The sequence below is a fragment of the Kitasatospora sp. NPDC028055 genome (genome assembly GCF_040637885.1).
Lineage (GTDB): Bacteria > Actinomycetota > Actinomycetes > Streptomycetales > Streptomycetaceae > Kitasatospora.
This window is the reverse complement of sequence record NZ_JBEZXE010000015.1, coordinates 57672-112014: the sequence shown is the minus strand read 5'-3', so window position 1 is coordinate 112014 and position 54343 is coordinate 57672. Positions and strand designations below refer to the sequence as shown.

Genomic DNA, 54343 nt, shown 5'->3' with positions numbered 1-54343 from the left:
GCGCCCGGGATCCGGACCACAGCGACAGCAGGAAGCCGATCGAGATGAGGTCGGGCCGGGTGTGGTCGAAGACCTGGCTGAGCAGCGGTTTGACGACCGCGTTGACGGAGGAGTCCGACAGCACCGTCCCGGAGGCCGAGACGATGTCGTGCTTGAGCCGGTCGATGGTGCCCGCGCCGAGGAACTCGTCGAGGTAGCCGAGGGTGGCGGCCAGGCCGAGCAGCAGCGGCGGGATCGACAGCAGGGTGAAGAAGGCCGCCTCCGCGGCGAGGCCGGTGACCCGGTACTCGACGCAGGTGTTGGTGGTGTCCTTGACCAAGTCCCACGCCGTGCGGCGCCAGGTGGCCTCCTTGGCCGCGCGCCGGGAGCCCTTGCCCCGGCGCCGGGAGGGCCGTTCGGGGTTCGGTCTGCTCGTATCGCCTGCTGCTTGCACAGGGCTAACGGTATCGGGCCAGGTCGCTCCGGTTGATCTCCCCCGGGGTACGGGCGCGTGCGGACCGGCCGCGCGAGTCGCCGTACGGGCGCGTGCGGACCGCCCCGCCGACCGCCGCGCGGGGCCCCTGCTGCCCCGCGCCCCGACCGCCCGTCAGGAGCCCGTCGGACGGCCCGCCCCGGAGCGGCCGGAACACCCGGCCGTCCCAGATGTCGAAACCCCAGCGTCCAGCATTCGGATGTTAGTGGACCGCGAGTCCCACGCCGTGCGAATCTCTTGCCATGCCTAGCGCCGGAACCACCCTAGTAGGTCGACTCCACGTCGATCTCCTTCGCGTGTCCAGCGCCATCTGTCCGGTGACCTGAGCTCCCACCCCGCCGCACCACCGCACCCGGCGCCGTCCACCCCGCCATCCCCGCACGAGCGGATGCGCAGGCGCCCGCCCGGCCCGGTCAGCTGCTCTCCCGGCCCTGAGAAACCCGCAGGTCACAGCAGCGATCGCACGGCCGAGCACGCCCCGCGACCCACCCGGCGCCAGCGCCACCTGCCCAGAAGGACTTCACCATGGCCACCTCTCCCGAGACTGCCGAGCCCACGGCCGACCGCCCGGTCGCGCCCCGCCCCGCCGCGGCTCGCAAGGTGACCCGCCACCGCGGCGAGGGCCAGTGGGGCATGGGGCACTTCACCCCGCTGAACGCCAACGAGCAGTTCAAGAAGGACGACGACGGTCTCAATGTGCGGACACGTATTGAGACGATCTACGCGCACCGGGGCTTCGACTCGATCGACCCCGCCGACCTGCGCGGCCGGATGCGCTGGTGGGGGCTCTACACCCAGCGCAAGGAGGGCATCGACGGCGGCAAGACCGCGATCCTGGACCCGCACGAGCTGGACGCCGAGTACTTCATGCTCCGGGTGCGCATCGACGGCGGCCGGCTGACCGTCGCCCAGCTGCGCGCGATCGCCGAGGTCTCCGAGCAGTACGCGCGGGGCACCGCCGACCTGACCGACCGGCAGAACATCCAGTACCACTGGATCCGGATCGAGGACGTCCCGGCGATCTGGCAGAAGCTGGAGGCCGTCGGCCTGTCCACCACCGAGGCCTGCGGCGACACCCCGCGCGTCATCCTCGGCTCGCCGGTGGCCGGCATCGCCGAGGACGAGATCATCGACGGCACCCCGGCCATCGAGGAGATCCAGCGCCGCTTCATCGGCAGCAAGGACTTCTCCAACCTGCCGCGCAAGTTCAAGAGCGCGGTCTCCGGCTCCCCGCAGCTGGACGTCGCCCACGAGATCAACGACGTCGCCTTCGTCGGCGTGGTCCACCCCGAGCACGGGCCCGGCTTCGACCTGTGGGTCGGCGGCGGCCTGTCCACCAACCCCAAGCTCGGCGTGCGCCTGGGCGCCTGGGTCCCGCTGGACGAGGTCGCCGACGTGTACGGCGGCGTGATCGGCATCTTCCGCGACTACGGCTACCGGCGCCTGCGCAACCGCGCCCGGCTCAAGTTCCTGGTCGCCGACTGGGGCGTGGAGAAGTTCCGCAAGGTCCTGGAGGAGGAGTACCTCGAGTACCGGCTGGTCGACGGGCCCGCGCCCGCCGAGCCCGCCGCCCGCTGGCGCGACCACGTCGGCGTGCACCGGCAGAAGGACGGCCGCTACTACATCGGCTTCGCCCCGCGCGTCGGCCGGGTCGACGGCAAGCTGCTCGGCCGGATCGCCGACCTCGCCGCCGCCCACGGCAGCGACCGGCTGCGCACCACCGCCGAGCAGAAGATGCTGGTCCTCGACATCGCCGAGGAGCACGTCGACGCGGTGGTGGCCGGCCTGGAGGAGCTCGACCTGCGGGTCACCCCCTCGCCGTTCCGCCGCGGCACCATGGCCTGCACCGGCATCGAGTACTGCAAGCTCGCCATCGTCGAGACCAAGGAGCGCGGCCGCACCCTGATCGACGAACTGGAGCGGCGCCTGCCGGAGTTCGCCGAGCCGCTGACCATCAACATCAACGGCTGCCCGAACGCCTGCGCCCGGATCCAGGTCGCCGACATCGGCCTCAAGGGCCAGCTGGTCACCGACGAGCACGGCAACCAGGTCGAGGGCTACCAGGTCCACCTGGGCGGCGCGCTCGGCCTGGAGGCCGGCTTCGGCCGCAAGGTCCGCGGCCTCAAGGTCACCAGCGCCGGCCTGCCCGACTACGTCGAGCGCGTGCTGACCCGCTACCAGGCCGACCGCGCCGAGGGCGAGCGCTTCGCCCAGTGGACGGCCCGCGCCACCGAGGAGCAGCTGTCGTGAGCGAGCGAACCATTCACGAAGCGAACGCCGAGCACAGCGAGATGGGCGATGCGCAGCGAGGTGGGCGATGAGTGAGCGAGCCGCACCGTTCTTCTGCCCGTACTGCGGGGACGAGGACCTGCGCCCGTCCGAGGCCGGCCACGGCGCCTGGGAGTGCCACGGCTGCCGCCGCGCCTTCCAGTTGAAGTTCCTCGGCCTGCTGTCACCGACCCACGGGGGTGCGTCACATGACCAACCGCACCACGCCTGACCACGCGGAGCTCGCCGCCCGGGCCGGCCGCGAGCTGGAGGAGGCCACGCCGCAGGAGGTGCTGCGCTGGGCCGCCGACACCTTCAGCAGTCGGTTCTGCGTCACCTCCTCGATGGAGGACGCGGTGGTCGCCCACCTCGCGTCCTCGGTGTTCCCCGGGGTGGACGTGGTGTTCCTGGACACCGGCTACCACTTCCCGGAGACCATCGGGACCAGGGACGCGGTCGCCGCGACCATGCCGGTCAACGTCATCACGCTCACCCCGCTGAGGACGGTGGCCGAGCAGGACGCCGAGCACGGGCCACGGCTGCACGACCGCGACCCGGACCTGTGCTGCGCGCTGCGCAAGGTGGAGCCGCTCAACCGCGGCCTCGCCGGCTACGACGCGTGGGCCACCGGGCTGCGCCGCGACGAGTCCCCGACCCGGGCGAACACGCCGGTGGTCTCCTGGGACCCGAAGCGCCGCAAGGTCAAGATCGCCCCGATCGCCCGCTGGACGCAGGAGGACGTGGACGCCTACGTCGCCGCGAACGGCGTGCTGCTCAACCCGCTGCTGTGGGAGGGCTACACGTCCATCGGCTGCTCGCCGCTGTCCTGCACCCGTAAGCCGGCCGAGGGCGAGGACGCCCGGGCCGGCCGCTGGTCCGGCTCCGGCAAGACCGAGTGCGGCATCCACCTCTGAGCCCCCGCCCCCGCCCCACTCCTGAGCCCCCGCTCCTGAGACCCCCGCTCCCGAGCCCCCGCCCCCGACCGTTCGTCAACCACCGCGTAAGGAAAGAACCGTGACAGCTCACACCCCGGCCGCCGACGGAGCCGCAGAGGCGGCCCCCGCGGCCGCCCCCTGCGAGCGCGGCGCCACCGTGTGGCTGACCGGGCTGCCGAGCGCGGGCAAGACCACCCTGGCCTTCGCGCTGGCCGAGCGGCTGCGCGCCGAGGGCCACAAGGTCGAGGTGCTGGACGGCGACGAGATCCGCGAGTTCCTCTCCAAGGGCCTCGGCTTCTCCCGCGAGGACCGGCACACCAACGTCACCCGGATCGGCTTCGTCGCCGAGAAGCTCGCCGCCAACGGCGTCAAGGTGCTCGCCCCGGTGATCGCCCCGTTCGCCGACTCCCGCACCGCGGTGCGCGAGCGGCACGCCGCGGCCGGCACCGAGTTCCTGGAGATCCACGTCGCCACCCCGGTCGAGCTGTGCGCCGAGCGGGACGTCAAGGGCCTGTACGCGAAGCAGGCGGCCGGTGAGCTCTCCGGCCTGACCGGTGTGGACGACCCGTACGAGGCCCCCGAGAAGCCCGAGCTGCGCCTGCAGACGCAGGGCCGCGCGGTCGCCGAGTCCGCCGCCGAGCTGCACGCCTTCCTGACCGAGAGGGGTCTCGCATGACCACCGCGACCGACAGCCCGGTCCGTGCCCACGACGACTCCCCCTTCGCGCTGTCCCACCTGGACGCGCTGGAGGCCGAGTCGGTGCACATCTTCCGCGAGGTCGCGGGGGAGTTCGAGCGCCCGGTGATCCTGTTCTCCGGCGGCAAGGACTCCATCCTGATGCTGCACCTGGCGCTCAAGGCCTTCGCGCCGGCCGCCGTCCCCTTCTCCCTGCTGCACGTCGACACCGGCCACAACTTCCCCGAGGTGCTGGCCTACCGCGACCGCGTCGTCGCCGAGCACTCCTTGCGCCTGCACGTCGCCCACGTCCAGGACTTCATCGACGACGGCCGGCTGCGCGAGCGCCCGGACGGCACCCGCAACCCGCTGCAGACCGTCCCGCTGCTCGACGCCATCGAGAAGAACCGTTTCGACGCGGTGTTCGGCGGCGGCCGCCGGGACGAGGAGAAGGCCCGCGCCAAGGAGCGCGTCTTCTCCCTGCGCGACGAGTTCGGCGCCTGGGACCCGCGCCGCCAGCGCCCCGAGCTGTGGTCGCTCTACAACGGACGGCACGCCGTCGGCGAGCACGTGCGGGTCTTCCCGCTGTCCAACTGGACCGAGCTGGACGTCTGGCAGTACATCGAGCGCGAGGGCATCGACCTCCCCGAGATCTACTACGCGCACGAGCGGGACGTCTTCTCCCGGGGCGGCATGTGGCTGACCGCCGGCGAGTGGGGCGGCCCCAAGGACGGTGAGCCCGTCGAGCGGCGGCTGGTGCGCTACCGCACCGTCGGCGACATGTCCTGCACCGGCGCCGTCGACTCCGACGCCACCACCATCGAGGCCGTGATCGCCGAGATCGCCGCCAGCCGCCTCACCGAGCGCGGCGCCACCCGCGCCGACGACAAGCTGTCCGAGGCCGCGATGGAAGACCGCAAGCGCGAGGGGTACTTCTAATGAGCACGACCGTCGAGACCAGCGCCACCTCGCTGCTGCGCTTCGCCACCGCCGGCTCCGTCGACGACGGCAAGTCCACCCTGGTCGGCCGGCTGCTGCACGACTCCAAGTCGGTGCTCGCCGACCAGCTGGAGGCCGTCGAACGCGTCTCCCTGGGCCGCGGCCAGGAGGCGCCCGACCTCGCTCTGCTCACCGACGGCCTGCGGGCCGAGCGCGAGCAGGGCATCACCATCGACGTCGCCTACCGCTACTTCGCCACCCCCCGGCGGCGGTTCATCCTCGCCGACACCCCCGGGCACGTGCAGTACACCCGCAACATGGTGACCGGCGCCTCCACCGCGGAGCTCGCCGTCGTCCTGGTCGACGCCCGCAACGGCGTGGTCGAGCAGACCCGCCGGCACGCCGCCGTCGCCGCCCTGCTGCGGGTGCCGCACGTCGTCCTGGCCGTCAACAAGATGGACCTGGTCGACTACGCCGAGCCGGTCTTCGCCGCGATCGCCGCCGAGTTCACCGCCTACGCCGCCTCCCTCGGCGTGGGCGACGTCCTCGCCGTCCCGATCTCCGCCCTCGCCGGGGACAACGTCGTCGAACCGTCCGCCCACATGGACTGGTACGGCGGCCCGACCCTGCTGGAGCACCTGGAGACCGTCCCGGTCGGCAGCGACCCCGGCGCGGAGCCCGCCCGCTTCCCGGTCCAGTACGTGATCCGCCCGCAGACCGAGGAACACCCCGACTACCGCGGCTACGCGGGCCAGCTGGCCTCCGGCGTGCTGCGGGTCGGCGACCCCGTCACCGTGCTGCCCTCCGGCCTGACCACCACCGTCGCCGCCATCGACGCGCTCGGCCGCCCGGCCGACCTGGCCTGGGCCCCCCAGTCGGTCACCGTCCGGCTCGCCGACGACCTCGACATCTCCCGCGGCGACCTCATCGCCGCCGGGGCCTCCCCCGCCCCCACCAAGGACGTCGAGGCCACCGTCAGCCACCTCAACGAGCGGCCGCTGCGCGCCGGGGACAAGGTGCTGCTCAAGCACACCACCCGCACCGTCCGCGCCCTCGTCAAGGAGATCTCCTACCGGATCGACATCGACAGCCTCGAACAGCGCTCCGGCGCCGAGGGGTTGAACGTCAACGACATCGGCCACGTGAAGCTGCGCACCGCCGAGCCGCTGGCCCTCGACGACTACACCGACAACCGCCGGACCGGCTCGTTCCTGCTGATCGACCCGGCCGACGGCACCACCCTCACCGCCGGCATGGCGGGCGAGGCCTTCGCCACCGTACGCACCGACGGCGCGCCCGGCGCGCCCGAAGAGGAGGACTGGGTCTGATGCCCAGCGAGGCGTTCTCGGGCATGGACAAGGAAGGCGGCCGCATCGGCAGCGGCGTCCTCGGCAGCGGCCAGGGCGGCTTGACCCGATGTGCGGGCCGACGGGGCTGAGAACGCCCCGTCACCGGGCCGCTCCCCACGGCCGCCCGGCTTGCCCGGCACACCCACTGCCGCAAGCGCCACCTTCCAACCGTCCGCCCGGGACCGCCTCCTGACGGTCCGTCCGCGAACAGGACCCACCACCATGGCACCGCACCAGGCATCCTCGCACCGCACCCCCTCCCATCGGCCCACCCGCCCGAACGCCGGCCGGATCAGACGCGCGGCGGCTGCTGCCGCCGCCGGCCTGACCGCCGTCGCCCTGCTGTCGGCCTGCAGCTACGGCTCCAAGGCCGACAACAAGGCCGACACCGCGGCCACCGTGGGGAGTTCGGCGTCCGGCCCCAAGCTCACCGCGGACACGGTGAAGATCGGCTACTTCGCCAACCTGACCCACGGCACCCCGCTGGTCGGACTCCAGGAAGGCATATTCCAGAAGGAGTTGGGCGCCACCCAGGTGAAGACCCAGGTCTTCAACGCGGGCCCGGCGGAGATCGAGGCGCTCAACGCCGGATCGATCGACATCGGCTGGATCGGCCCCTCCCCGGCGATCAACGGCTACACCAAGTCCGACGGCAAGTCCTTGAAGATCATCGGCGGTTCGGCCTCCGGCGGGGTCAAGCTGGTGGTCAACCCGGACAAGGTCGGCTCGCTGGACGACCTCAAGGGCAAGAAGATCGCCACCCCGCAGCTGGGCAACACCCAGGACGTGGCGCTGCTCAACTACCTGGCCGGCAAGGGCTACAAGGTGGACGCGGCGTCCGGCGCGGGCGACGTCTCGGTGGTGCGCACCGACAACAAGGTCACCCCCGACGCCTACAAGCAGGGCTCCATCGACGGCGCCTGGGTGCCCGAGCCCACCGCCTCCAAGCTGGTCACCCTCGGCGCGAAGGTCCTGCTCAACGAGAAGGACGTCTGGCCGGACAAGAAGTTCGTGATCACCAACATCATCGTCTCGCAGAAGTTCCTCAAGGAGCACCCGGACGTGGTGGAGGCCGTGCTGCGCGGCTCGGTGAACACCAACGCCTTCATCAAGGCCAACCCCGACAAGGCCAAGGCCGACGCCAACGAGGCGATCAAGAAGGAGGCGGGCAACTCCCTGGAGTCGGCCGTCCTCGACCCGGCCTGGTCCGACATCGACTTCCTGGACGACCCGCTGGCGAACACCCTGCAGGCCGAGGCCGACCACGCCGTCACCGCCGGGCTCCTCAAGAAGCCCAACCTGAACGGCATCTACGACCTCACCCTGCTGAACAAGGTCCTCGCGGCCAAGGGCCAGGCCCCGGTGGCGGACGCCGGCCTCGGCGCCAAGTAGCCCGGCGCCAAGCAACCCGGCGCCAAGCGACCGGCGCCACCCAGATCCGCGGTCCGGCCCCCGCCCGCCCGGTCGATCCCCGATCGATGCCCACCGGGCCGGGCGGGGCCGGACCCGGCCCCCCGCTTCGCAGCCCTCGCCAGCCTTGCCAGACCACTCACGCAGGAGGTGCCCGGATGACCCCGGCACTGACCACCTCGGCGGACGCCCCCCGCGCCGACGCCACCGGCGCCACGCCCGCCGTCCGGATCTCGCACGTGCACAAGTCCTTCGGCCGCCCGGGCGCCGCCACCCACGTGCTGGACGACATCACCCTCGACGTCGCGCCCGGCGAGTTCGTCACCCTGCTCGGCGCCTCGGGCTGCGGCAAGTCCACCCTGCTCAACCTGGTCGCCGGCCTCGACGAGCCCACCCGCGGCAGCATCGAGGTGCCCGGGGGCCGCCCCGCCCTGATGTTCCAGGAACACGCCCTGTTCCCCTGGCTCACCGCCGGCCGGAACATCGAACTGGCCCTCAAGCTGGCCGGCGTCCCCCGCCCCGAGCGGCGCGCCGAGGCCGAGCGCCTGCTCGAACTCGTCCGCCTGAACGGCGCGTACGGCAAGCGGGTGCACGAGCTGTCCGGCGGCATGCGCCAGCGCGTCGCGATGGCCCGCGCCCTCGCCCAGGGCAGCAAGGTGCTGCTGATGGACGAGCCGTTCGCCGCCCTCGACGCCATCACCCGGGACGTCCTGCACGACGAGATCACCCGGATCTGGGCCGAACGGCAGCTGTCCGTCCTGTTCGTCACCCACAACGTGCGCGAGGCGGTGCGGCTGGCCCAGCGCGTCGTCCTGCTCTCCTCCCGCCCCGGCCGGGTCGCCCGGGAGTGGCGGATCGACCTGCCGCAGCCGCGCCGCATCGAGTCCTCCGGCGTCGCCGACCTGTCCATCGAGATCACCGAAGAACTGCGTGGGGAGATCCGTCGCCATGGCCAGCACTGACACCGCTCCCGTCGTCCTGGACAAGAACGCCCCCGTCGGCGCCGCCGACAGCGCCGACGTCGGCGCCGGCCTGGACGCCCTCGACTCCGTCACCGCCCAGCGCAGCTCGCTCGGCGAGGTGCTGCGCTCCAAGGCCCTGCCGCCGCTGATCGGCGTGCTGGTGGTGCTGGCGCTGTGGCAGGGCGCGTACAGCCTGCACGTCACCTCCTCGTACAAGCTGCCCAGCCCCGCGGACGTGTGGCACTCCCTCCAGGACCTCTGGTACCAGGGCACGCTGTTCTCGATCATCTGGACCAGCGTCTGGCGCGGCCTGTCGGGCTTCCTGCTCGCCGTCGTGATCGGCACCCCGATCGGCCTGGTCGTCGCCCGGGTCAAGCCGGTGCGCACAGCGATCGGCCCGGTCCTCCAGGGCCTCCAGTCGCTGCCCTCGGTCGCCTGGGTGCCGGCCGCGGTCATCTGGCTCGGCATCAACGACCAGATGATGTACGCGGTGATCCTGCTGGGCGCCGTCCCGTCCATCGCCAACGGGCTGGTGGCCGGCATCGACCAGGTCCCGCCGCTGTTCCTGCGGGCCGGGCGCACCATCGGCGCCACCGGCCTGACCGGCGCCCGGCACGTGCTCATCCCCGCCGCGCTGCCCGGCTACCTGGCCGGCCTCAAGCAGGGCTGGGCGTTCTCCTGGCGTTCGCTGATGGCCGCCGAGCTGGTCGCCTCCTCCCCCGACCTCGGCCGGGGCCTGGGCCGGTTCCTGGAGGACCAGCGCGAGTTCTCCGACATGTCCGGGGTGCTGCTCGGCATCATCCTGATCCTGTTCGTCGGCATCGCCATCGAGCTGCTCGTCTTCACCCCGGTCGAGCGCCGGGTGCTGCGCAACCGCGGCCTGCTGGCCTCCGGCAAGTGAGGCGGCCGCCGGTGCCCGCCCTCCTGCTCATCGCCCACGGCAGCCGTGACCCGCGGCACGCCGCGACCGTGGCCGCGCTGGTCCGGGAGGTGCGGGCCCAGCGGCCCGCCCTGGAGGTCGCCACCGCCTACCTGGACCACTGCGCGCCGCGGATCCCCCAGGTGGTGGGCCGGTCCGGACTGTTCGGACGGCCGACGGACGCGGTGGCCGTCCCGCTGCTGCTCAACCGGGCCTTCCACGCCAAGCACGACATCCCCGCCGCGTTGCGCGCGACCGGCGCCGGGCTGCCCGTCGCCGAGGTGCTCGGCCCCTCGCCGCTGCTGCTCGCCGCCCTGGACCGCCGGCTGGCCGGGGCCGGGCTCGGCATCAGCTCGGCGGCGGTCCGCGCCGGTACGGGCGTGGTGCTGGCCGCGGCGGGCTCCTCCGACCCGGCCGCCGACGCGGCCACCCGCCGGGTCGCCGCCGAGTGGCGGCGCACCCGCGGCTGGGCCGCCGTCGAGGTCGCCTACGCCTCGGCGGCCGGCCCGCGCGTGCCCGACGCCCTCGCCGCCCTGCGCGCGGCCGGCGCCGAGCGGACGGCCGTCGCCCCGTACCTGCTGGCCCCGGGCCTGCTGCCGGACCGCATCGCGGCGGCCTCGGAGGGCGCGGACCTGGTCGCCGACGTCCTCGGCGCGGCCCCGGAACTGGCCGCACTGCTGCTGGAACGCTACGACCGGGCCCGCCCGGCGGTCCCGGCCCTGACCGCCTGAGCCGGCACAGGGTGGCCCGCCGCCCGGTCCCGCGAGGGAGGTCCGCCGCCCGACGGGGGTGCGGGCGGCGGACCTGGCTCCGGTGGTGGTGCGTCAGGCCGGGAGGTTCCACTTCTGGTTGGCGGCGCCGTTGCAGTCCCAGATGCCGAGCTGGTTGCCGTTGTTGGTGGCGAAGCCGAGGTCGTCCAGGCAGCGGCCGGACTGCGGGTTGTAGAGCGAGCCGTCGGCGCGGGCCTGCCACTGCTGGGCGCCGGTGCCGTTGCAGTCGTAGAGCTGGACCAGGGTGTGGTTGGCGGTGCCGCCGCCGGCGACGTCCATGCACTTGCCGAGGGCGCGGACGGTGCCGTCGACGCCGATCCGCCACTTCTGCGCCAGGGAGCCGTTGCAGTCGTAGATCTGGACGGGAGTGCCGTTGCCGAGGTTGGCGCCCTTCACGTCGACGCACTTGCCGGCGTAGCCGGTGATCTGGCCGGTCGGGCCGGCCGGCGGGGTGGCGCCCAGGAGGACCCGCGGGAACATGACGCTGTCGCCGACGCCGCAGGCCGCGGAGACGCTGCCGTCCCCGATCCCCACGCCGCCGATCGCGGGGCGGGTGAACTGCACGGTGTGGGTGGAGTTCCAGTAGTAGCAGGTGGCGGTGACGGTCCAGGTCTGCATCGGGTCGAGGCCGCTGCAGTTGCCGATCGCGTTCCAGCCCGCGACGTAGGCACCGCAGGAGGGCGCGGCCTGGGCGGAGGTGGCCGGTGTGGCCAGGGCGGCGGCCCCGGCGAGCAGGGCGGTGGTCAGCAGGGCGGAGGTTCGGCGCATCGGGACGGTGGTCCTTCCGTTCGGCGGGATCGCGTCAACTCGACGTCTGCGCACTGGTGGTGACGGTGCGGCAGTTGTGTGGGCCGGGTAGAAGAATCGTGGGTTCGCCGGGCCCCCGTCAAGCTCTCGTTCAAGGCGAGCTTCGACGGATTCACGCCAGCTGTTCGGATCGGCGGTCGCTCGGACGCCTCGGGAACGCGGAACGGGCCCCGTGCTCCCCCTCGCAGGGGAGCACGGGGCCCGTTCGGTGGAACCGGGGCCGGGACGGCCGTCAGTCGAACTTGCGGCGCTGGCGCCCGGTCCCGTAGTTGGCACCGGACTGGGAGCCGCTGCCCGGCCGGGCCCGGCCGGAGGAGCGCCCGATGAACCCGGCGGCCTGCGGCCGCTCGCCCTGGGCGGCGGCACCGAGGCGCTGCTTGGGGCGCGGGCGGCGCGGGTTGCCGTTCATGTCGACGTCGGTGGGCAGCCCGGAGCGCTTGGCGGGGCGGCGGCGCGGGTTGCCGGACTTGCCGCCGGCGCCCTTGCCGTCGGCGGAGGCCGGGGCCGCGGGCTGGGCGGCGGCCGGGACGACCAGCGCGACCGCGACGCCGCTGGGGGTGCGGGCGCCGGTGATCCGGGCCAGCTCGGCGTCGCCGGGGCGGATCTTGGTGACGGTCGGGCGGATCCCGGCGACCGTCATCAGCCGGTTGACCTCGCGGCGCTGCTCGGGCAGCACGAGGGTGACGACCGTGCCGGACTCGCCGGCCCGGGCGGTGCGGCCGCCGCGGTGCAGGTAGTCCTTGTGGTCGATCGGCGGGTCGACGTTGACGACCAGGTCGAGGCCGTCGATGTGGATGCCGCGGGCGGCCACGTTGGTGGCGATCAGCGCGGTGACCTCGCCCTCGCGGAACTGGTCCAGGACCCGGTTGCGCTGCGGCTGGGACTTGCCGCCGTGCAGGGCGGCGGCCATCACGCCGGTGGCGCGCAGCTGCTTGGCGAGCCGGTCGGCGCCGTGCTTGGTGTGCACGAACATGATCACCCGGCCGTCGCGGGAGGCGATGTGCGCGGTGGCGGAGGCCTTGTCGGTGGGCTCCAGCTGCAGGACGTGGTGGTCCATGGTGGTGACCGCGCCGGCCGAGGGGTCGACCGAGTGGGTGACCGGGTCGGTCAGGAAGCGCTTGACCAGCCGGTCCACGTTGCGGTCCAGGGTGGCGGAGAACAGCATCCGCTGCCCGCCCTCGGCGACCTGCTCCAGCAGCCGGCTGACCTGCGGGAGGAAGCCCATGTCGGCCATCTGGTCGGCCTCGTCGAGGACCGTGATGGCGACGTCGGAGAGGTTGACGTCACCGCGGCCGATCAGGTCGTCCAGCCGGCCGGGGGTGGCGACCAGGACCTCGGTGCCGCGGCGCACCGCGTTGGCCTGCCGGCTGATGCCCATGCCGCCGACGACGGTGGTGATCCGCAGGTTGACGGCGGTGGCGTACGGGGTGAGCGCGTCGGTGACCTGCTGGGCGAGCTCGCGGGTGGGCACCAGGACGAGCGCCAGCGGGTGCCGGGAGTCGGCGCGGCGCCCGGCGGTGCGGGCGAGCAGCGGCAGGCCGAAGGCGAGGGTCTTGCCGGAGCCGGTGCGGCCGCGGCCGAGGACGTCGCGCCCGGCGATCGAGTCGGGCAGGGTGGCGGCCTGGATCGGGAACGGCTCGGTGACGCCCTCGCGGGTGAGCGCGGACAGGATCGCCTTGGGCAGGTCGAGCTCGCCGAAGGAGGCCGCCGGGGGCCGGGCCGGGGTGCCCTCGACGACGGTGAAGTCGGCGGGCTCCGCCACGGCGGCGCGGGTGGCCTTGGGGGCGCCGGTGCGGCCCCGGGGCTTGCGGGCGCGGTCGGCGCCCTCCCCGGTGCGGCGGGCACGCTCGGGGTTGTCGCCGCTGCGGCGGGGGCGGCCGGTACGGCCTTCGGCCGTGCGGTCGCCGGTGCGCGCGGCGGAACGGTCGGTGGTGCGGTCGCCTCGGTCGCGGGGCGTGCGGGCAGGGGTGGTCACGGGTTCTCCGTCCGTCGGTCGGCAGCCCGCGGTCGCGGACTGGTCGGCCGTCTGAGTGGAGTGCGCCGCCCCGGCCGTACTGCGGCATGAACGAGGGCCCGCACCGTCCAGCGGTGCGGGCCCCCGCTTCACGAGATCACAGGGGATCGCGCGTCAGCACAGAGGCTGGCGTCAGGCGATGACCTGGATGTTCTCGCCCTGCGGGCCCTTCTGGCCCTGGGTGACGTCGAACTCGACGCGCTGACCCTCGACGAGCTCACGGAAGCCCTGGGCCTGGATGTTCGAGTAGTGGGCGAAGACGTCCGGGCCGCCGCCGTCCTGCTCGATGAAGCCGAAGCCCTTTTCGCTGTTGAACCACTTCACGGTGCCGGTAGCCATAACCGTCTCCTCATACTTGGGGCATCAGGGATTCACACCTCGTGAATCCCCAAGTAGCCGCGATCCCCATCCGGAGACTGAAACACCGGACAAAACAAATGCGCCTGTTGGTTGGTACCAGCAGGCGCACACACACGTTCATGGGAACCAAAACTGCAACTGCCTCGACTGTAGCACGGCCGCACCCCGATTGACCGGGGACTTTTCTGCTCGACAGATCACGTTTGGCCCCCCTGGAAACAGGGGACGGCGCCCCGCCGGAGCGGGGCGCCGTCCGCCGTCCGGCCCGTCGCCGGGCCCTCGGGTCAGTGCCGGCCGACCGGCTCCGGCGGCATGGTGCTGCCGACCAGCGGGGCGTGGCCCGCACCCGGACGGGCGTCACCGCCGTGGCCGGGCCACCAGGCCTTGTTGCCGATCAGCGCGGTGAGCGCCGGGGTGAAGAACATCGCCATCACGAAGGCCGCCAGCACGATGCCGAAGGCCATCGCGAAGCCGAACTCCATCATGAAGGTGTTGCCCGCGAGCATGAAGGTCCCGAACGAGGCCGCCAGGATGAAGCCCGCCGCCGCGACGGTCGGACCGGCGTGGCGCAGCGCCTCACGGGCCGCCTCGCGCGGGGAGCGGCCCGCGCGGGCCTCCTCGCGCAGGCGGGCGATGATCAGGATGTTGTAGTCGGTCCCGATCGCCACCACGAAGAGGTAGATCAGGATCGGCATCATGAACATCAGGCCGGTCTCGTGGCCGATCTTCTGGAAGAGCAGCGTGGCGGCGCCGAGGGTGGCGCCGAAGCCGAGGCCGACCGAGACCATCAGGTACCAGGGGGCGACCACGCTGCGCAGCTGGAGCGCCAGGATGAGCAGGATGAGCAGCCCGGCGATCGGGAAGACCAGCTTGTAGTCGTGGGTCATCGCCAGGTTGATGTCCTTGAACACCGAGCTGAGGCCGCCGACCTTGGCCTCGGTGCCGGCCGGGGCCTGGGCGTGGGCGACGGCGCGCAGTTCGGTGACGGTGGCGATGGCCTCGTTGCTGGCGGGCTCGTCCTTGAGCATCACGGTGAACTGGGCCGTGGTGCCGTCGTCGCTGATGGTCTTGTTCTGGCTCGTGGCGGTGGTGGGGGTGGGCGGGAACACCTGGGCGACACCGGCGACGTGCAGCTTGTCCGCGTAGGCCTGGAAGGAGGCCGGGTCGAGCTTCCTGCCGTCGGTGCTGCTCAGGAAGACCTGGCTGGGGGAGGCGGCGCCCTTGGAGAAGGCGGTGGACATCTTGTCCTGGACGACCATCGACTCCTTCTCCTTGGGCATGGAGCCGCTGGTCATGTCGAAGAGGCCGTTGTAGCCCAGGGCGCCGAGGGTCAGGGCGACCAGGACGCCGCCGGAGGCGAGGGCGGTGAGCGCCGGGCGCTTCTCGACGGCCCGGCCGAGCGCGGTGAAGCGCGCGTCACTGGGCTCCCGCATCCACTTCTTGCCGGGCCAGAAGACGGCCCGGGCGGGGATGACGGCGAGCAGGGCCGGGGCCAGGGTGACGGAGGCGAGGGCGGTGACGACGACCGCGATGGCCAGCGCCGGGCCGAGGGCCTGGAACATGCCGAGGCTGGAGAGGATCAGCGCGGCGAAGGCGATGGTGACGGCGCCGGCGGCGGAGGCGATCGCCTCGCCGACCCGGCCGACGGCGTTGACGACGGCGGCCTTGCGGTCCTCACCGGCCCGCAGCCGCTCGCGGTAGCGGAAGGCGAGGAAGAGGAAGTAGTCGGTGCCGACACCGAGCACGACGACGATCAGGATCGGCGTGAGGATGTCGGTGCTCTTGAGGTCGAAGGCCTTGGTGGCGTAGTTGATCAGACCCATGGAGGTCGGCAGGGCGATGATCAGCGAGACCAGGATGGGCAGCAGGCCGGCCAGGACGCTGCGGAAGATGATGCCGACGATGACGATGACCAGCACCAGGGTGGCCATCGTGATGAGGCCCTCGGTGTCGCTGGAGGACTCCTGCTGGTCCAGGGCCTGGGCGGCGGAGCCGCCGAGCTGGAACTTGAGGCCGGTGGGGCCCGCCAGGTCCTTGCCGTCGTTGCGCACCGCCTTGGCGACGGCCGCGATCGCCTTCGGGTCCTGCTGCTTGCCCTTGGCGATGGCGATGGTGCCCATCGCGTACTTGCGGTCCTCGGAGTAGCCGACCTTCTCGGCCGGCGGGTTGACCGCCTCGACGCCGTCGATCTTCTTGCCCGCCAGGTCCTGGGTCAGCTTGCCCATGGCCTTGGTGTCGGCGTCGGTGAGCGCGGCGCCGTCGTTGCGCTCGAAGAGGATGAGGGCGTCCGGGGTGAAGGCGGCCGGGAAGGCCTTGGCCTGCACCTCGGCGGCCTGGATGGACTCGTAGTGCTTGGGCAGGAACGACGCCTCGTCCGTCTGGGAGGTCACCTTGGGCGAGGATATGAAGATCGCGACCATGGCGACGAGCCACGCGGCGATCACCCACCACGCGCGGCGTACGGCGAATTGTCCTAGTCGGTGGAACATGCTCGATGCCTCCTGGGCATGGTTCACCGCAGCCCTTGGGGGACGGGACGCTGGGCGACGGCAGGACCGGGCCGGACGCGCTTTGGCGTCTACTAGCCGGTCGGCAGGTAAGTAGGTCTGGGCGTCAGCCTACGAGTACGTGCTCGCCGTGCGGCAAGGAGCCCCCGTGGTCCAACCCCCGTTGTGGGGCCGCCCCGAACCGGCCCCGCCCCAGTCTCTCCCGGTCGCAGCGCCGTTGGCCTCGTGCTCCGGGTGGAGCCTTCTCCCCCTCAGGGTGGAGTTCGCCCCCTACCTCGGAGGAGGAGGCCTAGGGGTAGGGAACCAGGGAAAACCCCCACCACGCCCGCGCGGCCCGCTCCGGGGGCCGCCCGCCCGGGGGCCCGTTCGCCCGGGGCCGCGGGGCGGGCCGCTCCGTGCGTCATGATGATCACCGTCCGGGATCCCCCGGATGAACACCGGCGGAACGGAGCCCAGCCATGATCCCCTTCGACGAGGCCCGCGCCCGGCTGCTGCTCGCCGGGGCCTGCGCCGCCGCCGGACTGCCCGCCCCCGACGGCGCGCGGCTGCTCGCGCTCGGCGAGAACGCCGTCTTCGACCTCGGCGACCCGGCCGTGGTCGCCAAGGTCGGCCGCGGCCCCGGACTGTACGACCGGGCCCGGCGCGAACTGGCCGTCGCGCACTGGCTGGCCGGGCAGGGCGTCCCGGTGGTCCGCCCGTACGAGCGGGTCGAGGCCGGGCCGCACCGGGCCGACGGGCACCCGGTCACCTTCTGGCACCGGCTCGCCCCCGCCGTCCGGCCGGCCCGCCCGGCCGACCTCGCCCCGCTGCTGCGCGCCCTGCACGCACTGCCGCTGCCGCCCTTCCCGCTCGACGGGCGCGACCTGCTGGCGCCGGTGGAGCGCTGGCTGGCCTCCGCCGAGGGACAGGTCGACCCGGCGGACGTCGCCTTCCTGCGCGAGCGCCGGGACGCCTTCGCGGCCGCCCTGCCCGGCCTGGTGCCGGAGCTCGCGCCCGGGGTGATCCACGGCGACGCGCTGCCGCGCAACGTCCACGTCGGACCGGACGGGCCGGTGCTGCTCGACCTGGAGACCTTCTCCCGGGACCTGCGCGAGCACGACCTGGTGGTCCTGGCGCTCGCCCACGACCGCTACGGGGTGCCGGAGGAGGACTACCTGGAGTTCACCGGGGCCTACGGCCGGGACGTGCGCGACTGGTCCGGCTTCGCGGTGCTGCGCGGGGCCCGGGAGACCGCCAGCGCCTCCTGGGTCGCCCAGCAGGCGGCCGGGAACCCGGCGGCCCTCGCGGAGTTCCGGCGCCGGGTCGACTCGCTCCGGGAGGGGGCCACCGGGGTGCGCTGGTACCCGTTCTGACGGCGGGCGGCTACCTCCTGGGAGCGGCGGACGTCGAACCGGGCGAGTGTGAGAAGACTCTTAGGGCGGAACGGTCCGGCGCGCAACCGGGACACGTACGATCGGCGTCCTATCGCACAGTCATCCTGACCGAGGGATCGGCCCCCTTCCCGCCCGCAGGAGCCGCCGCCATGCACCGGACCCCCACCCGTCGCAGCCCCCTCCCCGACTCCCGCACCGCCGCCGGCCGCCGACGGCTCGTCGCGGGCTGCGTCGCCGTGGCCGCCGTGCTGGGACTGTCCGCGTGCGGCACCGCCAGCGGGGCGCTGCAGCCCACCGCGACCGCCTCCACCCCGGGCGCCTCCGCTCCGGGCGCAACCACCCCGGGCGCCACCACTCCGGGCGCCACCGCGCAGCAGCCGACCGGCACCGCGGCCGCCACCATCGCCCCCACCCCCGGCTCCGACGCCGCCGGCCCCGGCCGGGCCGCTCCGCCGGCCGGTGCCGAGCCGCGCACCCCGACCGCCGCGGCCACCCCCGGCCACGCCCCGGCCACCGGCACGCCCGTCGGCACCACCCCCGCCGGCACCCCCGCCGCACCGCCCGCGCAACCCGGTCAGGCCACCAAGGTGATCGGCTCCACCGCCTCCGGCGGCCGCACCGTCGCCCTCACCTTCGACGACGGCCCCGGCCCGGCCACCGGCCAGATCCTCGACCTGCTCGCCCAGTACCACGTCAAGGCCACCTTCTGCGAGATCGGCCAGAACGCCGCCGCCAACCCGGCCCTGGTCAAGCGGGTGCTGGCCGAGGGGCACCGGCTCTGCGACCACAGCGTCCACCACCCCCAGCCGTTCGAGAAGCTCCCGCACGACAAGGCGGTGTACGAGATCTCCGCCGCCCGCGACATGATCGTCAAGGCCGGCGGGCCGGGCACCCGGGTCAGCTGGTTCCGTGCGCCGGGCGGCGGCTTCACCGCCGACAACGAGCACATCGCCGCCGGGCTCGGGATGGACTCGCTCGGCTGGTCCGTCGACCCCCGCGACTGGTCCCGCCCGGGCGTGGCCGCGATCGTCTCCACCGTGCAGAGCCAGCTCAAGCCCGGCGGCGTGATCCTGATGCACGACGGCGGCGGCGACCGCAGCCAGACCGTGGCCGCGCTCAAGCAGCTGCTGCCCTGGCTGGTCGCCCAGGGGTACACCTTCGACTTCCCCGCCGCGTAGGGCCCGTGGGGCCTTTGGGCCGCGGCCCGTAGGGCGGGCGGCCGTGACCGACACCGCCGCCCTCCTCGCCGCCGTCCCCGGGCTGGCCCGCCACCTGCGGCCCGCCACCCTGCTGCACCCGTACGCCGTCCCCGGCGGCGCCCCCGCCGACCCCGCGGCGAGCCGGATCGGCGGCCCGGCCGAGTGGCCGCCCGGCGAGCCCTGGCCGCACTGCACCGCGCGCCATCCCGAGGAGGAGGACGTCCTCCCCCGCAGGGCGCCCGAACCGCCCACCGCCGCGACGGCGTTGGTCCCGCTCGCCCGGATCCGCGCCGAGGACGCCCCGCACCTGCCCCGGCCGCCCGGCACCGACCTGCTCCAGGTGCTCTGGTGCCCCAACGACCACGACGACATCCAGGGCGAGCGCTACTACTACGGCCCCGCCGTCGAACTCCACTGGCAGCGCGCCGCCGACCTCGCCCCGGCCACTCCCCCGCCGCCCCGCCTCAGCGCGCCGGAGTACCTGCCGCGCCCCTGCGCGGTGCGCCCCGAACACCTCCTCGACCTGCCCGACCGGGACGAACTGCCCGAGGAACTCGTCCGCGCCGTCGCGGAGTTCGCCGAGCAGCAGGGCCTGGAGTACGAGCGGGACCTCGGCCGGGCGGACGGCTGGAAGCTGGGCGGCTGGCCCTCCTGGCACTGCACCGACCTGATCCCGATCGACTGCCACTGCGGGGCCCGGATGAGGCTCCTGCTCACGGTGGAGAGCGGCGAGGACCCGGACCTGTCCCTGGGCCGGCACGGCGAACTGCACGTGTTCGTCTGCCCGGTGGACCCGGCCCACCCGGTGGGGCTGGACATCCAGGGCTGAGGCCGCGGCGGGGCCTCAGCCGAGGTGCAGCCGGTAGACCTGCCGGGAGCCGCCCTCCGGTCCGGGGGCCGCGGCCTCGGCCGGGGTGAAGCCCAGCCGCTCGTAGAACACCCGGGCGCCGCCGGCCACCGCCCCGGGGTGGTCCGGGCCGAAGGTGACCACCTCGACGACGGCCGGGGCGCGGACGTGGTGGCGGCGCAGCGCGTCCTCGACCAGCGCCCGGCCGACGCCGGTGCCCCGGGCGCGGCCGGCCACCACCAGCCAGTGCAGGTGGTGCGGCCCGTCCTGCGCGGGGCCGAACAGCAGGCCGCCGAGCAGTCCCCCGGTGGACTCGGCGACGGTCGCGGTGCCCCGGGCCATCGACTTCTCCACCGCGCGGTGGAAGCCGGGCTCGGCCACCATCGGGCCGAACCAGTGCTCGACCTCGGCGGCGAGGGCGAGGAAGCCGGGCAGGTCCGCCGGGCCCGCCGCGCGCACGAAGTGGGCGGGCTGGGCGGGCTGGGCGGGCTGGCCCCGGCGTGCGGGGTCGGCCGGGCCGGTCATCCGGAGGGCCTGGACGGCCAGCGCGGGTCCACCACCGCGTGCGGGTCCTTGCCGCGGCGCAGCCAGGCCTGGAGGCCCTCGGCCCAGTCCCGGTACCAGTCGATCTGGCGCCGGTGCAGTTCGGCCGGGGCAACCTCCCCCACCTCGACCGGGTAGCGCCCGGCCAGGGCGACGGCGACCCGGACGGCGGCCAGCGCGTCGCTGCCCGCCTCGTGGGCGTCCGTCAGCTCCACCCCGTACACCTCGCACACCCGCTGCAGGGTGCGCGAGCCCTTGCGGTACTTGTCGACGGCCCGGTCGATGACCAGCGCGTCCAGCACCGGGCCGACCGGGGCGCCGAGGCGCTCGGCGAGCACGGGCAGGCCGTAGCGGCGCAGCTCGGCGTCGAGCAGCGAGAGGTCGAAGGGCGCGTTGAAGGCGACCACCGGCCGTCCGTCCGCGATCCGCGCGCAGAGCGCCGCGGCTATCTCCTCGACCGCCTCCTTGGCCTGCTGCCCCCTGCTGCGCGCCAGGGCGTCGCCGATGCCGTGGATGGCCTCGGCCTCGGCGGGGATCGGCACCCCGGGATCGAGCAGCCAGTTGGCGGCCTCCACCCGGACGGCGCCGACGGTGTCCACGAGCGCGGCCGTGACGATGCGGTCCACGGCCGGTTCGGTGCCCGTGGTCTCCAGGTCGAAGCCGACCAGTGGCTGCTGCCACCAGCTCATCAGGTGTGTCCTTCCGTCCTCCGGCGAAACAGCCCCTATCATCACCCGCCCCACCGACAACCCGACCGGCAGGGGAGCCGATCAAGGGCCCGGTCGCCCTACGCTGTTCCCCGGACCCGAACGGAGGAGCCGACCATGAGCACCGCCCCGAACCTGCCCGTGCCCCCTCACGGGCCCGACGAGTCCCACCCGCTGCGGACCATCAGAGAGATTCGCGGATCGCTGCCGGAGGACCAGGTCGAACACTTCGACGCTGAGCTCGCCGATACCGACATCGACGCGCTGCCCGCCATGCTGCACCGCTGGGCAACGCTGGGAACCGACGGCTTCCTGGACTTCCTCCTGACGACGCCCCTCGAGGGCCTGGAGTTCGGCGCTCGCTCCTACGACGACGAGGAAGCCCCCGAGTGACCTACCTGCTGGACACGAACGTGGTCGCCGAGCTCACGACGCGACCGAAGCCGGCTCCCGCGGTCATCGAGTGGGCCCGATCCGTCCCGGCCACCGAGCACTTTCTCAGTGTCATCACCATCGCGGAGATCGAGGCCGGCGTGGCGGCAGCCCCTGATCCGCTGCGGCGGGCCGTTCTCGATCGGGTCCTCGACGGTCTCCGGGCTGAGTACCAGGGGCGGATCGCCGTGATCGGCGAGCGGGAGTCCTCCGCCTACCTCGCCGTCCACCGTCGGCTCAAGAGCCTCGGGGCCGGCATCGATCCGCCCGACGCGCTGATCGCGGCCACGGCCCTCGCGAACGGATGGACGCTTGTCAGCCGCAACGTCAAGCACTTGGCGCGCACCGGTGCGGCTGTGCTGAATCCGTGGGAGTACTGAGCGTTCTTCATGCGGACTGCCCCGGCCGCTGGATGCGGGCGGGGCAGTCCGGTCTTCCGCCGGCCGTAGACCGGTGTGAGGCCTACCGGGCCGCCGTCCGTCCGCTCAGCGTGAGCCGGCCGGACAGCACGCCGGAGGCCACGGCGAGCACCAGGCAGAGCGCCGCGCCGCCGGCCAGCGGCAGCCAGGGCAGCCGGAGTGCGACGCTCGCCTGCCCGGCCAGGATGCGGTGGTTGAGCAGGGCCGTGGTGCCGTACTGGGTGAGCGCGGTGGCGGCGAGGGCGAGGACGGCGGCGGTGGCCACCACCAGGGCGGCCTCCAGGGCGACCATCTGCAGCACCTGGCGGCGCAGCGTCCCGGCCAGCCGCAGCACGGTGAAGTCGCGGCGGCGGTCGGCGGCGCTCATCACCATGGTGTTGACGATGGCGATCAGCGCGTAGAGCAGGGCGGGACCGAGGATGGTGGTGGTGGCGATCCAGGCGTAGTGGGCGTTCGGGTCGGGGCCGGGGTCGCGGGCGTCGGTGAGGACGCCGCCGAGCCGGTCGGCGGGTTCGGCGCTGAGGTGGACGGCGCCGGGGCGGGCGCCGTTCAGGTGGCCGGTGACGGCGTCGCCGCTGAGCAGGACCTCGTCCAGGCCGAGCTGGGTGCGGTAGACGAGGGCGAGCCGCAGGCCGGTGACGGTGCCGTCGGCGAGGCGCAGGTTGACCTGGTCGCCGACCTTCCAGCCGTGGCCGCGGGCCTGGTCGGTGGAGGCGGCGAGGGTGGCGCCGTGCAGGTCGGCGGCGGTGCCGTCGACGGCGGGCAGGGTCCAGGCGGTGGCGAGGTCGCCGTCGACGACGGTGGCGGCGGAGGGTGCGCTGGCGGGCGAGTCCTCGCCGTGGTCGTCGAAGGCGGGCCGGTCGGCGCCGAGGCCGGTGACCACGGTGGAGGTGGTGGCGGTGGCGTGCAGGTCGGGCCGGCCGGCGGTGAGCCGGTGGGCGGCGTCGGCGGGCAGCGGGGCGGCGCCGGGGCGCAGCACGTAGCGGGCGGCGGCGGTGGCCCGGCCCTGGGCGGTCATGGCCTCGGCGAAGGCCGCGGTGGAGCCGACCATGGTGCCGGCGAGCGCGATGGTGAGGAAGGCCGGGGTGGCGGTGGAGACGGTGCGGCGCACCGCGGTGAGCGCGTTCTGCCGGGCGAGCAGCGGGGCGGCGGCGGTGAGCCGGGCGAGCGGGGCGCTGAGCAGCCGGACCAGCAGCGGGACGACGACGGGCGCGAACAGGGCGAGGGTGGTGATGGTGGCCAGGTCGGCGCCCATCACCCACTGGGAGGCGAGCTGCGGGTCGTCCGGCTGGTCGCCGGGGGCGGGCGGCAGGGTGGCCGCGGACAGGTAGTAGGCGACGCCGCCGACCAGGCCGAGCAGCCCGAGGACGGCGAAGGCCCAGCGCGGCCCGGTCATCACCCTGCGGTCGACGGCGGCGTCGCCGAGCGCCTCGACGGCGCGCACCCGCCCGGCGCGGACGGCGGCGGTGACGGCGCCGAGCAGCGCGACCGCCAGGCCGACGGCGGCGGCCAGCAGCATCGGTCCGACGGCGGGCCGGGCGGTGAAGCCCTCGGGGGCGGCGCCGCGGGCGACCAGCCAGGAGGCGAGGGCGGGCGCGCCGGGCAGCGCGAGCAGGCAGCCGCTGACGGCGGAGACGAGGGCGACGACGGCGGCCTCGCCGGTGATCAGCTGGACGATCTGGCGGGGCGTGGCGCCGACGGCGCGCAGCATCGCGATCTCCTGGCGGCGCTGGGCGACGGCGAAGGCGAAGGTGCCGGCGACCACGAAGACGGCGACGAAGGCGGCCATCGCGGAGGTGAACTGGAGCACCTTGTGCAGCGAGGGCGCGCCGAGCGGGGAGTCGTCCCCGGCGGTCTCGTTGAGCAGGCTGCCGGTGGTGGCGACCAGGGTGACGCCGAGGGTGAGGGCGACGTAGGAGCCGGCGAAGGCGGCCTTGCGGCGGCGCAGGCTCGCGGCGGCGACGGGCAGCAGGGTCCCGAGCGAGGTCATGCCGCCGTCCCCGCCGTCTCCAGGGCGGTCATCCGCTCGGCGACCTGCTGGGCGGTCGGGCGGGGCAGGTCGTCGACGATCCGGCCGTCGGCGAGGAAGAGCACCCGGTCGGCGTGGGCGGCGGCGACGGGGTCGTGGGTGACCATGACGGTGCTCTGGCCCTCGCGGTCGACCAGGTCGCGCAGCAGGGCGAGGACGTCGCGGCTGCTGGAGCTGTCGAGGGCGCCGGTGGGCTCGTCGGCGAACAGCATCCGGGGCCTGGTGATCAGGGCGCGGGCGATGGCGACGCGCTGCTGCTGGCCGCCGGAGAGCTGGGAGGGCAGGTGGCCGGCCCGCTCGCCGAGGCCGACCTGGGCGAGCGCCCGGTGGACCTCGGCGCGGTCGGGGCGGCGCCCGGCCAGGCGCAGCGGCAGGCCGACGTTCTGTTCGGCGGTGAGCGAGCCGACCAGGTTGAACGCCTGGAAGACGAAGCCGAGTTGCTGTCGGCGCAGCACGGTCAGCTGGGTCTCGGTCAGCCCGGCGAGGTCGGTGCCGTCCAGCACGACCCGGCCGCGGTCGGGGCGGTCGAGCCCGGCGCCGCACTGCAGCAGGGTGCTCTTGCCGGAGCCGGAGGGCCCCATGACGGCGGTGAAGGTGCCGCGGCCGAAGCCGACGTCCACCCCTCTGAGTGCCCGTACGGCCTCCGGGCCGGTGCCGTAGGTGCGGTGTACGTCTTCGAGGCGCAGTACGGCCCCGTCATCCCCCGTGATCTTCACGGGGCTTACACCTACCACGGGCGCACCTGTCCCGACCAGGGGTGATGGGTGAATCGTTACTGCACGTGAAGGGCCCCGGTCGGCCGACGGGCCCCGGTCGGCCGGCGGGCCTCGGCTCCGTCGGGGGTCAGCGGGCCGGCTCCCGGTGCATGGTGACGTCGATCGGGTCCTCGTCGACGACCTCGAAGCCGTGCCGTTCGTAGAGCCGCTGGGCGGCGCTGCCCCGCAGGACGGTCAGGTGCACGGGCTCACCGGCCGCGTCGGCGTCGGCGAGCAGGTGGCGCAGCACGGCGCTGCCGAGGCCGCGGCCCTGGAGGTGGGGGGCCAGGTAGAACATCTCCAGCCGGCGCCCGCCGCGTTCGTCGGGGCGGACGGTGACGGAGCCGCCGAAGGCGCCGTCGACCAGGAGGACCGAGGTGTACCGGGTGGAGAAGGAGTGCCGGACCCGGCGGCGGGAGCGCTCCGGGTCCCAGCGGCCGAGGCGTTCCAGGTCGGCGCGCATGACCTGGTCCTTGAGGTCGCTGATCGGGTCGAGGTCCTTGGGCCCGGCGGGTTCCAGGGTCCAGGCGGGGAGGCTGTTCACGCACCGCAGTGTTCCAGCGCGCGCACCGCCTCCACCAGCGGTTGTCTCACGATGCGGGCCGCGGGCCGCTCCCTCAGGAGACGTTCCGGGCGTCCGCCCAGACCCCCTCGAACTCCTCGCGGTAGACCTCCAGCAGCCCCGGCTCGGTCCCGCCCGGCTGCTGGCCGGCGCCGCCGCGCAGGATCAGCGCCGGGGACTCCATGCCGCGCGAGCGGCGCAGGTAGGGCTGGATGACGCCGAGGTCGCGGCCGGCCCGGCGGCCGGCCACCGGGCCGGTGGGGCGGGGGCCCTCGACCAGGTAGGCGGTGAAGCGCGGGGTCTCGTCGAAGACCCTGATCTCGAAGCCGCCCTGGTCCCGCAGCCGGGCCCGGACCCGCCGCACGTGCATGATGTTCATCTCAATGGCGCGGGACAACTCGCCCCGGGACAGGCCGAGTTCGCGTTCGCGGCGGCGCACCGCGCTGCTCGCCGGGTTGAGGAACAGCAGCCGCACCCGGCAGCCCTCGCCGGCCAGGCGGACCAGGCGCTTGCCGGTGTAGTTCTGGCAGAGCATGCCGAGGCCGATGCCGAGCGCGTCCAGCCGCCGGGCGCCGTCGAGCAGGTCCTCGACCGGGAGGTCGCGCTGCAGCCGGACCCGGTCGGCGTGCACGGCGACCACGTCGGCGTAGCGTCCGGCGACCAGGGACTCCACCACGTCGGCGGGCACCCCGCCCGCGCCGCCGTCGAGGACGGCGAGCAGCCGGGCGGCGGCGCGCTCGGTCTGGGCCAGCACGGTCTGGGTGAGCACCCGGTTGCGGGAGACCACGTGCCGGGCCACTTCCAGTTCGTCCAGGGCGAGTTCGATCTCGCGCCGGTCGGCGAGGTAGGGCTCGAAGCAGGGCCAGTGCTGGACCATCAGCTCGCGCAGCTGGGGCAGGGTGAGGAAGACCAGCGGGTCGTCGTCGGCCGGGTCGAGGAGGTAGCCCTTGCGGCGGCTGACCTCGCGCACGGCGCCGGCCCGGTGGGCCCACTCCTCGCCGGCCGGGCCGGCCGCGGCGGTGACCCAGTCCTCGCCGTGGGCGGGGGCGTAGATGGGGTGCAGCACCTCGTCGACCAGGGAGCGCAGCCGCTGTTCGACCAGGTTGAGCCAGACGTAGGCGCGCCCGGAGAGCCGGACCCGCTGGTAGGAGTCCTCCCACTCGGCGGCCGACCAGGCGAGCGCGGGGACCTCGACCGGGCCGCTCTGGGCGGGCACGAGGGCGCGGCCGGTCATGGTGGGGCGCATGACCACCGTGGGCGCCTCGCTGCGGGCGCCGCCCCGGTCGGGGCCGTCGGACCCGGAGCCGCGGCCGCCAGCAGGGAACACCATGCGCCACCTCATCTGCGGCTGACCCCCGCGGGCGCGAGGGCCGTTGACGGGCCGTTGACAATCACCGGTCGGCCGGAGCGGCCGGACGATCAAGGGTACTGCCCACCGCGAGCCGTCCGCAGCCGGATCGGCCAGGGGCTCTCCGGCGCATCTCCCGCACCGGTGGCAACAGTCTTCACACGAATGCTCGCCGGACACCCGTTCGGACTAACCCCGGCGGTACCTCCCGGCCACCGGGGAAGGGCTCGGGGAGTATCTCGGGGAGTGTGCGGGCTGTGCCGTGCGTCACGGCTCGGTCAGGACCGCACATGCCCGGCCGCCCGGCCGGGAAGAGAGCGTCCGGGCCGGCCGCCCGGCCGGACCACCTGTCGGACTACACATCAGTTTCCGTATGTCACAAGGAAGTTGAGGACTCATGCAGGTCTGGCCCGGTAAGCCCTACCCCCTCGGCGCCACCTACGACGGGGTCGGCACCAACTTCGCGGTGTTCTCGGAGAGTGCCGACCGGATCGAGCTGTGCCTGATCGACGAGGACGGCTCGGAGACCGCCGTCGAACTGCGCGAGACGGACGCCTTCGTCCGGCACGCCTACCTCCCGGGCGTCCAGCCCGGCCAGCGCTACGGCTTCCGGGTGCACGGCCCGTACAACCCGGGCCTGGGCCAGCGGCACAACAGCGCCAAACTGCTCCTGGACCCGTACGCCAAGGCGATGAGCGGACACATCGACTGGGACGAGTCCGTGTACGGCTACCACTTCGGCGCACCCGAGCGCCGCAACGACCTCGACTCCGCCCCGCACACCATGCACTCGGTGGTCATCAATCCGTACTTCGACTGGGGCACCGACCACCCGCCGCGCACCGACTACCACCGCACCGTCATCTACGAGGCCCACGTCAAGGGCCTCACCAAGCTGCACCCCGGCATCCCCGAGGAGATCCGCGGCAGCTACGCGGCCCTGGCCCACCCGGCGGTGATCGAGCACCTGGCCAAGCTGGGCGTCACCGCGATCGAGCTGATGCCCGTGCACCAGTTCGTCCGCGACCACCGGCTGCGCGACCTCGGGCTGGCCAACTACTGGGGCTACAACACCATCGGCTTCTTCGCCCCGCACTCCTCCTACTCCTCCACCGGCGACCGCGGCCAGCAGGTGCAGGAGTTCAAGTCGATGGTCAAGGCGCTGCACTCGGCCGGGATCGAGGTGATCCTGGACGTCGTCTACAACCACACCGCCGAGGGCAACCACCTCGGGCCGACGCTGTCGCTGCGCGGCCTGGACAACGTCTCCTACTACCGCCTCGCCCAGGACCAGCGCTTCTACGAGGACACCACCGGCACCGGCAACAGCCTGCTGATGCGCAGCCCGCACGTGCTCCAGCTGATCATGGACTCGCTGCGCTACTGGGTCACCGAGATGCACGTGGACGGCTTCCGCTTCGACCTCGCCGCCACCCTGGCCCGGCAGTTCCACGAGGTCGACCGGCTGTCCTCGTTCTTCGACCTGGTGCAGCAGGACCCGGTGGTCTCCCAGGCCAAGCTGATCGCCGAGCCCTGGGACCTCGGCGAGGGCGGCTACCAGGTCGGCAACTTCCCGCCGCTGTGGACGGAGTGGAACGGCATGTACCGGGACACCGTGCGCGACCTGTGGCGCGGCGAGAACGCCACCCTGGCCGAGTTCGGCTCCCGGCTCACCGGCTCCTCCGACCTCTACCAGGACGACGGCCGCCGCCCGATCGCCTCCATCAACTTCGTCACCTGCCACGACGGCTTCACCCTGCGCGACCTGGTCTCCTACAACGACAAGCACAACGAGGCCAACGGCGAGGACAACCGGGACGGCGAGTCCTTCAACCGCTCCTGGAACTGCGGCACCGAGGGCCCCACCGCCGACCCGGCCGTCGAGGAGCTGCGAGCGCGCCAGCAGCGCAACTTCATCGCCACCCTGATGCTCTCCCAGGGCGTGCCGATGCTCTCCCACGGCGACGAGCTCGGCCGCACCCAGCAGGGCAACAACAACGCCTACTGCCAGGACAACGAACTCGCCTGGGTGCACTGGCCCGAGGGCGACGGCCCGGCCGCCCGGCTGCTGGAGTTCACCCAGGGGATGATCTGGCTGCGCCGCGACCACCCGGTGTTCCGGCGGCGCCGGTTCTTCCACGGGCGGCCGGTCTCCGGGCGGCACGGCGCCGTCGCCCCCGCCCCGGACGGCTACGACGACCTCACCGACATCGCCTGGTTCACCCCCGCCGGGGAGGAGATGACCAAGCGCAACTGGGGCGCCAGCTACGCCAAGTCGCTGACTGTCTTCCTCAACGGCTACGCCATCTCCGAACCGGACCGGCGCGGCGGGCGGATCGTCGACGACTCCTTCCTGCTGATGTTCAACGCCCACTTCGAGCCGCTGGAGTTCACCGTCCCCGCCGACCACGGGCAGGAGTGGCAGATCGTGGTCGACACCGCGCAGCCCCGGCTGCCCGCCCCCGGGGCTGGGGCCCGGGTCAAGGCCGGCGACGCCCTGTGGCTCACCGACCGCTCGCTGATGGTGCTCCAGCGGCCGGCCTGACCCGGGTGCCGGGGATCCCATGGGGATCTTGCGCTCACCTGTTCGGGTCAGCACCGGGTCTTGGCGGCGGGCCCGGCCGGGTACCTATGGAGCTATGACCTCCGCCGCCGAGCCCGCGCAGCCCCGCCCGGCCGCTACCCCTCCGACCGCCGCCACCCCTCCCACCGCTGTCCCCAGCGCCTCGTACCGCCTCCAGCTCCAGCCCGGCTTCACCCTGCACGACGCCACCGCCGCCGTCCCCTACCTGGCCGCCCTCGGCGTCTCCCACCTGCACCTCTCCCCGCTGCTGGAGGCCACCCCGGGCTCCACCCACGGCTACGACACCGTCGACCACACCCGGATCAGCGAACAGCTCGGCGGCGAGAGCGCGCTGCGCGCCCTGGCCGCCGAGGCCCACCGGCACGGCCTGCGGCTGCTCGCCGACGTGGTGCCCAACCACATGGCCGTGCCCGTCCCCGAGCGGCTCAACGAGCCGCTCCGGCAGGTGCTCCGGGACGGGCCCGACTCGCCGTACGCCCGCTGGTTCGACATCGACTGGACCGCCCAGCCCGGCCCCGCCGACGCCCCGGAGCGCGGCCGGGTCCTGCTGCCGCTGCTCGGCGACCGGATCGGCACCGTCCTCGACCAGCTGGTGGTCGACGGCGAGGTGCTGCGCTACCACCGGCACGAGCTGCCGCTGCGCCCCGGCACCGAACGGCTCCCGCTCCCGGAACTGCTGGCCCGGCAGTGGTACCGGCTCGCCTGGTGGCGGCTGGCCCGCACCGAGCTCAACTACCGGCGCTTCTTCACTGTCAACGAGCTGATCGCCGTCCGGGCCGAGGACCCGGAGGTCTTCGCCGCCACCCACGCCGTGCTGCTGCGGCTGCACGCCGACGGCGTCCTGGACGGCTTCCGGATCGACCACCCCGACGGGCTCGCCGACCCGCGCGGCTACCTGCGCCGCCTGGCCGACGCCACCGGCGGCGCCTACGTCGTGGTCGAGAAGATCCTCACCGGGGAGGAGCGGCTGCCCGCGGACTGGCCGGTGGCCGGCACCACCGGCTACGACGCGCTGCGCCGCATCGACGGCGTGCTCACCGACCCGGCGGGCGCCCGCCGGCTGGCCGAGGCGTACGAGGCCTTCCTGCACGGCGGGGCGGGCCCGGGCGGCGAGGCAGCCCTGGACGAGGGGCCCGTCCACGGGCCCGGCCCGGACCCGCACCCCGCCGTCGCCGCCGCCCTGCGCGGCCGGGCCGAGATGACCGGGCCCGGCGGCGAGCTGACCGCCGAGGTCGAGCGGCTGGTCCGGATCGCCCTGCGGATCGGCGCCGCCGAACCCGCGCACGCCGACCACGCGCCCTGGCAGCTGCGCGCGGCGCTGCGCCGGCTGCTCACCCACTACCCGGTGTACCGGCCGTACGCCCGGCCCGGCGAGCCCGCCGACGACCCCGGGCTGCCGGTGGACGACGCCGCCGACCCGACCGAGCGCCTGGTCGCCGCCCTCGCCCTCGGCCGGCTGGGCCGCAGCGCGGACAAGGACGAGTTCTGCGTGCGCTTCGCCCAGACCGCCGCCGCCGTGGCCGCCAAGGGCGTCGAGGACACCGCCTTCTACCGCTGGAACGCGCTGCCCGGCCTCAACGAGGTCGGCGGCGACCCCGCCCGGCCCGGGCTGTCCCCGGCCGCCTTCCACGACTGGTGCCGGTACCTGGAGCGCAGCTGGCCGCACAGCATGACGGCGCTCTCCACCCACGACACCAAGCGCAGCGCCGACGCCCGGGCCCGCCTCGCCGTCCTCGCCGAGCAGCCGCAGGCCTGGGCCGCCGACGTCGCCGCCTGGTCCGCCGCCGGGCCCGCCGCCCCCGGGCTCGACCGGGACGCCGACTGGCTGCTCTGGCACACCCTGGTGGCCGCCTGGCCGATCACCCCGGACCGGCTGGTCGCCGCCCTGCTCAAGGCCGTCCGCGAGGCCAAGCTGCACACCTCCTGGACCAGCCCCGACACCGGGTACGAGCAGGCCCTGGAGCAGCGGGCCCGCGCCGTCCACGGCAACGCCGCGCTGCTCACCCGGATCGAGGGCCGGGTGCGGGCGCTCGCCCCCTACGCCCGCGCCAACACCCTGGCCGCCGCCCTGCTGCACCTGACCGTCCCCGGTGTGCCGGACCTCTTCCAGGGCAGCGAGGAGCCGCTGTACACCCTGGTCGACCCGGACAACCGGGGTGTGGTGGACCTCGGCGCGCTCGCCGTACGGCTCACCGATGCGGCCACCCCGCGCCCCGGCGACCTCGCCCGGGAGAAGCTCCACCTGACCGCCACCGCGCTGCACCTGCGCCGCTCCGGCCCGCTCGGCGCCTACCGGCCGCTGGCCGCCCCCGACCACCTGCTCGCCTTCGCCCGCGGCGAGGACGTGGTCACCGCCGTCACCCGGCTCCCGTACGGGCTGGAGCGGGCGGGCGGCTGGCGCGACGCCGTGCTGGAGCTGCCGCCCGGCGGGCCGTGGACCGACCAGCTGTCGTTGCGCGACTTCCCCGCCGGTCCGGTGCCGGTGGCGGAACTGCTGGCGACGTACCCGGTGGCGCTGCTGACCAGGAGGGGCCGATGAGCTCGCGCTACGAGGTCTGGGCGCCGAACGCGACGCGCCGGGTGGACGTGGAAGTCGGCGGCAGCGCCTACGAGTTGGCGCGCTGCCCGGACCGGGACGGCTGGTGGAGCGGCGAGGCCCCGGCGGGCGACTACGCCTTCCGGCTCGACGGCGGCCCGCCGCTGCCCGACCCACGCTCGCCCCGCCAGCCCTACGGCCCCGACGGCCCCAGCCGGGCGGTCGACCACGCCGCCTTCCGCTGGTCGGACACCGGCTGGCGCGGCCGGGCCCTGCCCGGCGCGGTGCTCTACGAGCTGCACGTCGGCACCTTCACCGCCCGCGGCACCTTCGACGCGGCCGCCGAACACCTGGACCACCTGGTCGAGTTGGGCGTGGACTTCGTCGAACTGATGCCGGTCTGCCCGTTCCCCGGCAAGCACGGCTGGGGCTACGACGGCGTCTCGCCCTGGGCCGTGCACGAGCCCTACGGCGGCCCGGAGGGGCTCAAGCGCTTCGTGGACGCCGCACACCGCAAGGGCCTCGGAGTGGTGCTCGACGTGGTGCACAACCACCTCGGCCCGTCCGGCAACCACCTCCCCGCGTACGGCCCGTACTTCACCGACCGGCACCACACCCCCTGGGGCTCGGCGGTCAACCTGGACGCGCCCGGCTCGGACGAGGTACGCGCCTACCTGGTCGGCAGCGCGCTCGCCTGGCTGCGCGACTACCGGATCGACGGCCTGCGGCTGGACGCCGTGCACGCCCTCGTGGACGACCGGGCCGTCCACTTCCTGGAGGAACTCTCGTGTGAGGTCGAGAGGTTGGCGACCTCGTCGAACCGCCCGCTGTTCCTGATCGCCGAATCCGACCTCAACACCCCGCGCACCACCGCCGCCCGCGAGGCCGGCGGCCAGGGCCTCACGGCTCAGTGGAACGACGACTTCCACCACGCCCTGCACTGCGCACTGACCGGCGAATCCCAGGGCTACTACGCGGACTTCGCGACCGCGCCGCTCACCGCCCTGGCCAAGGTGCTGCGCCACGGCTTCTTCCACGACGGCACCTGGTCCTCCTTCCGGGGGCGCAGCCACGGCCGCCCGTTCGGGGCCGGTGCGGCGGGCCACCGGCTGCTCGGCTACCTCCAGACCCACGACCAGGTCGGCAACCGGGCGCTCGGCGACCGGATCTCCACCTCGCTCACCCCCGGCCGACTGGCCTGCGGCGCCGCGCTGGTGCTCACCTCGCCGTTCACCCCGATGCTGTTCATGGGCGAGGAGTGGGCCGCCGCCACCCCCTGGCAGTACTTCACCGACCACACCGACCCGGCCCTGGCGGAGGCCGTCCGGCAGGGCCGGCGGCGGGAGTTCGCCGAGCACGGCTGGGCCGCCGAGGCCGTCCCGGACCCGCAGGAGCCGGCCACCGTACTCCGCTCGGTGCTCGACTGGACCGAGCCCCGGCGCGCCCCACACGCCGAACTCCTCGACTGGCACCGGACGTTGATCGGGCTGCGGCGCGCCCGGCCGGAGCTGGCCGACCCGGACCTCGGCGCGGTGCGGGTCGAGCACGACGAGGCGGCGGGCTGGCTGGTGCTGCATCGGGGGCCGTACCGGATCGCGGTCAACCTTGGCCCGGACGGGGCCCTGCTGCCGCTGGGCGGCGCCGGGCGGGAGGTGGTGGCGGCCTTCGGCGCGGTGGCGCTGGAGGGGGAGACGGTACGGCTGGCGGCGGACTCGGTGGCGGTCGTGCGGGTGGGCTGAGGCCGCACCGTGTGCGTGGCCTGAGGTTCCGCCGCGTGCGCGGCCCGAGGCTTCGCCATGCGCGTGGCCCGAGGCCTCACCAGAGGAAGGTGCCGATCCGCTCCCGGAGCGAGGCCGCGTCCAGGCCGTAGGCGGCCAGGTGCTCCGGGATCGACCCGTACTGCCGGTGCTCCTCGCGCGGCACGCCCAGGGCGAGCACCCGGTGCGGGCGGTCGGCCAGCGCCGCGTGCGCCTCGTTCGCCGAGGTGCCCGCCAGGTAGGGCTCCACCAGGACCACGTCCGGCTTGTCGCCCAGCGCGGCGCGCAGTCCGGCGGCGTCGAAGGGGCGCACCGTCGCCGCGTACAGCACGGTGACGTCCAGGCCCTCGGTGGCCGCGAGCACCGCGTCCAGCATCGGGCCGACGGCCAGCACCACGCCGCGGCCGCCGGTGCGGACGGTGGTGAAGCGGCCGGGCTCGACGGCGACCGGCACGGCGTTCTGGTGCGCCGAGAGCCGCACGTACACGTTGCGGTCACCGTCCGCGTAGGCGTCGCGCAGCAGCCGCTCGGCCTCGTCCGGGTGCCCGGGGACGTGCACCGTCCAGTCCGGCAGGGTGTCCAACAGGGCGACGTCGCCCGGGGACATGTGGGTACGGCCGCCGGCCGGCCAGTCGTAGGAGCCGGCCGCGCTCACCAGCACCGCGCCGACGCCCTGGTGGACCAGGTCCAACTTGACCTGCTCCCAGGGTCGTTCGATCAGGAAGCTGGCGAAGGTGTGGGCGATCGGACGCATCCCGGTCAGCGCCAGCCCGCCGGCCGCGCCGATCAGCAGCTGCTCCCGGATGCCGACGTTGACCACCCGGTCGGGGTGGCGCCGTTGGGCCGGCCCGAAGGCGGCGGCGGTGATGTCGGCGAGCACCACGGCCAGTCGGGGGTCCTCGTCCAGCAGTCGGGTGGTGACGTCGACGAAGCGGTCGCGCATGGTGTCCATCGGTGAAGTGCCTTTCGCTGCGCTCTGGTTGGTGTGCTCAGGGGTTGTTCGGCGCGGTCAGGGGTGCTGCGGGTCGATCACCGGCGCTGCGGCTCGATCAGGGGTCCGGCGGGCGCGGTCAGGAGTCCTTCGGCTCGACCCGGGCGACCACCGCGTGCGGGCGACCCGGGTGCTCGGCGGTGTACGCCCGGTACAGCGCCTCGTGGTCGCGGCCGTCGACGGTCGCGGTGGACCACCCCTCGGCGGCGAAGCGCCGGGCGATGCCGCCCTGCCAGCCGTGGGTGGCCGAGGAGTTGTCGATCACCACCACGTGGAGCCGGTCCAGGCCGTACGCACCGGCGAAGGCCACCGCCTCGTGGTTGGAACCCTCGTCGAACTCGGCGTCGCCGACCAGCACCCACACCGCCGGGTCCGCCAGCCCCTGGGCCCGCAGCCCGAGCGCGGTGCCCACGCCCAGCGGCAGGCCGTGGCCGAGCGAGCCGGAGGAGATCTCCACCCCGCGCAGCAGGGCGCGGTCCGGGTGGTGGCCGAGCGGCGAGTCGTAGCCGCCGAAGCTCGGCAGCACGGCCGGATCGAGGAAGCCCTTGGCCGCGAGCACGGCGTAGTAGGCCATCGGGCCGTGGCCCTTGGAGAGCAGGAAGCGGTCACGGTCCTGGGCGTCGGCGGTGTCCGGGGAGACCCGCAGCACCCGGTCGTACAGCACCCACAGGGCGTCCAGGGTGGAGGTGGCGGCGGGGCCGTGCTTCTCGTCGCCGGTCATCAGGGCCATCAGGTTCGGCAGGTCCGCGAAACGGGCCCGGCCCACGGTTTCCGTACTGGTCGTCGTCGTCATGCGTCGATCGTGCAACTTAAAGCGAACTTGAGGTCAAGCGGCTACAGTGAGTGCCCATGACCGCGATACCCGGCAGCGTCCGCACCGCCGCCCCGCGCCCCGGCGACCTGCTCACCATCGGCCAGCTGGCCGCCCGCAGCGGGCTGGCCCACTCCGCGCTGCGCTACTACGAGAGCCTCGGCCTGATCCACGCCACCCGCACCGCCGGCGGCCAGCGCCGCTACCCGCGCGGCACGCTGCGCCGGGTCGCCTTCGTCCGGGCCGCCCAGCGGGTCGGCCTCTCCCTGGACGAGGCCAGGGTCGCCCTCGACCGGCTGCCCGAACGCCCCGCCCCCAGCGGCACCGAATGGGACGTCGTCGCCCAGTCCTGGCGGAGCCGGATCGACGAACAGATCGCCGAGCTCGAACGGCTCAAGGCCAAGCTCACCGGCTGCATCGGCTGCGGCTGCCTCTCGCTCACCCGCTGCGCCCTCTACAACGCGGACGACCGCGCCGCCGAGGCCGGCCCCGGCGCCCGCTATCTGGTCACCCGCGACCCGGACAGCGGACCGGAGCCCACCCCGCCGGACCTCCCGGGCGGCTGCGGCCCCCGGGGGCGCGCGGGGGGCTCGTAGCACTGAAAAGCCTTTGCCGCCGAGCCGTTGGTGTGCCTACGGTGCAGGCATGCTGCCCTTGGTGGAGACGGACGAGCAGGGGGACGCGGTCGTCCCCGAGGAAGCGGTGCTGCGCCCGGGCGCCGAGGCGCTGTGTGCGCGGCTGGGCGTCGGCGGGCAGGCGCTGGAGCGCTTCGCGGAGGGCTCCGTGCCGGTCTACGCGGTGGGCTCCGAGCACGTGCTCAAGCTGTTCCCGGCGCCCTCCGCCCGGGACGCACTGGCCGAGGAGCGCGTCCTGGCCTTCCTTGCGGGCCGGCTCCCCGTCCCCACCCCCGCGCTCCGGGCGGCCGGCGAGTACGTCAACGGCTGGCGCTACGTCCTGATGTCCCGCCTGCACGGCGAGGGCCTGGCCCCGGCCTGGCCGCGCGTCCCGCAGCCCGAGCGCGAGCGGATCGCCCGCGACTGCGGCGAGGCGCTCGCCGCCCTGCACGCCCTGGACACCTCGCGCACCGCGGCCGCCCCGGGCGCGGAGCCGCTCGCCGACGCCCTCCCGCCCGGCGACTGGCCGGCCTTCCTGGCCCGCCAGCGCGCGGGCGCCGTCGCCCGGCAGCGCGAACGCGGCCTGCCCGAGGCCTGGTTGGAGCAGATCCCGGACTTCCTGTCCGCCGCCCCGCTCCCGGCCGGCCCGCAACGCGCCCTGCTGCACACCGAGTTCATGCGCGAGCACCTGATCACCGACCCGGCCGACGGCTGGCGGCTCACCGGCCTGATCGACTTCGAGCCCGCCATGATCGGCGACCCGGCCTACGACCTGGTCGCCGTCGGCCTGTTCACCACCCGCGCCGACCCCCACCTGCTCGGACGGCTGCTCGCCGCCTACGGCCGCCCCTTCGAACCACGCCTGCTGATGGCGTACACGCTGCTCCACGTGTACAGCAACCTGCCGTGGTACCTGCGGGAGTTGAAGCCCTCGGCAGACACCCTGGACGACCTCGCCGAGGAGTGGTTCGGGACTGCCTAAGGCCGGGGGTCCGTGCGCAGCAGGCTGTAGTAGACCATGTCGCGCCACTCCCCGGCGCGGAAGACCATCGACCGGTGAACGCCCTCACGGGTGAAGCCCAGCTTCTCCAGGACGCGCTGCTCGGCGAGGTTGCCGGCCTCGGTGTCCGCCTCCAGCCGCACCGCCGTGCTGTGCGCGAACAGGTAGTCCACCAACAGGCGTTGGGCTCGGGTGCCGATGCCCCGGCCCCGCGCCTGCGGCAGCAGCTGCGCACCGATGCTCCAGTACGGGGTGGTCGGCCGCGCCGCCTTGCGGGTGGCGGCGACGAAGCCGAGGAACTCCCCCTCGGTGGCCACGGCGAACACCGACTGCTCCTCGCTCAGCAGCCCGTTCTCCGCCCAGCGGCGGCGGAAGCGCTCCGGGTCCGCCCAGCCGTACCACTGGAACTCGCCCAGCGCCTCGGGGTCGTTCAGCATCCCGCCCAGCGCGGTGAGGTCGGCTTCGGCGATCGGCCGGAGGAAGATCTTCTCTGCATCCATGCCCCCGGCAACGACGGAGGCCGTTCGGCCGTTCCTCAGCCGGAGGGGCGCGGGTCCGTGCGCAGCAGGCTGTAGAGCAGCACGATGCCCCGCCCCCGCCCCGGGCAGGAGCTGGGCGCGGTATTTACTGCACCGAAGGAACTTCCCGCCGGATCGACCGGGCGAGCCGGAAGCCGACGTCGTCGATCCGCAGGGTCGGGTGGCTGCGGCGGCGGACGGAGGCGCGGCAGCTCCAGTGCTCGTCGAACCAGCCGCCGCCGCGCAGGACGCGGTAACTGCCGTACACCTCGGGGTCGTAGAGGTCCCAGCACCACTCCCACACGTTGCCGAGCAGGTCGTACAGCCCGAGGGCGTTGGGCCGCAGCTCGCCGACCGGGTGCGGGCGTTCGCCGGAGTTGCCGCGGTGCCAGGCGATCTCGTCCAGCGGGCCGTAGCGCGGCCCGTCGGTGCCGGCGCGGCAGGCGTGCTCCCATTCGGCCTCGGTGGGCAGCCGGTGGCCGTCGGCGGCGCGGTCCCAGGCGACGTCCTCGCCGTCCACCCGGTAGGCGGGCGCGAGGCCCTCGCGCCGGGACAGCTCGTTGCAGTACCGGACGGCGTCGAGCCAGGAGACGCTGTGCGCGGGGCGGCGGTCGCCGGTGAGGCCCTCGTACTGCTCGCGGGTGACCGGACAGGGCGCCAGCTCGAAGGGGGCCACCTCGACGCTCCAACTCCGCTGGGTGCGGCGGTCGGAGAGCGTGACGCGGCCGGGCGGAACGGCGATCGGCGCGGCGCTGGGTCCGGTACGGGGTTCCATGATCGGCGATCCTACGGCCCGTCCCCCGGCCGCCCTACCGTCCGGCTCGGCCCCTCGACCCCTCGGCCCCTCGGCCCCTCGGCCCCTCGGCCCGTCGGTGGCCGCCCTATCGCCCGACTCCGCCCAGCAGGTCGACGGCGCCGCGCTCGGCCAGCTCCTCCGCATGGGCGGGCAGCGGGGTGCCCGCGTGCAGGTGGCCCCGGACGACGGCGAGCGGCAGGCCCACGACGGCGAGGGTGACCCGGTCGAGGTCCAGCGGCGTCACGGCGCCGAGCCGCTCGGCGAGCCCCTCCACCGCCTGCCGCACCCGCCGCCCGGCCTGCCGTTCGCGCCGCAGTTGCTCCTCCGGCCACTCGGCCCGGCCGAAGGCCTCCGCACCGTGCAGCAGGACGACGGCCCGCTCCCGGTTCGCCCGGCTCCAGGCGACGACCTCCCGGGCGGCTGCCCCGGCGACGAGCTGCGGCTCGGTCTGCTCGGCGAGGACCGGCAGGTAGGCGGCGTGGAACTCCCCCAGCGTGCGCAGCCACAACTCGGCCAGCAGGGCGGAGCGTTGGGGGAAGCGGTGGTAGACGGAACCGTTGGGTGCGCCGCTCTCGCGGGCCACGGCGGACATGGTGACGGCGGCCGGGCCGCCGGCGGCCGCGAGGCGCACGGCGGCGTCGAGGAGGGTGGCTTCGTCGTGGCGGGGTGGCCTGGGCATGCAATGGAGAGTACTCTCCAATTCAATTAGAGGGACCCATCCAAAACCAGGAGGATCCGCTGTGGCCGTGCTCAACATTCACGAACGCACCATCCCGGCACCGGAGTCGACGGTCGGCGCACTCCTCGACGGCCTCGCCGGCCCGGACGACCGGCTCTGGCCCGGCTCCGACTGGCCCCCGCTGCGACTCGACGGCCCGCTCGCGGTCGGCGCCGCCGGTGGACACGGGTCGGTCCGCTACCGGGTCGTCGGATACCAGCCGGGCCGGTGGGTGCGGTTCCGGTTCAGCGGGCCGCGCGGGTTCGACGGGTTCCACGAGTTCACCGTCCAGTCCGCGAACGGCGGTTCGCTGCTGCGTCACACCATCGCGATGCGACTGCACGGCCCCGGGCGGCTGAGCTGGCCACTGGCCTTCCGCTGGCTGCACGACGCCCTGCTGGAGGACTCCCTCGACCGGGCCGTCCGCGCCTGCGGCGCCGCCGTGGACTCCCCGGCGCGCTGGAGCGCCCCCGTACGGCTGCTGCGCCGGCTGGCCCACCGCTGACCACGCCACGCCCCTGGCGCCCGCACCTGACGCACCGCCAGGATGGTGCCCGACCGACGGGAACAGCGGACGAGAGGCGGCGACGGCGATGGCGGGTCTGACGGTCAGCACGGTGGTGGAGGCCCCGGCCGAGCGGGTCTGGGAACTGGTCGGGGACTTCCACGCCCTCGGCGAGTGGCACCCCCACCTGCCAGCGAGCCGGCTCGGCAACGAGCTGACGGGCAACGCGATCGGCGCGGTCCGGGTGTTCGAGTTCGACGGCGTGGTGCTGCGGGAGACCCTGGTCGCCTACGACGACGAGGCCCGCGCCTACACCTACAGCTTCCCCGACGGCACCTTCCACTTCGACACCTACCGCGCCACCCTGCGGGTCACCCCAGTGACCGAGCTGGGCGCCAGCTTCGTGGAGTGGAGCGTGACGTACGACATCGAGGCGGAGCACCGCAAGGAGTCCACCGAGCGCGTGCACGGCGTCTTCACCACCGGCCTGGCCGCCCTGCGGGAGCGCTTCGCGGGCTGAGGCGGCGGCGGGGGCGGCGGGGGCGGCGGGGGCGGCGGGGGCGGGGGCGGGCACTGCATGAGAAGTCGGCCTGGTCGACTTCTCATGCGCAGGCCGCCGGCCGGGCAGTCCCTCGCCCTACGCCGGCGGCGCGCCCTCGCCCGTCGCGGTCAGGCGGTGCCGGGCCGCGGCGAGGAGTTCGGCGGACAGGCCCGGATCGTCGCTCGCCCGAGCGAGCATCAGTGCGCCGACCATCGTCGACAGGTCGGCGAGTGCCGCCTCGCGCCCGGCCGGGTCGGGCAGCTGCTGGAAGCCGTCGACCAGGTCGCGCAGTCCGGCCGTGAAGGCGGTGCGCAGCGGGGCGCCGGGTTCGGCGCGGGCCGCGTCGGCGGCCAGGGCGGCGGCGGCGCAGCCCTGGCCGGGGTGGTCGCGGTGGAGGGTGGAGAGGTAGCGGGCGAGGAACTCGGCACGGGGGGTGCACGGCTCGCCCTCGCCCGCGGGGCCGTCCGCCTGGTGGTCCGTACGCCCGTCCGCCAGCTCGTCCACGAGGGCGTCCATGGCTTCGCGGCGTTCGGCGAAGGCGGCGGTGAGGGCCTGGGCGACGAGGTCGTCCTTGGACGAGAAGTGCCGGTAGAAGCCGCCGTGGGTGAGCCCGGCCGCGGCCATCGCCCGGGGGACGCTGACCTGCTCGGAGCCCTTCTCCCGGATCAGCCTGGCGGTGTGGTCGATGACCTCCTGACGGTGGCGTTCGGCCTCGGCGCGTGAGACGCGGGGCATGTCCGCGCTCCCTTCGTCGTCCTGTGGTGGTGTCCCAGCGGTCCCCCGATGGTGCTTCCCACTCTCCCACCCGGGCCTCCCTTGCCCATTTTAGATGATGCACATAATCTAAAACCGCGACGCCCCGACACCGGGGCACCGCCCTTCCGGAGAGCGAGGAACACGCACATGACCGTGATCGAAGGCTCCACCGCCCTGGTCACCGGAGGCCTCCGCGGCCTCGGCCGGGCGTTCGTCGGGGAACTGCTGGCACGGGGCGCGACGAAGGTCTACGCCACCGCCCGCACCCCCTCCCCCAGCGATGACGCCCGGGTCGAGGCCCTCCCCCTGGACGTCACCTCCGACGCCTCGGTCGCCGCCCTGGCCGAGCGGGTGCAGGACGTCGACATCGTCTTCAACAACGCCGGCGTCCTGCACCCGGGCGCCCTGCTGACCACCGACCTGCGGCACGTCCAGGACACCTTCGACACCAACGTCCTGGGCCCGCTGCGCATCGCCCGCGCCTTCGCGCCCGTCCTGGCCGCCCGCGGCGGCGGGGCACTCGTCGACATCCACTCCGCGCTGTCCTGGGGCGCGGGCGCGGGCGCGTACGGCGCCTCCAAGGCGGCCTTCTGGTCGCTCACCAACTCGCTGCGCCTGGAGCTCGCCGCCCAGCACACCCAGGTCGTCGGCGTGCACCTGGGCTTCGCCGACACCGAGATGGTGGCCGCCCTGCCCGTCGACAAGCTCCCGGCCGACGAGGTGGCCCGCATCGTGCTGGACGGCATCGAGCGCGGCGACCGCGAGGTGCTCGTCGACGACGTCTCCCGGTCGTTCAAGGCCGCGCTCTCCGGGCCGGTGGAGGGCCTGACCGTCCCCTTCCGCCGCTGAGTCCGAACCCCATCGCCCTCACGGAGGAGCACACCCATGCCCCTGTGGCACGTCTACCACCCTCGCGGCACCTACAGCCCCGAGCAGAAGCAGCGGATGGCCGCCGACATCACCGGCATCTACACCCGCTTCGGGCTGCCGAAGTTCTACGTGATGACGCTGTTCCACGAGATCGGCGCCGACGACTTCCACGTCGGCGACCGGCCCACCCAGGACGCGGTACGCATCGTGGTCGAGCACATCGCCCGCCACACCGAGGACCCCGACCTGCGCAAGCGCACCCGGGAGGCGCTCGCCGCCGTCCTCGCGCCCCACACCACCGACCGCGGCCTGTACTGCGAGTTCCACGTCGACGAGACTCCCCGCGACCTGTGGATGATGGACGGGATCTCCCCGCCGCCGTCCAACAGCGAGGCCGAACAGCTGTGGGTGCGGGAGAACCGCCCGATCCCGTACTGACCGCCCCTACGGAGTGCCGGGCGGCCGGGCGTGGCCGGCCTCGTGCAGGTTCGCCAGGGCCAGGTAGTCGTTGTTCAGCATCACCTGAGCCAGCCGGGCCGCCGCCGAGACGACGTCGGGCCAGCCGGGGGCATCCAGGAAGGCCTCGTCGGGAGCCCGGGCGCCGACTGCGTCCTGTACGGCGCTGCAGGCGGCGCCCAGCCGGGCCATCAGCTCGACCTCCTGCTCGGTACGCAGGCTCAGGCCGAGATGCCTCACCGGTTCGGCCGCGTCACAGAAGTCGTCGAAGAGCACGTGCACGACGTGGTCAAGATCCTCGAACTGCCCGCGGTCGAGCCACACTTCCCGCTGCCAGGTCGGGCTGGCCAGGGACACGACGGCGGGCACGACGTGGAGCCGGTAGTAGGGGAAGGCGATTCCATGATCGATCACGGGCCGACGGTATCCACACAGCACCCGACCGGGCAGTGATGAAAGAGTGCTGCTCCCAAGGCGGACGGCTCGGACAACCGCTAGAGGGCCAGCACGAACCAGCCGGCCACCGAGACCGCTGCGGCGACCCGGCCGAGGGCAACCGCCGCCCGCCCGTGCTCCGGCCCCCGTGCCCGCTGGAAGGCGGCGATCAGCGCGCTGATCGCCGCTACCGGCATGAACAGGAACGCCAGGAACCAGGGCCATCCGCCCAGGGAGAGCACGGCGAGGAGGCCGAGGATCAGCAGCGGCAGCCACACCCCGGCCACCGTGAACCCGGCTGCGGCGCAGGCGACGCGGAACCGGTCCTGGCGCCGGTAGAAGGACGGGACGGAGCAGACGGCGGCGGTCAGCAGTCCGACGGCGGCGAGGAAGAGCCACAGGCCGACCCCGTACGTCGGCGCGATGAGTATCAGCGGCACCAGGAACACCGCACTCGCCATCCCGGCCGACCACCGCGCACTCGCGGGCACCACGGCCATGCCTCCCCCATTCGTTTGAACGCGTTCAAACCTAGCATGCGGGGAGACGGGGAACGGTCAGGCGGATTCGGCGTCGCCGATCGCGGCGAGCAGCTGTCGGCGGACGGCAGCGGAGGCGCAGGGCAACCGACGGGCCAACTCGATGTCGAGTCGCCGACGTTCGGCCCGGAGGAGCCGGGCGACGGGGGCACGGGAGCAGTGCTGGAACCAGAGATCGCGGAGCACGTCGATCACGCGGCCACCTCGCCCCACACGATCTTGCCGATGGGCCGGCGCGGGCAGCAGCCCCAGCGCTTGGTGAGGGAGTCGACGAGCTGGAGGCCTCGCCCGGTCTCGCCGTCGAGACCGGGCGAGGAGAGGGAGGGGAGGCGGTCGCCCCGGGCGTCGTGGACCTCGATACGGAGGCGGGTGGGGTCGACGTCGAGGGCGAAGTAGATGAGGTGGCCGATCGGGGTGCCGTGCAGGACGGCGTTGGTGACGAACTCGGTGGTGACGACGAGCCCGGAGTCGAGGAAGCGGTCGCCACTCGGGGTGGAGGAGAGGAGAACGGCGAGCCGCTGGCGCGCGATCGCGGGCGAGCGGCGGCTGCGCGGGAGCCAGATGGTGGAGGAGGTTCGAGACATGGCGAAGTCACCTTCCAGGAAGAGGGGTTGAAGCCATGCGACGACCGGGCGGAGGCAAAGGAATGCCCGGCGGTAGCCCCGTCGTGATCACCCAGACGACCCGAAGGACTACTCCCTGTAGCATGCCCTGGCGAAGCAATTGCATGCAACTGCTCGCACCATGCAATTGCTCGATCATGAACCGAGATTGGACTCCGGGAGTGATGGCAAACTATGCAAGGAAGCGATCGGCCAGGGAGTGTGACGCATGAGCAGTCCGACCGTGCTGCGGCGTAGGCTCGGCGGCGAGCTCGGCAAGTTGCGCGCGTCGCGCGAGATGAACGCCAAGGACGTGGCCGCCGCGCTGGGTTGGTCCGCGTCGAAACTGAGCCGCATCGAGAGCGGGCTCGTGCCACTACAAGAGCGCGACGCCGCGAAGCTCTTGGCCCACTACGGCGTCACGTCGGCCGATGAGGTGAAGCACTTCCTCAGCCTGACGCGCCAGAGCCGCCAGCAAGGTTGGTGGCACGCGTACGGCGAGGCATTGCCGGATTGGTTCCGCGCCTACGTGGGCTTCGAGTCCGACGCCGCGAAGATCGAGACCTATCAGTGCGAGCTGGTTCCGGGGCTTCTACAGACCGAGGAATATGCGCGGCACGTGATCCGTGCGATGAACCCCACTGAATCCGCCGAAGAAGTGGATCGGCGGGTCGCCCTGCGGATGGATCGTCAGCAGATCCTCGATCGCCGCGAGCCACCTCAGCTGTGGGCAATCATCGGCGAGGCCGTCATACGGCGACCGGTCGGCGGCAGCCGGACCATGGCTGATCAGTTGAATCACCTTGCCACGATGGCGGATGAGCACCCACACATCACCATTCAGGTCCTGCCGTTCTCCGCCGGTGCACACGCGGCCATGGGCGCTTCTTTCTCCATCCTCTCGTTCAACGACATCCCCGGCAGCGTGGCGTACTCCGAGGCAACCACCAGCAGCATCTACTCGGAACGGCCTCACGAGATCGCCCGCCACGAGGATGCCTTCCACCGCCTTATGGCGTCGTCGGTCCAGCCCGAGAGGTCCATCGCATGGTTGAGGGAAGTCGCAGAGGAGTACTCCCCGTGAATCACGAATTCCAGAAGGCCAGTTGGCGCAAGAGCACCTACAGCAACGGTCAAGGTGACTGCATCGAGATCGCCGACGGACTCGATGACATAGTCCCGGTCCGGGACAGCAAGGACCCCCACGGCCCCGCGCTCAGCTTCACCCCAGAGGCCTGGCAGGCGTTCGTGGCTGGTCTCCGAGCAGGCGAGTTCCCGGCCACCAACTGACCCAGTACCGTGGGCTGCCCGGGCTGCGCGGGCAGCCCACACCAAGCCTCGGGAGGTCCTGCACGTGTCAGTCGGCCTTGAATGGCGAAAGAGCAGCTACAGCAACCCCTCCGGCGGGGACTGCGTCGAAGTCGCCTCGACACTCCCCGTCGCCTGGCGCAAGTCGAGTGCCAGCAACCCGAACGACAACTGCGTCGAGTTCGGCCAACTGGTCAGCTCTGTCGCCGTCCGCGACAGCAAGGACCCCCACGGCCCCGCGCTCGCCTTCTCCCCCTCAGCCTGGCAGTCCTTCATCGCCGGCATCCGCTCGGACGACTTCCCCGCCACCCCCTGAAACAGCGCGGGCGGCCCCGCGCAGTATGCGCGGGGCCGCCCTATCCAGACCAATTTGCCCGAGTACCTGACAGCACCTTCCCGTCACGGCCACCATTGGAGTGCCCAGGCTGTGCGGCACCGCGCAACACTCAGGTCTTGGAGGCCACCATGTCGCTGCGATTCATCGCCAAAGACCCCAACAGCCCGGACGGTGACTCCCCGACCGTGTGGGTCGACGAGGAGACCTCTGACGTCGTCATCCAGGGATTCAAGCTCAGCAAGGACACCCTGGCCGAGTGTCTGACGACAGGTAGCATTCCCGACCACGAGCTGGCCGTGCGGTTCCCCGCCCGGATGGTGTCGGCGCTGAGGGAGGCATGTGATGTCGCAGAGCGTTCCGAAACTCGATGAGCTGCTGAGGGACACCCGGCGCTCGGCGGTTCATCTGGAGATGCGCGACGGATACATGCAGGACGACCCGGCTCTCCACGCGTGGCGAGCCGGCCACCGGCTGGACCCGGACGACCGGGCCTCCTGGTGGAGGCCGTGGCTGGACGTAATCGCCGAGGCCGTCGCCCGCGGTGTGGAGATCCGCCGTGCCCGTATCGTCTCCGAGCCGGTGAGCGAGTACATCAGGTACGAGTACGACGTGACGTTCCCGAACGTCCGTGCTGGTGAGCTGGTTCGCTGGCTTCCGAGACGCAGGGCATCCTCCATCGCGCTGCCGGGCAACGACTTCTGGCTGTTCGACAACCGGATTGTCCGCTGGGGCCACTTCTCCGGTGACGGGGACTCACTGGGCGGCGAAGTCACCGAGGACCAGGCTGCCGTCAAGCTCTGTTCCGATGCTTTCGAAGCGGTATGGGATCGAGCCGTCCCGCACGAGAAGTACACCGTCTGACCTGGCGAGGACGATTCCGGCACCCTGTGATCCGTTATGTCCTACTCACCGTCGTCCAGCGTCGTAGCAGCTCGAAAGGTATTCGCGGCCCGGCTTCAAGAGATCCGCAAGAATGCCGGCCTGACCAGTGCTGAGTTGTCCGAGCGCTGTGGCTGGCACAAGTCCAAGGCGTCGCGCCTCCAGGCCGGACTGGCCGCTCCTTCCGAGACCGACATCCGGTCCTGGTGCACAGCGTGCGACGCCGAGGGCGAAGCCGAGGATCTCGTCGCGTCCGCCCGCGCCGTTGACACCATGTACATGGACTGGCGGCGGATGGAACGCTCCGGTCTTCGCCAGGCACAGGAGTCGGTCCTCGGCCTCTACCAGCGCACCCGCGCCTTCCGCGTCTACGCAAGCCGGGTTGTCCCCGGCATGGTTCAGACCCGCGAGTACACCACTGCGGTGCTACGCGCCGTCCAACGGTCCCGAGTGACGGCCGATGACGTCGCAGCCGCGGTAGAGGCCCGCATGGAACGCCAGCGGATGCTGTTCTCGGGCAATCAGACCTTCGCCTTACTCATCGAGGAATCGGTGCTCCACAGCAGCGTCTGTGATGCGGAGACGATGCGGGCCCAACTCCGACACCTCATCGCGGTGAGCGCTCTGGCGCGCATGAGCATCGGCGTTCTCCCGCTCCAGCAGGGACGGCTCCGGTCGCCGGCCGAGGACTTCTACATGTTCGACAGCCTCCAGACATCGGTCGAACTCATATCCGGCCATCTGCGTCTCACGCAACCGCACGAGATCGCGATGTACGACCAGGTGTTCACCGAGTTGTCCCAGATGGCCGTGTACGGCGCGAAGGCCCGCGCGCTGATCACCACCGTCCTCGAATCCATAGGGTGATCGAGTCGCAACTACTCGCAACTTCTTTGTGAGGGCCTCTCGTTGGTCCGTAGCGTCGTTGGTGCTCCTCCACTCGGAGCACCCCCGACCGCAAGGAGACCTCGGTGTCCCGTGCCATCCAGTCCCCCACGCCCCCCACCACCGAACTGGCCGAGTTGGGCAAGTTCTTCGCCATCGCCGGCCGGCTCCTCGACTCCGGGCAGGCCGCACCGCAGATGTTCTCCAGCACGATCGACGCGGTGTGGCACCGGCTCCTGGAAAACCCGGAGGACCACGCGGCGTTCACCGCCCACCACGCCGGGCGCGCTCTGCGGCACCTCCCGGTCAAGGGCCGGGGCGTCATCCCCTGGGTCACCGCGTACGAGGAGGCGTACGGGCCCCTGCCGCAGGTCTGGTTCACCAACACCGCGGGCACGGTCGACGTCGAGGCCCTGGCCCGCTACCGCGAAACCGGGCAGGTCTGGGCTGAGTGGGACTGCTCCCCCGCACCTGGTGACGACGACGCGGTCCCGGAGAAGACCGCGTCGTGACCACGATGCGGGTCGGCGGAGCGCCCCGGCACACTGTCGGGGCGCTCCGCCTCATCGAAGGCCGCTCCGAGAACCCTGCCAGCGTCGAGGTGTCCGAGTACCTCTCGAGCATGGCCGAGCGCTGCCCGTTCCTGGCTCCGTCCGTAGGTCGACAGCAGACCGGGTGGACGGTGTACGAGATCTCCAGTACCGACCGGGACGCCGTGGAGGCCGAGTTGTTCCACGCCGGGGTCCAGGCGGCCGAGTGGATCAGGCCGTTGAAGTGCCGCCCGCACGGAATCCTGACTTGCGAGAACGTCGTGATCCTCGGCTCGGTGCCGGGTACCGATCATCAGGAACTGCTGCGCCGCCCGTACTGGGCGCTGCGCAACCTGTACGCGCCGGTGGGCGTGCTGTTCGGCAAGTTCCCCGCGGGCCGTCGGGAGACCGACAGCTTCGGCCGGAACATCCCGCCAGCCCCGTTCTCGTTTCTTCCGGTGCGGGCAGCCGTCCGGTCGCGTGACCCGCGGTTCCTCGCCAACACCCCCGGCGCGGCACAAGCCCTTGCGGCCGCCGACGATGACGGCCGAGACGTGTTCGAACACATCCCCTGCGATTGGAAGGCGGTACAGGCATGGTCGACTTCGTTGCCTGCCCCGACGAAGCGGTGAAGGCCGCCGAGGCGATCTGCGGCCCGATCGTCCTCACGGAGATCACCGACCGACGCGGATCCGCCGTCTGGAAGGCGACCGGCCCCATGGGTTCTGTGGCGATCAAGGCCGGGTGCGGCGAGGGCGCGGAGATCACGGCGCGGGAAGGCTCGGTCCTTGACCAGCTCTCCGGTTACTCCGTCATCATCGGCCGGTACAACAGGGGCGTCTGGTACGTCACTCCCTGGCTCATCGGCCCCTCCAGTTGGGATCTGTTCAAGCCGGTCCGAAACGGCGGCAACGGGCACGCGGAGGCCCTCGCCGGAGCCGTCGATCTCTGCCAGGCTGTCGCCGACCTGCACGCCGCCGGATGGGTACACGCCGACCTCCAGCCCGCTCATGGAGTCCACACCGAGCACGGCGTGCGACTCCTCGATCTGGCCTGGGCCTGGTCGCCGGCCTTCCCCCCGTCGCCGATCTTCCAAGGCGGCATCACTCACCTGATCGCCCCGGAACTCGCCGCCGCCGTCGAGTCCGGCGTCCGGCCGGTGCGGGCGACCGTTGAATCCGACGCCTACGCCCTCGCAGGCACACTATGGACGTGCGTCACCGGCCAATGGCCCCTTGATTACGACGCCGTTGGGATCGGCCCGGGCGTCGGCCCCGGGACACGCAGAGCGGCCATCGCCACCGGAAGAATTCCGCTCCGCCCCGACGAACCCTGGCCGACGCTTCAGGCCGTGCTTCGGCCGGTCCTTCGCGAACCCGCCCGGAGCCGACCGACAGCCACCGAACTCGCGACAGCGCTCGAGGAGTTGTGAGGCTTCGGGAACTCGCGGCCGATGACGCCCACGCGGTACGCCGGATCTACAGCGGCTCGTCGGTGCGCCACCTCGGGCGTACCGCCATGGAACAGGCCGAGGCAATCCGGTACGTGGAACAGGCCCGATCATGGGCCCAAGAACGCCCGCGGGTTCACTACGTCCTCGGCATCGAAGTGGACGGCGACCTCGTCGGCGTGGTCAAGCTCAACACCACCGCAGCCCGGGCCGAACTGAGCTACATCCTGCGCGAAGACACCTGGTACCGCGGGTACGCCACTGCGGCAGTCACCACTGTGCTCGCTCTCGCGTTCGACACACTGCACCTGGATTCTGTCGTCGCCAAGCACCGCACGGCCAACCCGTCCTCCGGCCGGGTGCTGGCCAAAGCCGGATTCGCTCGCATCGACGAAGCCGAAGGATTCGTCTACTACACGGTGTGCCGGGAGCAATCGACGGCCGCCACCACCGCCTGACACAGCGCGGGCGGCCCCGCGCACGCTGCGCGGGGCCGCCATCGCAGGGGCTTGCGGCTCAGCTGGGCTGGCCGGTGGGCATCACCGTGACCTGCTGGAGGTTGACCCGGGGCGGCAGGGTGGCGATGAAGCCGACGGTCTCCGCGACGTCCTCCGGGGTGAGCCACTCCATGGCGGCCTTCGCGCCCTCCAGCCAGTCCAGCGCGCCCTGGTCGGTGACGTGGCTCTGCAGCTCCGTCCCGACGATGCCGGGCTCGACCGCCGACACCCGGACCTTCTTCGCCCCCAGCTCGGCCCGCAGCGTCCGGGACAGGTGGCTGACGTACGCCTTCGTGCCGGAGTACACCGCGAAGGTCGGGAAGATGTTCTGCGCCGCGATGGACGACGTATTGATCAGGTCGGCCACGCCGCGCTCGGCGGCCGCCTTCACCAGCTGCGGGGTGAACACGCCGATCGCGTTCATCAGGCCGGTGATGTTGAGGTCGATCTGCTGCTTCCACTGCGCGGTCGCCAGCTCCTCGATCGGGGCGGGCAGCATGACCCCGGCGTTGTTCAGCAGCAGGTCGGCACCGCCGAACTCGGCCGCCACCCGCGCCGCGGCGGCCTGCATCGCCTCGACGTCCGTCACGTCGGCGGCGATCGCCACCGCGCTGCCGCCGTTCTTCTCGATCCGCTCGACCAGTTCGGCCAGCCGCTCCGCCCGCCGCGCCAGGACGACGACCCGGGCGCCCAGCGCCGCCAGCTTCTCGGCCGAGGCCGCACCGATGCCGCTCGAAGCCCCGGTGACGACGGCGACGCGGCCGGCGAGCGGAAGGGAGGTGGTGTTCGTGGACATGGCTCTTACGCTCCAGGGGTGTGGGATCGGCCGCCGTTCCCGGTCGGCCACAGATCCAGTACAGCCCCCGCGCCGGCCCCTCGGGACGCCATAGCTGGCCCTGTCCAGGCAGGTACTGCCAGGGCCACCCAGGACCGTCCGCCACCGCGCCCCCGCACCGACAATGGAGTCATGGACCGCACCAAGGAGATCGCCGGCTTCCTCCGCTCCCGCCGCGCCCGGGTCACCCCCGAGACCGCCGGGCTGCCCGCCGACGGGCGGGTCCGCCGGGTGCCCGGGCTGCGCCGGGACGAGGTGGCCAGGCTGGCCGGGGTGAGCACCGAGTACTACACCCGCCTGGAGCAGGGGCGGGCCCTCAACCCGTCCCCCGAGGTCGTCGACGCGATCACCCGCGCCCTGCGTCTGGACGACACCGAGCGGGAGCACCTCACCGACCTCCTCCACTCCGACCCCCGGCCCGCCACCCGCCGCGCCCCGGCCACGGCCCAACGGGTGCGCCCGGGGCTGTACTTGATGCTGGAGACGCTCGACCGTGTCCCGGCCTTCATCCTCGGCCGACGCACCGACGTCCTGGCCTCCAACCGGCTCGCCCGGGAGGTCCTCACCGACTTCGACGCCCTGCCCGCCAACCGCCGCAACCTGGCCCGCTACTACCTGCTGGACCCCAAGGCCCGGGAGACGGTGGGTGATTGGGAGCGGCTCGCCGCCGAAACGGTGGCCATGCTCCGGTTCGAGGCGGGTCGCTATCCCCAGGACCGCCGGCTGGCCGATCTGGTCGGCGAACTCACGCTCCAGGTACCGGAGTTCACCGGCTGGTGGAACGACCACCGGGTGCTGCGCCGCACCCACGGCGCCAAGCACTACCACCATCCCCTGGTCGGGGAGCTGCACTTCTCCTACGAGTCATTCCAGGTGCCGGGCGACGCGGAGCAGACGCTGTGCGTCTACAACGTCGAGCCGAACTCCCCCACCGCGCAGTCCCTCCGGGTCCTGGCCAGCTGGACGGCGCCCACGGTTTCGGCACCCTAGGCGTAGGCCGTCTCGCGGCACCCAACTACCCTTCCCTCCATGCCCCGTACCGAGATCGAGATCACCGAGGAGCTGGTCCGGCAGCTCCTGCGCGACCAGCACCCCGACCTGGCCGAGCTCCCGCTGCGGCTCGGTGCGCTCGGCTGGACCAACCAGATGTGGCGGCTCGGCGAGGACCTCGCCGTCCGGGTGCCCTGGGAGACGGAGTCGGCAGGGGCCCTGCTGCGCAAGGAACACGCCTGGCTGCCCGCTCTCCCCCAGCCCCTCCCCCTGCCGATCCCGGCACCCCGGCGCCTCGGCGAGCCCTCCGAGCGCTTCCCCCACCCCTGGTTGATCACCACCTGGGTCCCGGGCACGCCCGCCGACCGCGCCCCCGTCACCCGCGCCGCCGCTGCGGCCGGAACCCTGGCCGCCTTCCTGAGCGCCCTGCACCGGCCCGCCCCCGCCTCCGCCCCCACCGGCGCCCGGGGCGAGCCACTGGCCGCCCAGGCCGAGCACGTCATCGCGGGGCTGGCCTCGGCCGCCGCCGTGGGGCTGATCCCCGACCCGGACGCCGTCCGCGCCGTCTGGGAGGACGCCGTCACCGCGCCCGACTGGACCGGCCCGGCCCTGTGGATCCACGGCGACCTCCACCCGGCCAACGTCCTCACCGCCGACGGCACCCTCTGCGGCGTCGTCGACTTCGGCGAACTCTGCGCGGGCGACCCGGCGAGCGACCTCGCCGCCGCCTGGTCCCTCCTCCCGGACGGCGGCGCCGAGCTCTTCCACCGGGCCTACCGACCGGCCCCGGACCGGGCCACCCTGCGCCGCGCCCGCGGCTGGGCCGTCATGCGCGCCCTCGGCGGCGTCCACATCGGCGAGGCCGGCCGCCACGGCCGCCCGGGCGGCAAGGCCACCTGGGGCCCGCCCGCCCACGCCGCCCTCGCCCGCCTCGCCGCCTACGCCCGCACCCGGCTGTAACCCGACGCCCTCACCCGCCGCCCGCACCGACACGCAGCCTCCGAGGACCCGGCCGTGCTGGACCTGGTCTCCGGCGCCTTCGAGACCGTCTGGCAGCGCGGCACCCCGCACGCCGACTACACCCTCTGACCGCGAACCCACTCCCAGCCCATCGTCAGCGAACCACCAGCGAACGGTCAGCCTCTCAGCCCCTTCTCATCCACCGCCCCTAGCCTCCGCGCATGAACGTCTCGCTGCTCGACGGCTGGTTCCCCTGGACCGTCCAGGCCGCCGCCCTCGCCCTGTTCCTGACCGCGGTGGGCCTGCGGGACCGGGCGTGGCAGCGCAAGTGGGGGCCGATCGCGCTGGGTACGGCGCTGGCGGTCACCGCGCTGCTCGCCGTCGCCGTCCTCACCCTGTCCGGGATCACCGACCCGATCCCGTTCGGGGTGTGGCTGTGGAGCGGGGTGGCGATCGCGGCGCTCGCCGTCCTGGGCTTCGGCTGGCGCGGCGCGCGGTGGTGGCGGCGGGCGCTGGTGGCGCCGACCGTCCTGCTGGCACTGTTCTGCGCCGCGAACAGCGTGAACATCGCCACCGGCTACTACCCGACGGTCGACGACGCGATCGGCGAACTCAGCGGGCAGCCGCTACCGGACCAGATCACCCTGGCCGAGGTCTCCTCGATCCACGGGAAGACGACGACCGGCCGCATCGTCCAGGTCGACATCCCGGACACCGCGAGCGGCTTCACCCACCGCCAGGAGCTGGTCTACCTGCCGCCCGCCTGGTTCCGCAGCAAGACCCGGCCGAAGCTGCCGGTGCTGGAGATGATCGGCGGCGAGTTCGCGGCGCCCGACAACTGGATCCGTTCGGGCAACGCGGTGCGGACCGCCGACGAGTTCGCCGCGAAGCACAACGGCTTCGCCCCGATCCTGGTCTTCGTCGACGCCACCGGCGGCTTCCGGGTGGACACCGAGTGCGTGGACGGCCCGCACGGCAACTCCGAGAGCCACCTGCTCAAGGACGTCCCCCCGTACGTCCAGAAGACCTTCAACGCCGCCACCGACCCCCACAAGTGGGGGGTGGCCGGCTGGTCGATGGGCGGCACCTGCGCCGTCGACCTGGTCGTCGAGCACCCGAACGTCTTCACCCACTTCGGCGACTTCTCCGGCGACAAGGGCCCGTACATCGGCGACAAGGACCACACCATCCAGGAGCTGTACGGCGGCGACGCGGCGGCCTGGGCCGCCCACGACCCGCTGACGGTGCTCGCCCACCACCCCAAGTACCAGGGCGTCTCCGGCTACTTCGGGCAGGGCGACGAGGAGCACGCCCAGATCGAGTCCGCCAAGGCCCTGGAGGCGGCCGCCAGGAAGGACGGCATCCGCACCACCGCCGCCGTCGGCTCCGGCAAGCACAGCTGGCAGACCGGCTCCGCCACCTTCGCCCAGGCCCTCCCCTGGCTCGCCGCCCAACTCGGCGTCCCGGGCACCCGCCCACAGCCGTAGCGGGCCTACCGGACACCCCGCCGCCGCACCGGGCCGAACACCCCGCGCGACCTGCCCCGACCCGGACCGTGGGTGGGATCACATCCGCCCGGCGGCCGGGAGGAAGCCTTGGCATCGGCAGCCCGTTCGGGGCGGGCCGACACCGCCTCGAACGGCCCCGGCCCACCCGCCGGCTCCCGGCCCCGGGGCCCTGAATCCGTTGCCCGCCAAGGGATCCGGCCCCCACGGACCGGCCGAACGGCACTCCCCCGCCGGACAGACGTTCCGCCGCGGCTGCACACATGTTCGCCACCAGTCCGCTGCAACCGCCTCATTCGCCCGCGCGCCGGGCGGAATCCCGCTTTGCGACCGGCGCCGCCGTGTCATAGGTTTCGTCCGCCGTCGACGCAGCACCCGCTCTGACCGTTCCTCAGACCTGCGGTGAGCTGCGGAGCCAGGGGGCCTGACGGCAGCAGCAACGGGGGAGGAACAGCCATGCCGAGTGCCCGCGCTCACGGGTCGGCCGGGCGGCGGAGTCGGGCGGCCGACGCGCCGCCGGCCCCGGCCCCGCTCCAC

At 73.2% G+C, this 54343-nt stretch carries 59 protein-coding genes and 1 pseudogene (1 of these 60 running past the window's edge); 38 read left to right on the top strand and 22 right to left on the bottom strand.

The features are described from left to right. On the bottom strand, positions 1-433 hold the start of the coding sequence (locus AB0F71_RS18040) for a YihY/virulence factor BrkB family protein (RefSeq protein WP_360234767.1). 917 nt of this gene lie to the left of the window's left edge; the window shows 433 of its 1350 coding nt (coding positions 1-433); its start codon is at positions 431-433; its stop codon lies beyond the left edge, outside the window. A 281-nt stretch (positions 434-714) separates the two neighbouring features. On the opposite strand from AB0F71_RS18040, the gene AB0F71_RS18035 reads away from it, so the two are divergent. From AB0F71_RS18035 to AB0F71_RS17985, 11 genes are all read left to right on the top strand, one after another. Beyond that, positions 715-798: a putative leader peptide gene (locus AB0F71_RS18035; protein ID WP_310593185.1), complete on the top strand. Its 84-nt coding sequence runs from the start codon at positions 715-717 to the stop codon at positions 796-798. 199 nt (positions 799-997) lie between these two features. Further along, the gene (locus AB0F71_RS18030; protein WP_360234764.1) at positions 998-2722 is read left to right on the top strand and encodes a nitrite/sulfite reductase; all 1725 of its coding nucleotides are present in this window, start codon (positions 998-1000) and stop codon (positions 2720-2722) included. A 67-nt stretch (positions 2723-2789) separates the two neighbouring features. Then, on the top strand, positions 2790-2972 hold the full coding sequence (locus tag AB0F71_RS18025; RefSeq protein ID WP_360234761.1) for a hypothetical protein: 183 nt from the start codon (positions 2790-2792) through the stop codon (positions 2970-2972). Continuing rightward, positions 2950-3654: a phosphoadenylyl-sulfate reductase gene (locus AB0F71_RS18020; protein WP_360234758.1), complete on the top strand. Its 705-nt coding sequence runs from the start codon at positions 2950-2952 to the stop codon at positions 3652-3654. Before AB0F71_RS18025 ends, AB0F71_RS18020 begins: the two co-directional genes overlap by 23 nt. Positions 3655-3754: 100 nt before the next feature. Next, complete coding sequence (gene cysC, locus AB0F71_RS18015; protein WP_360234755.1) at positions 3755-4351, top strand: adenylyl-sulfate kinase; 597 nt, start codon at positions 3755-3757, stop codon at positions 4349-4351. Next, the gene (gene cysD, locus AB0F71_RS18010) at positions 4348-5289 is read left to right on the top strand and encodes a sulfate adenylyltransferase subunit CysD (RefSeq protein ID WP_360234752.1); all 942 of its coding nucleotides are present in this window, start codon (positions 4348-4350) and stop codon (positions 5287-5289) included. The genes cysC and cysD overlap by 4 nt, the downstream gene beginning before the upstream one ends. Then, positions 5289-6617, top strand: coding sequence for a GTP-binding protein (locus AB0F71_RS18005; protein WP_360234749.1), 1329 nt, complete (start codon positions 5289-5291; stop codon positions 6615-6617). Before cysD ends, AB0F71_RS18005 begins: the two co-directional genes overlap by 1 nt. 243 nt (positions 6618-6860) lie before the next feature. Beyond that, entirely contained in the window at positions 6861-8030 is a 1170-nt protein-coding gene (locus AB0F71_RS18000; protein ID WP_360234746.1) for an aliphatic sulfonate ABC transporter substrate-binding protein, read from the top strand. A 176-nt stretch (positions 8031-8206) separates the two neighbouring features. Beyond that, complete coding sequence (locus tag AB0F71_RS17995; protein WP_360234743.1) at positions 8207-9010, top strand: ABC transporter ATP-binding protein; 804 nt, start codon at positions 8207-8209, stop codon at positions 9008-9010. Further along, positions 8997-9911, top strand: a complete 915-nt coding sequence (locus AB0F71_RS17990) for an ABC transporter permease (protein WP_360234740.1) — start codon at positions 8997-8999, stop codon at positions 9909-9911. Before AB0F71_RS17995 ends, AB0F71_RS17990 begins: the two co-directional genes overlap by 14 nt. Positions 9912-9922: 11 nt before the next feature. Further along, on the top strand, positions 9923-10660 hold the full coding sequence (locus AB0F71_RS17985; RefSeq protein ID WP_360234737.1) for a sirohydrochlorin chelatase: 738 nt from the start codon (positions 9923-9925) through the stop codon (positions 10658-10660). Positions 10661-10753: 93 nt separating this feature from the next. Here the strand turns inward: AB0F71_RS17985 and AB0F71_RS17980 are convergent. The 4 genes and pseudogenes from AB0F71_RS17980 to AB0F71_RS17965 all read right to left on the bottom strand — a co-directional run. After that, positions 10754-11146, bottom strand: a pseudogene (locus tag AB0F71_RS17980) (ricin-type beta-trefoil lectin domain protein); the annotation flags it as partial. 592 nt (positions 11147-11738) lie between these two features. Beyond that, positions 11739-13481, bottom strand: a complete 1743-nt coding sequence (locus AB0F71_RS17975; RefSeq protein WP_360234734.1) for a DEAD/DEAH box helicase — start codon at positions 13479-13481, stop codon at positions 11739-11741. Positions 13482-13652: 171 nt separating this feature from the next. After that, complete coding sequence (locus AB0F71_RS17970; RefSeq protein WP_360234731.1) at positions 13653-13859, bottom strand: cold-shock protein; 207 nt, start codon at positions 13857-13859, stop codon at positions 13653-13655. Between the two features lie 305 nt (positions 13860-14164). After that, a complete protein-coding gene (locus tag AB0F71_RS17965; RefSeq protein WP_360234728.1) occupies positions 14165-16369 on the bottom strand; it encodes an MMPL family transporter in 2205 nt (734 codons plus the stop codon). Between the two features lie 476 nt (positions 16370-16845). Between AB0F71_RS17965 and AB0F71_RS17960 the strand changes: the two genes are divergently transcribed. The 3 genes from AB0F71_RS17960 (at position 16846) to AB0F71_RS17950 (ending at position 19788) form a co-directional block, all read left to right on the top strand. Beyond that, entirely contained in the window at positions 16846-17739 is an 894-nt protein-coding gene (locus AB0F71_RS17960; RefSeq protein ID WP_360234725.1) for an aminoglycoside phosphotransferase family protein, read from the top strand. A gap of 170 nt (positions 17740-17909) precedes the next feature. Beyond that, positions 17910-18938, top strand: a complete 1029-nt coding sequence (locus tag AB0F71_RS17955) for a polysaccharide deacetylase family protein (RefSeq protein ID WP_360234722.1) — start codon at positions 17910-17912, stop codon at positions 18936-18938. 43 nt (positions 18939-18981) lie between these two features. Next, positions 18982-19788 carry a DUF1963 domain-containing protein gene (locus AB0F71_RS17950; RefSeq protein WP_360234719.1) on the top strand — a complete coding sequence of 269 codons (807 nt, stop codon included), beginning with the start codon at positions 18982-18984 and terminating at the stop codon, positions 19786-19788. 15 nt (positions 19789-19803) lie between these two features. Here the strand turns inward: AB0F71_RS17950 and AB0F71_RS17945 are convergent, their stop codons facing one another. Next, entirely contained in the window at positions 19804-20331 is a 528-nt protein-coding gene (locus tag AB0F71_RS17945) for a GNAT family N-acetyltransferase (RefSeq protein WP_360234716.1), read from the bottom strand. Next, positions 20328-21038: an exonuclease domain-containing protein gene (locus AB0F71_RS17940; protein ID WP_360234713.1), complete on the bottom strand. Its 711-nt coding sequence runs from the start codon at positions 21036-21038 to the stop codon at positions 20328-20330. The genes AB0F71_RS17945 and AB0F71_RS17940 overlap by 4 nt, the downstream gene beginning before the upstream one ends. Before the next feature lie 135 nt (positions 21039-21173). On the opposite strand from AB0F71_RS17940, the gene AB0F71_RS17935 reads away from it, so the two are divergent. Together AB0F71_RS17935 and AB0F71_RS17930 are read left to right on the top strand one after the other, a co-directional pair. Further along, positions 21174-21449, top strand: coding sequence for a hypothetical protein (locus AB0F71_RS17935; RefSeq protein WP_360234710.1), 276 nt, complete (start codon positions 21174-21176; stop codon positions 21447-21449). Beyond that, positions 21446-21868: a type II toxin-antitoxin system VapC family toxin gene (locus AB0F71_RS17930; RefSeq protein ID WP_360234707.1), complete on the top strand. Its 423-nt coding sequence runs from the start codon at positions 21446-21448 to the stop codon at positions 21866-21868. Before AB0F71_RS17935 ends, AB0F71_RS17930 begins: the two co-directional genes overlap by 4 nt. Positions 21869-21950: 82 nt before the next feature. On the opposite strand, the gene AB0F71_RS17925 is transcribed toward AB0F71_RS17930, so the two are convergent. The 4 genes from AB0F71_RS17925 to AB0F71_RS17910 form a co-directional block, all read right to left on the bottom strand. Beyond that, positions 21951-23897 (bottom strand): FtsX-like permease family protein, encoded by a 1947-nt coding sequence (locus AB0F71_RS17925; protein ID WP_360234704.1) that lies wholly within the window; start codon positions 23895-23897, stop codon positions 21951-21953. After that, positions 23894-24652: an ABC transporter ATP-binding protein gene (locus AB0F71_RS17920; protein WP_360234701.1), complete on the bottom strand. Its 759-nt coding sequence runs from the start codon at positions 24650-24652 to the stop codon at positions 23894-23896. The genes AB0F71_RS17925 and AB0F71_RS17920 overlap by 4 nt, the downstream gene beginning before the upstream one ends. Before the next feature lie 127 nt (positions 24653-24779). Then, positions 24780-25235 (bottom strand): GNAT family N-acetyltransferase, encoded by a 456-nt coding sequence (locus AB0F71_RS17915; RefSeq protein WP_360234698.1) that lies wholly within the window; start codon positions 25233-25235, stop codon positions 24780-24782. 73 nt (positions 25236-25308) lie between these two features. Next, positions 25309-26487, bottom strand: a complete 1179-nt coding sequence (locus AB0F71_RS17910) for an SAV2148 family HEPN domain-containing protein (protein WP_360234903.1) — start codon at positions 26485-26487, stop codon at positions 25309-25311. Between the two features lie 511 nt (positions 26488-26998). On the opposite strand from AB0F71_RS17910, the gene glgX reads away from it, so the two are divergent. The 3 genes from glgX to treZ all read left to right on the top strand — a co-directional run bounded on the left by glgX (position 26999) and on the right by treZ (position 33460). Then, on the top strand, positions 26999-29146 hold the full coding sequence (gene glgX, locus AB0F71_RS17905; protein ID WP_360234695.1) for a glycogen debranching protein GlgX: 2148 nt from the start codon (positions 26999-27001) through the stop codon (positions 29144-29146). 94 nt (positions 29147-29240) lie between these two features. Continuing rightward, positions 29241-31724, top strand: coding sequence for a malto-oligosyltrehalose synthase (locus tag AB0F71_RS17900; protein ID WP_360234692.1), 2484 nt, complete (start codon positions 29241-29243; stop codon positions 31722-31724). Then, on the top strand, positions 31721-33460 hold the full coding sequence (treZ, locus tag AB0F71_RS17895; protein WP_360234689.1) for a malto-oligosyltrehalose trehalohydrolase: 1740 nt from the start codon (positions 31721-31723) through the stop codon (positions 33458-33460). The genes AB0F71_RS17900 and treZ overlap by 4 nt, the downstream gene beginning before the upstream one ends. A gap of 76 nt (positions 33461-33536) precedes the next feature. Here the strand turns inward: treZ and AB0F71_RS17890 are convergent, their stop codons facing one another. Beyond that, positions 33537-34430: a transketolase C-terminal domain-containing protein gene (locus AB0F71_RS17890; protein ID WP_360234686.1), complete on the bottom strand. Its 894-nt coding sequence runs from the start codon at positions 34428-34430 to the stop codon at positions 33537-33539. A gap of 118 nt (positions 34431-34548) precedes the next feature. Further along, positions 34549-35262: a transketolase gene (locus AB0F71_RS17885; RefSeq protein WP_360234683.1), complete on the bottom strand. Its 714-nt coding sequence runs from the start codon at positions 35260-35262 to the stop codon at positions 34549-34551. 56 nt (positions 35263-35318) lie between these two features. On the opposite strand from AB0F71_RS17885, the gene soxR reads away from it, so the two are divergent. Next, positions 35319-35876 (top strand): redox-sensitive transcriptional activator SoxR, encoded by a 558-nt coding sequence (soxR, locus tag AB0F71_RS17880; RefSeq protein ID WP_360234680.1) that lies wholly within the window; start codon positions 35319-35321, stop codon positions 35874-35876. Positions 35877-35925: 49 nt separating this feature from the next. Then, complete coding sequence (locus AB0F71_RS17875) at positions 35926-36876, top strand: aminoglycoside phosphotransferase family protein (RefSeq protein WP_360234677.1); 951 nt, start codon at positions 35926-35928, stop codon at positions 36874-36876. Here AB0F71_RS17875 and AB0F71_RS17870 read toward each other — a convergent pair. The 3 genes from AB0F71_RS17870 to AB0F71_RS17860 all read right to left on the bottom strand — a co-directional run bounded on the left by AB0F71_RS17870 (position 36873) and on the right by AB0F71_RS17860 (position 38887). Beyond that, a complete protein-coding gene (locus AB0F71_RS17870) occupies positions 36873-37394 on the bottom strand; it encodes a GNAT family protein (protein ID WP_360234674.1) in 522 nt (173 codons plus the stop codon). The two genes, AB0F71_RS17875 and AB0F71_RS17870, sit on opposite strands and share 4 nt — an antisense overlap. A 124-nt stretch (positions 37395-37518) precedes the next feature. Continuing rightward, complete coding sequence (locus AB0F71_RS17865; RefSeq protein WP_360234671.1) at positions 37519-38187, bottom strand: SUMF1/EgtB/PvdO family nonheme iron enzyme; 669 nt, start codon at positions 38185-38187, stop codon at positions 37519-37521. Between the two features lie 106 nt (positions 38188-38293). Next, the gene (locus tag AB0F71_RS17860) at positions 38294-38887 is read right to left on the bottom strand and encodes a helix-turn-helix domain-containing protein (protein ID WP_360234668.1); all 594 of its coding nucleotides are present in this window, start codon (positions 38885-38887) and stop codon (positions 38294-38296) included. A gap of 61 nt (positions 38888-38948) precedes the next feature. On the opposite strand from AB0F71_RS17860, the gene AB0F71_RS17855 reads away from it, so the two are divergent. Both AB0F71_RS17855 and AB0F71_RS17850 read left to right on the top strand, forming a co-directional pair. After that, positions 38949-39431: an SRPBCC family protein gene (locus AB0F71_RS17855; RefSeq protein ID WP_360234665.1), complete on the top strand. Its 483-nt coding sequence runs from the start codon at positions 38949-38951 to the stop codon at positions 39429-39431. A gap of 88 nt (positions 39432-39519) precedes the next feature. Then, positions 39520-39951: an SRPBCC family protein gene (locus AB0F71_RS17850; RefSeq protein WP_360234662.1), complete on the top strand. Its 432-nt coding sequence runs from the start codon at positions 39520-39522 to the stop codon at positions 39949-39951. Positions 39952-40068: 117 nt separating this feature from the next. On the opposite strand, the gene AB0F71_RS17845 is transcribed toward AB0F71_RS17850, so the two are convergent. Beyond that, positions 40069-40707 (bottom strand): TetR/AcrR family transcriptional regulator, encoded by a 639-nt coding sequence (locus tag AB0F71_RS17845; RefSeq protein ID WP_360234659.1) that lies wholly within the window; start codon positions 40705-40707, stop codon positions 40069-40071. Between the two features lie 168 nt (positions 40708-40875). Between AB0F71_RS17845 and AB0F71_RS17840 the strand changes: the two genes are divergently transcribed. Continuing rightward, positions 40876-41577 (top strand): SDR family oxidoreductase, encoded by a 702-nt coding sequence (locus tag AB0F71_RS17840; RefSeq protein ID WP_360234656.1) that lies wholly within the window; start codon positions 40876-40878, stop codon positions 41575-41577. Positions 41578-41613: 36 nt separating this feature from the next. Beyond that, positions 41614-42036 (top strand): tautomerase family protein, encoded by a 423-nt coding sequence (locus tag AB0F71_RS17835; RefSeq protein WP_360234653.1) that lies wholly within the window; start codon positions 41614-41616, stop codon positions 42034-42036. A gap of 6 nt (positions 42037-42042) precedes the next feature. Here AB0F71_RS17835 and AB0F71_RS17830 read toward each other — a convergent pair whose 3' ends face one another. The 4 genes from AB0F71_RS17830 to AB0F71_RS17815 form a co-directional block, all read right to left on the bottom strand. Beyond that, positions 42043-42468 carry a hypothetical protein gene (locus tag AB0F71_RS17830; RefSeq protein WP_360234650.1) on the bottom strand — a complete coding sequence of 142 codons (426 nt, stop codon included), beginning with the start codon at positions 42466-42468 and terminating at the stop codon, positions 42043-42045. 80 nt (positions 42469-42548) lie between these two features. After that, the gene (locus AB0F71_RS17825; RefSeq protein ID WP_360234647.1) at positions 42549-42989 is read right to left on the bottom strand and encodes a hypothetical protein; all 441 of its coding nucleotides are present in this window, start codon (positions 42987-42989) and stop codon (positions 42549-42551) included. Positions 42990-43046: 57 nt separating this feature from the next. Then, on the bottom strand, positions 43047-43223 hold the full coding sequence (locus AB0F71_RS17820; RefSeq protein ID WP_360234644.1) for a hypothetical protein: 177 nt from the start codon (positions 43221-43223) through the stop codon (positions 43047-43049). Then, the gene (locus tag AB0F71_RS17815; RefSeq protein WP_360234641.1) at positions 43220-43612 is read right to left on the bottom strand and encodes an ATP-binding protein; all 393 of its coding nucleotides are present in this window, start codon (positions 43610-43612) and stop codon (positions 43220-43222) included. Before AB0F71_RS17815 ends, AB0F71_RS17820 begins: the two co-directional genes overlap by 4 nt. A 247-nt stretch (positions 43613-43859) precedes the next feature. On the opposite strand from AB0F71_RS17815, the gene AB0F71_RS17810 reads away from it, so the two are divergent. From AB0F71_RS17810 to AB0F71_RS17765, 10 genes are all read left to right on the top strand, one after another. Continuing rightward, entirely contained in the window at positions 43860-44714 is an 855-nt protein-coding gene (locus AB0F71_RS17810; protein WP_360234638.1) for a helix-turn-helix transcriptional regulator, read from the top strand. Then, positions 44711-44920, top strand: a complete 210-nt coding sequence (locus AB0F71_RS17805; protein WP_360234635.1) for a DUF397 domain-containing protein — start codon at positions 44711-44713, stop codon at positions 44918-44920. The genes AB0F71_RS17810 and AB0F71_RS17805 overlap by 4 nt, the downstream gene beginning before the upstream one ends. A 64-nt stretch (positions 44921-44984) precedes the next feature. Continuing rightward, on the top strand, positions 44985-45254 hold the full coding sequence (locus AB0F71_RS17800; RefSeq protein ID WP_360234632.1) for a DUF397 domain-containing protein: 270 nt from the start codon (positions 44985-44987) through the stop codon (positions 45252-45254). Positions 45255-45391: 137 nt separating this feature from the next. Continuing rightward, complete coding sequence (locus tag AB0F71_RS17795; protein ID WP_360234629.1) at positions 45392-45646, top strand: hypothetical protein; 255 nt, start codon at positions 45392-45394, stop codon at positions 45644-45646. Then, on the top strand, positions 45618-46136 hold the full coding sequence (locus tag AB0F71_RS17790; RefSeq protein ID WP_360234626.1) for a DUF6879 family protein: 519 nt from the start codon (positions 45618-45620) through the stop codon (positions 46134-46136). The genes AB0F71_RS17795 and AB0F71_RS17790 overlap by 29 nt, the downstream gene beginning before the upstream one ends. Positions 46137-46172: 36 nt before the next feature. After that, positions 46173-47021, top strand: a complete 849-nt coding sequence (locus AB0F71_RS17785; protein ID WP_360234623.1) for a helix-turn-helix transcriptional regulator — start codon at positions 46173-46175, stop codon at positions 47019-47021. 104 nt (positions 47022-47125) lie between these two features. Next, positions 47126-47551, top strand: a complete 426-nt coding sequence (locus AB0F71_RS17780) for a hypothetical protein (RefSeq protein ID WP_360234621.1) — start codon at positions 47126-47128, stop codon at positions 47549-47551. 5 nt (positions 47552-47556) lie between these two features. Continuing rightward, a complete protein-coding gene (locus AB0F71_RS17775) occupies positions 47557-48201 on the top strand; it encodes a hypothetical protein (protein ID WP_360234900.1) in 645 nt (214 codons plus the stop codon). Beyond that, positions 48165-49001 carry a hypothetical protein gene (locus AB0F71_RS17770; protein ID WP_360234618.1) on the top strand — a complete coding sequence of 279 codons (837 nt, stop codon included), beginning with the start codon at positions 48165-48167 and terminating at the stop codon, positions 48999-49001. The genes AB0F71_RS17775 and AB0F71_RS17770 overlap by 37 nt, the downstream gene beginning before the upstream one ends. Continuing rightward, a complete protein-coding gene (locus AB0F71_RS17765; RefSeq protein WP_360234615.1) occupies positions 48998-49477 on the top strand; it encodes a GNAT family N-acetyltransferase in 480 nt (159 codons plus the stop codon). The genes AB0F71_RS17770 and AB0F71_RS17765 overlap by 4 nt, the downstream gene beginning before the upstream one ends. Positions 49478-49535: 58 nt before the next feature. On the opposite strand, the gene AB0F71_RS17760 is transcribed toward AB0F71_RS17765, so the two are convergent. Beyond that, the gene (locus tag AB0F71_RS17760) at positions 49536-50312 is read right to left on the bottom strand and encodes an SDR family oxidoreductase (RefSeq protein ID WP_360234612.1); all 777 of its coding nucleotides are present in this window, start codon (positions 50310-50312) and stop codon (positions 49536-49538) included. 171 nt (positions 50313-50483) lie between these two features. Here AB0F71_RS17760 and AB0F71_RS17755 point away from each other — a divergent pair, with 171 nt between their 5' ends. From AB0F71_RS17755 to AB0F71_RS17745, 3 genes are all read left to right on the top strand, one after another. Beyond that, positions 50484-51341 carry a helix-turn-helix transcriptional regulator gene (locus tag AB0F71_RS17755; protein ID WP_360234609.1) on the top strand — a complete coding sequence of 286 codons (858 nt, stop codon included), beginning with the start codon at positions 50484-50486 and terminating at the stop codon, positions 51339-51341. Positions 51342-51380: 39 nt separating this feature from the next. Then, complete coding sequence (locus tag AB0F71_RS17750) at positions 51381-52301, top strand: aminoglycoside phosphotransferase family protein (RefSeq protein ID WP_360234606.1); 921 nt, start codon at positions 51381-51383, stop codon at positions 52299-52301. A gap of 221 nt (positions 52302-52522) precedes the next feature. Continuing rightward, complete coding sequence (locus AB0F71_RS17745) at positions 52523-53788, top strand: alpha/beta hydrolase-fold protein (protein WP_360234603.1); 1266 nt, start codon at positions 52523-52525, stop codon at positions 53786-53788. Positions 53789-54343 lie beyond the last annotated feature (555 nt).

Coding starts and splice junctions, on each gene's coding strand:
- AB0F71_RS18035 (WP_310593185.1), top strand. CDS start 715: ATGCCTAGCGCCGGAACCACCCTAGTAGGTCGACTCCACGTCGATCTC.
- AB0F71_RS18030 (WP_360234764.1), top strand. CDS start 998: ATGGCCACCTCTCCCGAGACTGCCGAGCCCACGGCCGACCGCCCGGTC.
- AB0F71_RS18025 (WP_360234761.1), top strand. CDS start 2,790: ATGAGTGAGCGAGCCGCACCGTTCTTCTGCCCGTACTGCGGGGACGAG.
- AB0F71_RS18020 (WP_360234758.1), top strand. CDS start 2,950: ATGACCAACCGCACCACGCCTGACCACGCGGAGCTCGCCGCCCGGGCC.
- cysD (WP_360234752.1), top strand. CDS start 4,348: ATGACCACCGCGACCGACAGCCCGGTCCGTGCCCACGACGACTCCCCC.
- AB0F71_RS18005 (WP_360234749.1), top strand. CDS start 5,289: ATGAGCACGACCGTCGAGACCAGCGCCACCTCGCTGCTGCGCTTCGCC.
- AB0F71_RS18000 (WP_360234746.1), top strand. CDS start 6,861: ATGGCACCGCACCAGGCATCCTCGCACCGCACCCCCTCCCATCGGCCC.
- AB0F71_RS17995 (WP_360234743.1), top strand. CDS start 8,207: ATGACCCCGGCACTGACCACCTCGGCGGACGCCCCCCGCGCCGACGCC.
- AB0F71_RS17990 (WP_360234740.1), top strand. CDS start 8,997: ATGGCCAGCACTGACACCGCTCCCGTCGTCCTGGACAAGAACGCCCCC.
- AB0F71_RS17970 (WP_360234731.1), bottom strand. CDS start 13,859: ATGGCTACCGGCACCGTGAAGTGGTTCAACAGCGAAAAGGGCTTCGGC.
- AB0F71_RS17965 (WP_360234728.1), bottom strand. CDS start 16,369: ATGTTCCACCGACTAGGACAATTCGCCGTACGCCGCGCGTGGTGGGTG.
- AB0F71_RS17960 (WP_360234725.1), top strand. CDS start 16,846: ATGATCCCCTTCGACGAGGCCCGCGCCCGGCTGCTGCTCGCCGGGGCC.
- AB0F71_RS17955 (WP_360234722.1), top strand. CDS start 17,910: ATGCACCGGACCCCCACCCGTCGCAGCCCCCTCCCCGACTCCCGCACC.
- AB0F71_RS17945 (WP_360234716.1), bottom strand. CDS start 20,331: ATGACCGGCCCGGCCGACCCCGCACGCCGGGGCCAGCCCGCCCAGCCC.
- AB0F71_RS17940 (WP_360234713.1), bottom strand. CDS start 21,038: ATGAGCTGGTGGCAGCAGCCACTGGTCGGCTTCGACCTGGAGACCACG.
- AB0F71_RS17935 (WP_360234710.1), top strand. CDS start 21,174: ATGAGCACCGCCCCGAACCTGCCCGTGCCCCCTCACGGGCCCGACGAG.
- AB0F71_RS17925 (WP_360234704.1), bottom strand. CDS start 23,897: ATGACCTCGCTCGGGACCCTGCTGCCCGTCGCCGCCGCGAGCCTGCGC.
- AB0F71_RS17910 (WP_360234903.1), bottom strand. CDS start 26,487: ATGACCGGCCGCGCCCTCGTGCCCGCCCAGAGCGGCCCGGTCGAGGTC.
- glgX (WP_360234695.1), top strand. CDS start 26,999: ATGCAGGTCTGGCCCGGTAAGCCCTACCCCCTCGGCGCCACCTACGAC.
- AB0F71_RS17900 (WP_360234692.1), top strand. CDS start 29,241: ATGACCTCCGCCGCCGAGCCCGCGCAGCCCCGCCCGGCCGCTACCCCT.
- treZ (WP_360234689.1), top strand. CDS start 31,721: ATGAGCTCGCGCTACGAGGTCTGGGCGCCGAACGCGACGCGCCGGGTG.
- AB0F71_RS17890 (WP_360234686.1), bottom strand. CDS start 34,430: ATGGACACCATGCGCGACCGCTTCGTCGACGTCACCACCCGACTGCTG.
- AB0F71_RS17885 (WP_360234683.1), bottom strand. CDS start 35,262: ATGACGACGACGACCAGTACGGAAACCGTGGGCCGGGCCCGTTTCGCG.
- soxR (WP_360234680.1), top strand. CDS start 35,319: ATGACCGCGATACCCGGCAGCGTCCGCACCGCCGCCCCGCGCCCCGGC.
- AB0F71_RS17875 (WP_360234677.1), top strand. CDS start 35,926: ATGCTGCCCTTGGTGGAGACGGACGAGCAGGGGGACGCGGTCGTCCCC.
- AB0F71_RS17870 (WP_360234674.1), bottom strand. CDS start 37,394: ATGGATGCAGAGAAGATCTTCCTCCGGCCGATCGCCGAAGCCGACCTC.
- AB0F71_RS17865 (WP_360234671.1), bottom strand. CDS start 38,187: ATGGAACCCCGTACCGGACCCAGCGCCGCGCCGATCGCCGTTCCGCCC.
- AB0F71_RS17860 (WP_360234668.1), bottom strand. CDS start 38,887: ATGCCCAGGCCACCCCGCCACGACGAAGCCACCCTCCTCGACGCCGCC.
- AB0F71_RS17850 (WP_360234662.1), top strand. CDS start 39,520: ATGGCGGGTCTGACGGTCAGCACGGTGGTGGAGGCCCCGGCCGAGCGG.
- AB0F71_RS17845 (WP_360234659.1), bottom strand. CDS start 40,707: ATGCCCCGCGTCTCACGCGCCGAGGCCGAACGCCACCGTCAGGAGGTC.
- AB0F71_RS17840 (WP_360234656.1), top strand. CDS start 40,876: ATGACCGTGATCGAAGGCTCCACCGCCCTGGTCACCGGAGGCCTCCGC.
- AB0F71_RS17835 (WP_360234653.1), top strand. CDS start 41,614: ATGCCCCTGTGGCACGTCTACCACCCTCGCGGCACCTACAGCCCCGAG.
- AB0F71_RS17825 (WP_360234647.1), bottom strand. CDS start 42,989: ATGGCCGTGGTGCCCGCGAGTGCGCGGTGGTCGGCCGGGATGGCGAGT.
- AB0F71_RS17815 (WP_360234641.1), bottom strand. CDS start 43,612: ATGTCTCGAACCTCCTCCACCATCTGGCTCCCGCGCAGCCGCCGCTCG.
- AB0F71_RS17810 (WP_360234638.1), top strand. CDS start 43,860: ATGAGCAGTCCGACCGTGCTGCGGCGTAGGCTCGGCGGCGAGCTCGGC.
- AB0F71_RS17790 (WP_360234626.1), top strand. CDS start 45,618: ATGTCGCAGAGCGTTCCGAAACTCGATGAGCTGCTGAGGGACACCCGG.
- AB0F71_RS17785 (WP_360234623.1), top strand. CDS start 46,173: ATGTCCTACTCACCGTCGTCCAGCGTCGTAGCAGCTCGAAAGGTATTC.
- AB0F71_RS17775 (WP_360234900.1), top strand. CDS start 47,557: ATGCGGGTCGGCGGAGCGCCCCGGCACACTGTCGGGGCGCTCCGCCTC.
- AB0F71_RS17770 (WP_360234618.1), top strand. CDS start 48,165: ATGGTCGACTTCGTTGCCTGCCCCGACGAAGCGGTGAAGGCCGCCGAG.
- AB0F71_RS17760 (WP_360234612.1), bottom strand. CDS start 50,312: ATGTCCACGAACACCACCTCCCTTCCGCTCGCCGGCCGCGTCGCCGTC.
- AB0F71_RS17755 (WP_360234609.1), top strand. CDS start 50,484: ATGGACCGCACCAAGGAGATCGCCGGCTTCCTCCGCTCCCGCCGCGCC.
- AB0F71_RS17750 (WP_360234606.1), top strand. CDS start 51,381: ATGCCCCGTACCGAGATCGAGATCACCGAGGAGCTGGTCCGGCAGCTC.
- AB0F71_RS17745 (WP_360234603.1), top strand. CDS start 52,523: ATGAACGTCTCGCTGCTCGACGGCTGGTTCCCCTGGACCGTCCAGGCC.